A 57,671-nucleotide genomic window follows, 5' to 3' on the forward strand; every position below is an offset into this window, starting at 1 on the left:
TAAAGGTTCGCAGTTACGATACGCACGAAAGGCTTCCAACGCTGTCTTCATCGTCCAGCTATTCGGGAATGACTTATTAGCGTGAGCGAGTAGGGAATTGTCATCGATCGTAGTAATCGTTTGATGAGGTCCGAGAAGATTCGCGAGCTTGCGCAAAGCCCTAACATACACTACGACCGTGTTCGGTTTCCAGCTCCGCTGCGCAGCAGCTGCCCGCATCGCGCCGTCGATGAGGTCCGCGTCTTCCACCGAGACTTGAATACGCGGACAATTGTCAACTGAAGCATTGGCGTCGCGATACCTCCGAAGGGCATTCAACGCAGTCCTCATGTCCGCGTCACGCGGAAAAAACTTCTTGGCGTAGGTGATTAGGAAATTGTCGTCGGCTCCAGCGATCGTTTGGCCTTGCTCCTCGAGACGCTTTCCCAATTTACGAAGAGCCGCAGCGTAACGCTGGTACGTTTCTGCTGTCAGCTTGCCGTGCGCAATCTCAGCCTGGCCCACCTCGTCGATGAGCCTCATGTCTTCCACGGAAAGTTCGGTACGTCGACGCTTCCCTGATGGAGCACTGGGATCGCGATGCGCCTGGAGGGCGTTTAGGGCACAAACCATTTCCGCGTCGCGTGGAAAAGCCCTTTCGGCGTGAGCGACCAACGAACTGTGATCAATCCCATCAATCGTTTGGCCCTGTCCCCCGAGATGATTGCCCAATCTACGAAGGGCGCGCGCATAATTGGCAGCGGTTCTCGGTCGCAGACCCTGGCGTGCAAAATCTGGTGCCGCGTCCTGGATGAGGCGATGATCTTTGTCCGATAGACAAGGAAAGTATCGATCTTGAGGGGTCACCTCTCTAGAAACAAGAGAGTCGGCTCGGCGCGCCTCGTGCAAGTGCTGCTCAAAGTTCTCTGATCCGGACCGCCCCTCTTCCTGTTGTTGCAACATGGCATCGTCGGCCTGCCAATGACCTGGATCGAATCGATTGGAATCGTTTAGGTCCACACCAACCTTCCGTGTCCGAAGTTAAATCAGATCGGCTTGCCTACCCCGCTTGGCTGTCGAGAAGCTGACGAGCCCCGCTCCTCCAACGCAAAAAGGCACAACTTTAGTGCAGGCTATTCCACCAACGTGTCGCGAAGCCGACATCGAGTAGAAGCGCACTGCATCCATTCACGCGCGAGGCCCGGCTCAATTTCTGCATAATTGGGAGCGGAGCAGTAGCCCTTCCGAAGAACTGTTGTTCGGTTGCGGCCCGAAAGAATCGGAAGTGTCACGTGATGCGCAAGATGTCTATTGCTATCGTTCTAGTGCTGGTTTCATCCCATGCTATTGCGAACGACGATTTGATGACGGCGGCCAGACAAGTTTTCAAACCGATCCCCTCTGCTATCCCCGCAGTTAAGGACAATCCTGTCACTGTCGAGAAGGCCGAACTCGGCAAGATGCTATTTTTCGACCCTCGCCTCTCGGCGAGCGGGATCATCAGCTGCAACACGTGCCATAATCTTGGTACTGGCGGGGTCGACGCCGGCCCGACCTCGGTTGGTCACGGCTGGCAAAAGGGAGCCCGTCGGGCGCCAACCGTCTACAATTCGGTATTCAATGCCGCGCAATTCTGGGACGGACGCGCGCCGGATCTCAAGGCACAAGCCAAGGGACCTGTTCAGGCGAGCGCCGAAATGAATGCGACCCCGGATCGCGTGACAAGCACGTTGAACTCGATGGAGGGTTATGTCGGTAAGTTTAAGCAAGCCTTCCCGAATGATACACCGCCGGTCACCTTCGACAATTTCGCGAAAGCGATCGAGGCCTTTGAAGCTACGCTAACGACACCGGCGGCGCCATTCGACCAGTACCTGAATGGAGATGTCAGCGCTCTGGATGATCAGCAAAAGGCGGGATTGAAGCTGTTCATGGACAAAGGATGCGCCTCCTGTCATTACGGACTGAATATCGGCGGCCAGGATTATTTCCCGTTTGGTGTAGTCGAAAAGCCCGATACCAAACTGCTTCCTACCGCCGATAAGGGACGGTTCGCAGTCACCAATTCTTCCAGCGACGAATACGTGTTCCGTGTCGCCCCATTGCGCAACGTCGCCCTGCGAGCTCCCTACTTCCATTCGGGGCAAGTTTGGACTCTCAAGGAAGCCGTAGGAATCATGAGCGAAGTACAGCTCGGCGCCAAACTCAGCGAGAAGGAGAATAACGATATTGTCGCGTTTCTTAATTCACTGAGCGGGCGTCTACCCAAGATCGATTATCCGATATTGCCAACGCGCACAAAGGAGACGCCGCCACCTTCTTTGAGCAAATAGCGTCGTTCTTCTAAGCGCACTATGCGTCAGGTCGACCCTCTCTACGGTTTACTTGCGGCGCTGCTGCTGCCTTTTCGCAACGGCGAGCCCCCGAACGCCGCATGGCCTATCGAGTGGTCTCTAAGCATTGCGACGGGTTCCTACCGCGGCGAGCGGACGCACTGGATCAAAGGTGAAAAAGAGGAAGCATCGCGCGGTGAATCGCGAGCTGTATCGGCGATCCGATGACGACGGTCATTGAAAATCTGCTTGCCCGAAAGCAGAATCTCATTGAGGCACTTGATTCTACCCAAGACGATGAGCAGCGCGAGAAGATCGAGCGTCAGCTTGAGCAGATAAGGACAGCGCTTGATCTTCTCGATCCGCCTCAGCAAGCGAACGAGTGAGTGAGTGAGTGAGTGAGAACGCGAGACGAAAATCCCACCACGATCTTGAATGCGGTACCGCTGGCTTCTTAACAACGTTGGCCGTGGATCGTGTCCGCGTGCCTCAGCGCGTCGTGATCAATTTCTCTGTTGCGCCGCGCCACCTCGGAAATGCTCGTCTCCGGATCGATGCTCAGTTTCGTGCCTACAACTGGAGAGGGTTGATACAGCGACCGAGAAAATTGACATGGAAGCGCGTCTCGCCGCCGCGATCGCCGATCCTGACTTTGAGAGACTCGAACTGGCCATGCGCGAGCCCAGCATCTTCCGGGCGCTGGCAATCGAGCGGCATGAAATCCGGCATTCGAATTTTCTTCGCCTACCTGCTCGATCCAGGCGAAATTTACGGGCTTGGCGACCTTCTGTTGCGAAAATTCCAGCGAGATATTGTCGGCCGACACCCGGGCGCAGGGACCGTCGCTGATTGATGCCGATCTGACGGACTTCAACCAAGTCGATGTGCGGCGCGAGTGGAGGGATATCGACATCCTGATCGACTTCCCGCACGACGGGATCTCCGAGAACTTCGTGCCGCGCCGCACTAGCTCTAGCGGCAGAGGCTGATGTCAACCCCGTAATCTGTTTCGCAATGCCAGCCGATCGGCGACGAGGTTGTCAAGGTGCAGCTCGCCTGCCGGCTGCCATCTTTCCGACAATCGGCTAACCAGTGCCCGCGTGCCGTCCACCACGAAGACGCCGCAATCAAAGTCGTTCCGCTGCTGGGCCATGCGGACTGGCTCCAGACGAGCAGTCAGCCTTTGTGCGAGCATTTCTGCAAGCCCGTCGTTTTGCCCCCCGTGAGAGTCGTAGTGATAGGCGACTGGCCTTTCCCGTTCGCGACGATCAACGAACAGCAACGACCAGTGCGTGCCGCGGCGAGCCGGATCCGAAGCACTGGCGTCGCTCACTGGCATGAACAGGAAGTCGGCTGTATCGTTACCATCCACTTCTACAATGCGCTGGAAGGTGGCGAGCATCACGTCCTCAGGCCCCAGGCGCAGTTGATAGTGGGCGATGAGGGGATCGACGAGCCGCGTCCGGGCGGCAAGGTCCGGATTGCTCCGCTGCAAGTCCTGCATCAGCAGTTCGTAGTCCCGCAGAATATGCCGGTCGCCCAGCCATTCCCGAGTGTCGAGCACCCGCCCGCTGCGGTCGGGGGACGGCGCTTTCAACGCATCGGAGGTTGTGCTCAGAAATGCCGGCAGAAGGTTAGCGTCGATTCCCAACTCCTGTGGGGTGGACGGTGGCCAAGCTAGCCTGCCTTCCGGAAATAGATTCCAATCAAAGTTGGACGGCATCTGTGGCGCCCAAGTTGTGTCGGAACGCACTGACTGATCCGACTGTGACGATAGTCCCGACTGCGGGGCGTCCCATCCTGCAGGCGCCCGCCATCCGGCTTGCTCCGCATCGCGCCAAAGCTCGTCCTGGTCGTAACTCACCGTTTGCGACCCGGCAGACTGATCCGACTGCGACGACGGTCCCGACCAGGGTCCATCCCACCCCGCAGGCGTCTGCCAGACCAGGGGAAGGTACGAATCTAGATTCGGCGCCGTAAGTGGGGCGTGAACCGGGAGGAATACCGGGCCGGAGGTCGCCTCCCCCATGTTCCACAGGGGCGAAGAATTGGGCTGATTAACACTGTCTCCCGGCGAATGGGTAGGTGAAGCCAGCACCCCCAAAAGCTCTACTGTATCTAAACTTTCTGCCGGCAGCCGGCCGGTTCCATCCGCTGCCGGCCCAATCTTATCAGGAGCGACAGCCTGAATTGGGGAGCGGAAGACTGGGCTTGGCTGATCAACACCGTCTCCCAGCGAGCGGGTAGGTGAAGCCAGCATCGCCAAGAGCTCTACTGGGTCTAAACTTTCAGCCGGCAGCTGGCCAGTTCGATCCCCTGCCGGCGCAATCTCATCAGGAGCGACAGCCTGGACTGACGAGCGGAAGGCTGGGCTTGGCTGATCAACACTGTCTCCCGGCGAACGGGTAGGAGAAGCCAGCATCGCCATAAGCTCTGCTGTGTCCAAACTTCCAGCCGGCAGCCGGCCAGTTTGATCCGCGACACCCCGAAGCTCCGCCGAATCGTACATAGACCGCGCGGGAGCGGGTTGATCATCCAGCCGTAGCAAAAGCTCCCGTGAATTAACATTTTGCACCGGCGACTGCACGCTTCCCGCGCCGGCGGGCCCCTGCGCGTTGCGGTAATCACGAATGATGTTCAACCCGGTGATTAAATTCTTGTTGCGTGAGTATAGGCCTTTCGCAAGCCTGATTAGGGACTCGTGATCCAGCTTGGCAATTCCGTGGCCGTCGTTCTTTAGCACTCCCGCAAACCTGTAAAGTTTGCCGGTGTAGTGTTTGACGGTATGCTCGGGGCGTCCACTGGCAAGAACCGCACTATCGATGAGAGCCTTGTCTTCCATAGAGGGAACATACTCATCCCTTTGACGAGGGACGCGAGCAGCCAAAATATCGGGTTCACGGCACTCGCGAAGCACCTCCAGCGCGGAAGCCATATTCCCATTATCCCCGAAGGACTGTTTAACGTGAGCGACCAGGGAATTGTGATCGAGTGCAGCAATTGTTTGCCCCTGAGACTCGAGAGATTTCGCCAATCTGCGAAGAGTACTCTCATAGTTCACCGCGGTAGTAGGCGTCCATCTTCGGCGCGCAGCAGCTGCACCGATGGCTGAGTCGATCAGGCTCGCATCCTCCAAAGAAGGAGCATAACGTCGGGAGCTATCTGAAGCCTTGGGCTCGCGGTACTTGCGAAGCGCGTTCAATGCGCTCAATGCGTTACCCATTGAACCATCAGTGGGAAAGAACGCACTAGCGTGCCAGACCAACGAATCGTGATCAAGCGCATCAATGGTCTGGCCCCGAGAGGAAAGATGATTTCCCAGTGCGCGAAGAGCCCAAGTATAATTGCCGACCGTGTGCGATTGTAAATTTCCCGCAAAATGCTCGGCTACCGCCTCGATTAGGGTCCGGTCTTTTTCAGTTAGATGAGGATAGCGGGAATCTGGAGTCGCGCCCGCGGCTGCAGCAACATCAGTCTGGCGCACCTCCACCAAGCGGCGCTCAAAGTCCTCCTGCCCGGCCTGTCCCGCTTGCGGTTGTTGCAATGTGGCGTGATGCGCCTCCGGCCGGCCCGACACGTCGAATGGATTGAAGTTGTTTGCGTCCACGCCAGCCTCACGTCCACAAGGTCTGAAGATCACAACTACGAGGGCTAGCTTTCGAGAAGCTGACCGAAAACAGACGTGGACGCGGTCCCAGATGGGCTTTGATGCGCCCTCCTTGGTGCGGGTCAGATCGATATCCTCGGAGTACCCAGCGGCTTTGGGAAATGCAACTTGTTGAGCGCCGTACCGCCGCGAAACCGAAGCTCCTTGCTGAGGAATGGATCGCTGAACAGCTCGACGAGCGCCCGCGCGATGATGAGGTCTTGCTCGACTTGCCGCGGCTCGGCCCATGGTGCGATCTTTGACCACGCGACGATATTTGGCGTCGGCATCATTCATCCACCTCCGGTTGCCGTTCCACGGCAACGTGCCATCGCTCATTGCGCTCAATGGGTTTCGGCGGCGAAGCCTTTGCGCCGCGCTTTACTGGTTCGAGCGTCACCCGCGGCAGCGCTTGCGCGGAGGACAGGTGATTGTGCAAAGCCTGCGCGCGCTTGGCCTGTCCGAGCCGCTCAAGCATATATCCGAGCCTTTGGCTGCAAGCGCGCTCAAAGTGTGCCGCCATCGCTGCCAGTTGCTCGCCATCGAGTTTTCCCCGAGATCGGCAAGAACGGTCGCAACGGCGTCGATGCCACCGGCCACATGCATGTAGCGAAAGAGATCCAGCGCCGTCAGTTCGGGCGAGGATATTTTCATTTTTCCCGTATCTGTCTTGCGTTCGACGATGCCCCCGCGGACGCTCTCCAGATCCTTGCGGAAATAGAACGTAACCCAAGAGCGCCCCGCGCGGATCTTGCGAAGCTGCTTATCCGTCACGACCTGGAATTCCATCACGGCATGATGCGAGGCGCCGTGCAGTTCGGCCGCCTTGAGCAAGCCTACATAATATGGACGCGCTTCATGGCGGATCAGCGCGTCGATGTACCAGATGGGCGGCGGCGCCTCCCAGCTCATAAACTGCGGCGGGAAGGCGACGTAAAAGCCGTGTCGGGGATTGAACAGCGTGTGGCGTTTCTGGAGGCGGGCCGCGGCTTTGAGGAAGGCGGCTTCCGTGATGCCCAGAGCGGCGATGGCTTCGGCTCGCGTGAACGAGATCCGCCCCTCCGATTGGAGGGTCGTGATGAAGGTCGAGAGACTGGAGCGAGGCTGTAGCATCATATGCAAAAACAGCCCATAAATGTCCATTTTTCAATATGATGCGATGGGACCGGAACATCCCATGACCACCGAAATTTTCACCCGCAACCTCATCCAGACCGTATCGGATTGGCGGCGCGGCGGGAGCCACGACCAGAAGGTTAAGCGCGGTGACCACCTGAAGACCGCCGTGGCCTTGCTGCCCGAGCACTCCTGGACTTGCGCATTTCGACAGGAGGCCCGCGAAAAGGATCGGGTCTGGCAATTGCTCGCGACAATCATCTGCCGGAAACCATCGCCTCCTGGACGACCGACATCGCCATCGCAAGAGCATTCAAGGGCAGCGTGCCCCCGGCGGGTCTGCAAGGCGTCATATTCAAGATCACGCTTCCGAAGGACGGCGTGGTTCTTAATCTGGTCGGCGATCCTGCCGCTGTGGACGCGGCGCAAGAGCCTGGATGCCCTGCTGCCAGTGCTCTAGCTGCGCGGCATCTCGACGGGCGACTTCCAGGACGCGCTGTCGGCGCTACTCGGCAAGGATGCACGGAACCTGTCGCCGTCGGTGATTGCACACACCTGACGGCCGACTGGCAGGCCGAGTACGAGCGTTGGCAGCGTCGTGATCTGTCGGCGCGGCGCTACGTCTATCTCTGGGCCGATGGCGTTTATTTGCAGGTCCGGATGGCGGATCACAGCGAATGTATCCTGGTGCTGGTCGGCGCGACGCCGGAGGGCCGCAAGGAGTTGGTCAGCTTCCAGGTGGGCACTCGCGAGAGCGCCCAGGGTTGGCGTGAGCTCTTGGCCGATGTGAAGCAGCGCGGCCAGCGGATCGCTCTTGCAGTGGCGGTCGGTGACGTCGCGCTGGGGCTCTGGAAGGCCTTGATGAAGTCTTCCCCCGCACGCGACACCAGCGGTGCTGGTGCCACAAAGTCAGCAACATGCTCGACAAGGTCGCCAAATCCGTGCGGGGCGCGATGAAGAACGATCCGCGGAACGTCTATCTAGCACCGAGCCGGGCGAAAGCCGAAACCGCGATCGACACCTTCGTCGAGAAATACCGCGCCCAATACGTCTCTGCGGTCGAGTGCTTGATCAAGGATCGTGAGGCCTTGCTCGCTTTCGCTGCCGAGCATTGGGTTCATCTGCGCACCTCGAATCGGATCGAGAGTGTGTTCGCCACGGTGCGGCATCGAAAAGCTCACCGGCGTGGAGGCTAGCCGCAATCCACCTCAACAAGGGGTGCCGCGGCCACAACCACCCGCATCGGTTCAGGGGCTGGATCTCGGGTCAGGTCCGCCGCGTCACAGCTTCCATCCGGCGCGAGATAAAGCGTCGCGCACCTGCCGAGCCCGTTATCGGCGACCTCAAGGCCGAGCACTGCATGGACCGGCACCCATCTCATAGGCCGCGCTGGCGACCGCATCAACGGTGTTCTGGCCGCAGTCGGATATAACTTCGGACTGCTGCTGCGATGGCTCGCAGGGCTCTTGCGCGCCATCATCCTGGTGCTCGCCCCGGCTCAAAGATCGCTTGAATCACCATTCGCCCGCGTTCTTCACGGGGGACTGCCGAGAATCTCCGCTCGGGGTCGCGCGCCAACCGACGCGATCAATTGGCTCGCAGGCGACCCCGCTGCGGTGCAAAGTTACCGACACTCGTCGTGATCCGCCTGGCTCGTGCCTCTGGATCACCTTGCTCGCCCTAATCGTCGTCGGCTGAGCCGGTATGGGCATGGAGGCCGTGGAGCGATGTAGCCCACCAAGTTTCACGCCCCACTGAGCGGTCGCCTGCGCGTCACTCTGGTGCGATCGTCGCAAGTCCAGCTTCGATGACTGCGATTTCTTGGCTTACTTGCGCGACGGCTCGACTTGGATCGATGCCGGTGACGCTTCTTAGTTGCCTCAGCAGCTCTCGCCGATGCGCAAGAACACCCTCCAGCGCGCCACGATCCTTTAGTCTGACGTAGCCGTTGACGATCAACTCAACCGAATGCGACATCTATCCCTCAAATAAACGAATGTCCTGAGCTCGACTTTGGCCGATTTATGCGGCGTAGGCGAGCGCGTTCTCCATCCGGCGCCAGATATGGCGCGGAATTTCTATACTGTTCCGGCGCGGCCGGGACATGAAAGAAATCTGATGAGCCCATATTTGGCGTCGGACGGATGCGATCGCATCGCTAAAGGTCAGCGCGGCTTTTGGATACCAAGCCGCGGTTCTGGGCTTGAGCTTTTGTGCCTTGGCGAGGTCGTGGGTCCATAGCGTGACGATGGAGTAGAGGCCGAGCAAGATCGGGGTAGTGCGCAGAATGGCTTTGTCCGACCATTGGCGCTGGGTCTCGACACCGAGGTGAGCGCGAACTTCCTCGAAGGTGACTTCGACCTGCCAGCGAGTGACGAACCAGGCGAGGATGTCGCGGGGAAGAGCGTTGAGATCGGTCGCCAGGAAGGCCTGCGGGTCGAACTCGCCGGTTGGGTCGCGGACGAGAAGCCAGCGGATCGGTACCGGCGGAACGCCGCCGCGATACCACAGAGCGGTGCCGGTTGCGATCTCGACAATGCGATTGGTTCGGCCGTACCAGAGACTGACCCGGTAGCGCGTCCAGGACACGTTGCGATCCTTGAGGATGGCAGAGAGTTTTTTGTGGGGCTTACCTCGGATTGGAGGGCGGCCACGACCTTTGCGCTTTGGTCGGGGAAATTCGAACAGGTTGGCATCGAGGCGCAGGCGGGTGACAATGCAGACATGCTTGCGGACAGCGGCAAGGAACTCGATGGCGGCAAAGGCGCTGTCGGCGACCAGTACGATATATCGATCGGGCAGCCAACGATGGATTTGCCAAGCAGCCTGGCGGGCCCAATCGAGCAGCGTCTTGGGCGAGCGCGACTTGCCGTCATAGAAGCGTTTGGAGGGGGCGAGCAGTGTGAGGAAGGGCAGCGCCATGATGCGATCGGCCCACGGCACGCGCACCAGCAACATGGCGGAAAGCCAGCGCAGACCGCTGGCTTTGACGAAGTGCCCCTTGGAGGAGCGCACCGGGTCGCGATAGATGCCGCGGGCGCTGATCTTGGGTCCCCAGCGCCGCTCGATGGTGTCATCGAGCCCGATCACCACTGGCTCGCCGGCCGCCACGAAGACCTTGATCAGCAGGAGCAGCAGGCGGCCTGCCGCGGCCCGCGACGACCACGCCGCCCGGTTGAGGACGCGATGGAAAGTACAGAAATCGGGATCGCGCTCTCGCCCGAGGATGCGCAGCGCCGCCGTGACAGTGCGCCGGCCGGGCGCCAGGATAACGCCGGCGAGCAGCATCAGAACATTCGGCCAGGTAGGACGCGTGAACAGATCGGTGAAGACTGCAAGCCGGGCTGCAAAACGCGGCGGCAGCGGATCGCAAGAGCGGGGAAGAAGACGGGCGTGTTGCATCCCATCGGTAGAATCGGCATGTTGAATCGCGGCAACCTCGTCCAGCTGCGACAAATTGAATCGGCAAACCGATCCACTCTGGCCCGCGCGGCACCGATCGAGCACATTGAGCGCTATGGCAAAATCCGACCCAACGCTTGCCCAGATTGCTGCTCAGTTCACGCATCACGACATAGAAAAGAGCCGTAGCGGTTATTTAGTTATCAACCGTCGGACTTCAAATCCGGTCGCACGGCTGCGCCCCATTCCAGATACCGATCGCTTCGAGCTCTTCTACTGGTCGAACGTGAAGGGGCGCTGGACAACCTTTGGCAATATGGGGCGCATGAAACTCATGCTCACGAGCGCTCATGAAATCGTCGAGAACGATCCCATGTTCAGGGGTCCGCGTATCCCATGAACGAGTTCAAAATTGGCCAAAGTCAAGCTGAGTTTACTAATATATCGGATCACGCGGCACCGCGCAGCATCGCATAGCGGAAAATCTTTGATTAGTAAGATCAACGAACAAAGCTCTTTGTCGCCGTGCATTAACCGCGCCCATTTTGGTGGGGGTCGCGGAGGTGGTGATGTGTCGCGTAACCGGCGCCTTCGCGGCAAGGGGCCGCCGCCTCCAGAAGCGGCGCCCCCGCCCAACGCGAGCGACCAATGCCAGAGCGGCTGCCGAACAACAGGGAGCACGCCACTTTTTCATTCGCGACATATCTCCCGAAGGCGCTTGCGTGCATCTCAATGGAAAGAAGCACAATGCGTCTTGGCATTCTTCGTTCTCACGCAAAGTGATACGGCAAGCAGCCGTGCGCACGAATAAAGTCTAGCCGCGATGCTCGCCTATCGAACGTTACTGCTGGGACGCTTGGCCATTGTGCGCAATAACTTATCACGAGCCCCCACACACAGACGCTCATTTAAATGCATCGTTAAGGATCGCCGCAATCCTGGCGCCGGCGAGTGCAATCCTCTGGTTGGCGATCCTGTGGGCCCTTGACTGATAAGGCTGCGTGAGTTTGTACGGGCCGTCGCCGCCGCGAATCGGCGGCGCGTACACTGAACTCTTGGCGATCTCGAAGCTCTCCTGGATCCAATCGTTCTCATCCGTCGAACCGCTATCCACCGTCCGAAGATCCGCAGAGGCGTCGATCGCATCCTGCGGTGGCGCGCTGGTCGGTCCCAACAACCCATCCCAGAACGCATGGAGTTCCCTCGAGCTTCCACATTTTCTGCAACTGATCTTGACGTCGTTTCCTCCGGCGTCGCCATCCTGCTCGGCGTGCGTAAAGCGAGAGGTCGCGTGCAACGGCTGGTGCAGGTCACCGATGAGATGAAGCAGCCAGGAAAGATCGTATGAGCGCACGTCGTCCGATGCCGTCTTATCCGCAAGCGTTTTCTTGAAGACCGCGACCTCAGTCTGCGCGTTAGGCGATTGCGGCTGCTGCAATGGGGTGCCATCCGTCGAGAACGGTTCATCAATGAAGTGCCAATACTTGTGGCGAAAGTGATCGGCATATCCGATATTCTGCGACGCTTCGGGGGTATGCGGCGCAACATCGCCGTTTCTGTCGCCATCGTTGTGGTAGTCGCCGAGCGATTTGATCTGGTCCGGCCACGTCGCCGCCTTGACAAACGCGACCTGGTCGCGCTGGCTCGCCGGCACACCCTGGATCCAGCCATCGTATTGAGGATTGAGTTTGAGAAGGCGCGTGGCTTCCTGCTTGGCGGCAGGCGTCAGCTGGCTCCAGGCCAGCGCAGCTGCCTCCATATGTCCAAAATTATTCCAAGCGTTGGCGGACGATCCAACGAGTACTGCACAGCCCAGCGCGATCAAGAAACGTATCTTCATCGAAAATCCTCACTGATGGAAAATTGAAAAGATCTCTTAAGTTGTGAATACTAAATTACACCCGTCTTGTGTCATCAAAAAGAATGAAAGATAGTGCTTGCCACGCAGACGTCGCTTGGGCCGAGCTCAAAACAAGCTCGGACGAATAACCGTCGAGGCTTGCCTCCCGCGCGCTCACTCAATATCCAACCAGTTCAACGCTGCACTCACCATCTGCCAGGCGCGGTCTCCACGGCTCCTCCGAGCTTAAGCCGAGGGAGGTCTTTTGGACCAAGAGGGCTCGCCAGGACATGCCACCATATTGATCCATGACATTGTCGCGACCCCGACCTCAAGCCAACATGAAGCGGCAGTCAGCAAGGCCTCGAGCCCAACGGGAACGAGATCTTGCCTATCGCGCCTAAAGAAGGCTCGCGGTACAAGGTAAGGGAAGGCAATGTCTGTAAGGTGACGGCGTCGATAGCAATCGTAGTCGCAATATCCTCCCCCTGTTCGCACATCTCGCACGTAAGCTGGACCTAAGGACCAAAACATCCGCTGCAGGTCCTATCGCCGTGCGGGGTCCTGTGATTTACGAGGATGAATTTCATAGTCTGCGCCGTTAGGCATCTCCATCCGGCCTGAGATCTTGTAGCGATCCGAGCGTTAGAGATCGCGCCGATCTTGGTTCCGAGCCGGTCTGGATCGACCTTCAAGGTCGTTTGCAGCAACGAATGCCTATGATCCGGCATCACGACTGGGGTATCCGAGAAAGAAGAACGTGGTCTTCCTCAACGTCCGCGTGGCACACGCTGCCAACTGCTAGGCCGCTTGCAGCCAGGAAAGCCATTTATGATCGGCTTCGCGGCGAAGCCTGAAGCGGTCGACGCATTTCTTGGAACAAAGAGCCGTTCGCCAGCAGTAGTAGCGGATCAGACCGAACCGTCCACCGCAGATCGCACAGCACCTTGCTGAACCACGCTCCGAATCATGCGAGCTGTTTCGCATTGTCGCCTCCTGTCGGCGTTAACTAGATCGTCATCGCTTTGCGCGCAGCACGAGGTGCGCACGCCGCGCGCGACTTGGGCCGGTCGCCAAGCCTTCCGGCTTTTACGGATACCGTGCGCAATCGCTTGATGTGCACCGATTTTGACGAAGCAGCCACTCCACTGGGAGGGCTTCGCCGATCGCTGACTATAAGCGTCATTCAATCTCGATTGGCGCAATCAACAACGAAGTTGAGCCTAAATCCTGCGCCGAATAGCCAATACACGACGAATTCTAACGAGACTGACCAAGAACATGCATCTCACGGCAGTGGCTTGGAGCTAGCGCTGCCTTCGCCTGTCAAAGGGTGGCAATCATCCGTCTCGAACTGTTCGATCAGCATGGTCACTGCGGGCCAGCCGAGATATTACCTTTGTGGTTGGCTTGGCGAAGGCGAGGCCGTTCACGTTGCTCAGCGATGTGGATGATACAGCGGACCAAATTTAGTCCGCGCGGTGCCTGAGCTGCATTTCCGCAAAACTGGTGCAGAAAGGGCGAGGTGGAGGGCGGCAGAGAAATCACCGTCATGCACACAAGCGACAAGACCGGCCGAATTGGGGCTTGCGAGGCGGAGGACATTCAGCCGTTCATAGCCTGCTTACAACAGTGGCCTGCGCCATTGGGCGAGCAGAAAGCAGTATGGCCGCCCCTCAATCGGTCGCCTGCTTCACACTATGCTTGATGTTGCGACGCTCGCACTTAAGCTCGCCAATGGGCATCGCCCACCTTGGTTGCCCCTCTTTTGTTCCCAGAGCTGTCGGGCTCCGATGTCGTCAGTCGATCCCGTTCGCTCGGACTACGGGCTCACTTCCGGCTTAAGGATGACGTTATCGATCAGGCGCGTCGAGCCGACATAGGCCGCCGCGCACAGAGCAGCAGGATTGCTCAAAGGATTCGAGGCCGGCTCAAGCGTGTCGGCATCGACGAGCTCGAGATATTGCAGCCGGTCGACTTCATCCAAATGCCGCCTGGCGATTGCAATAAGCTTCCCGCATTCGCGCTCGCCTGCACGAAATTCGGCCTCGGCTGCGAACAGACCGCGACTGATCGCAAGAGCCCGCCGGCGCTCTTCTTCATTGAGATAGCGATTGCGGCTGCTCATGGCCAGCCTGTCCGGCTCCCGAACAGTTGGCACGGTGACGATCTCGATGGGAAGATTGAGATCAATTGCCATGCGACGCACGATGGCGCATTGCTGGAAATCCTTCTGTCCGAAAAACGCGACATTCGGCTGCACCATGCTGAACAGCTTGCAGACGACGGTTGCGACACCGCGAAAGTGCCCAGGCCTGAAAGCCCCGCACAAGGGTTTTGAGAGTTCGCCGGGTTCGATGAAGGTCTCGAACTGAGCCGGATAGACCTCCTGTGCATCCGGAGCAAAGACAATGGTCACGCCGGCATCACGGCACAGCCCCTCATCCCGGGGAAAGGCACGCGGATAGGTACCAAGATCTTCGTTCGGCCCAAACTGAGTGGGATTGACGAAGATACTTACAACCGTGACGTCGCATTGCGCACGACTCGCCTCCACCAATGCCAAGTGACCGTCGTGCAGGTAACCCATTGTCGGTACGAAGCCGACGCGCTTGTGCGAATTGCGAGCTTTTGCAAGAGCGGCCCGCAGCTCAGCGACCATCGTAACTGTTTGCATGTTGGAGCTTTATCTCAGGTTGGATTGGAAGGCGCCCAGCTTGCGATAGCATCAGTCAAGCCTTCGGGAAGCCGATAGCACTCTTGTGGCGTCGGGAATGCACCATTGCGGACATCTGCGGCCCAGCGTGACAGCGCCTCCTGCAATAGCGGAAAACCCTCGACATAGGTGCGAACGAATTTCGGCCGATGGCTTTCAGTCAGGCCAAGCACGTCATGGAACACAAGTACCTGGCCCGAACAACGAGGGCCAGCGCCAATTCCAATTGTCGGTATTGTCAGGGTCTCGGTCGCGCGGGCGGCGAGTTCTGCCGGGATACCTTCCAGAACGAGAGCGAAACATCCGGCTTCCTGTAGACGGTGGGCGTCGTCGAGCAGACGCAAGGCATCATCGGGGTTCCGACCTTGCACCTTGAAACCGCCCATAACATTGACGCTCTGCGGCGTCAGGCCGAGATGGCCCATCACCGGAATCTCGCAATCGACCAAGGCGCGTACGATTTCGGCGCGCTTGGCTCCGCCCTCAAGCTTCACGGCGTCGGCCCCACGCTGCAGGAAACCTCCGGCGTTGCGGATCGTCTCCTCGGGACGCAGGTGAAAGCTGAGAAAGGGCATGTCGGCCACAAGCAAGGCGCGAGGTCGTGTCCGCGCCACGGCTTCGAGATGATGGTTCATCATCGCCAAGCTAACCGGCAACGTGTTGTCGAATCCGAGACAGACATTGCCAACACTATCCCCGACAAGGACGATATCGACGACGGGGTCCGCGATCCGTGCCGTTACCGCATCGTATGCGGTCGTCATGACGACACGCCGCCCCTCCCCCTTCCACCGCTGCAGAGTTGGAATGGTGACGCGCTCGGCAGGCGCCTGCGAAATGTGGCTCATCCCAAAAATCCGATCCGTCGACTAGCCCGCATACCCAAGGTCGTCGCTTCCTATGGAAGGCGAGAGAAAAATGTCAACGGTGAGGAGAAAAAAGAAAGATACTCCGCCAAAATAGCGGACGAGAGCACAAAAACATCCAATGATCGCGCGATCATCGAAAAAGACCTTCCAGGCCGCAATCGACATAGGGACCGATTGCGCGGCAGGCGCGCGTCGCTCTGCCGGCGGGACGCCAGTTCCACTTTCTCACCTCAGCATCAGCGGGACGATCTCGCCAACGCGGTGACCGCCGATCCCGGGCTGGTCGGGCTGCACGAATGCGGTGATTTCATAGTCATTGATGCGGCAGAGCCGGACATTTCTGCCGGCCGGGGAATCGCCGATCGTTATCCAAATTGAGCGATTCGCTCAACTTGGCGAGACAGGGAGACTTACAGCCGCAAAGAACTCCCCCTTGGGATCGAGGTGGAAATCGCTGGCCGCCCACAGTGCCGATCGTTGCTCATCCGCGACCGCGGTACGGATCATTCTCGTCGTGCCCTTCCCATGAGAACTCGGCGCAGGCCGATCCGTCGCAGATGCCGTAGCGCGCATCCAGGAAGCCCTTGAGAGCCCCAGAGGCGATTTCGCCATCGGACTTGCCCTTGAAGGTGAGATGCGCCTCTTTGACAAGATCAAGGAAGTCGCTGACCCAGACGTCCATCTCGACGATGCGCCAACAGCCGACAAAGGCCTTGCGAACCCGGGTACCTTGGCCATCAGCTGGCCTCCGCGATCAGCTTGGGCAGCCGCACCAGATTGTAGGCGGTGGCAGCGAAGGAAAAGTCCATCGACGCGATCCCGGTCACGGAAGCCGGTCTTCTCTTGCCGACAACCGTCTTGATCCAGCCGAATGCCACCTCGATCCCCTTGCGGATGCGCTGGCTGACGGCATAGCCGCCGTGCCGGGTCGTTCGCCCGTCGATCGCAGAGCGACGGACCGCTGGTGTTCTGCGCTACATCCGGCGTCACGTTCATCGCGCGCAGCGCGTTGACGAAGTCTTCTGCACCGTAGGCTGTGTCGGCGCCAAGGGTGATCCTTGTCGGCCGGTTGGCACGAGGCTCGATCATGTGCAGCGCCGCCACTCGTTCGGCATGCCCGTCAGCCAGTGTCAGGCAGCTGTCGACCAGCAGGCCGTGGCGGTCCTCCATCAGCCCATGCCCGATGAGGCATAACTTCACCTCTTGCCTTTACCCTTGCGGTACGCCTTGAGTTCCTACCCGCCCTCCGCAGCGCCTCAGCACCAGCAGACGGCGGCCGCCGAGCCGGCGGCGGATCGCCGCCAGTTTGCGCAGGCAGGCACGGTTTCATCATCGGCTCACTAAGGGCGACCGAAGCCTGGTGGCAGGCGCATGTCGAGGTTCTTGAGCGAAAAAGCGAGCCGATCCGCAGCTTCGTTCGCGACCGAGGATTGCTTCGTGCCTACCCCATGCCCGGCCTTCATCTCCACCTGTAGCAACACCGGCTTATCGGAAGCGGCCAACGCTTGCAGGCGCGCGGCGAACTTCAAGCTATGCATGGGCGCGACACGGTCATCAGTTTCTGCCGTCCCGATCAGCATGGCTGGGTATCGGCGGCCTGGCTGGATGTTATGATAAGGCGAGTAGCTGCGCAGGATTGGGAACATCTTGGAATCTTCCGGATCGCCGTATTCTCGAGCCCAGAGCCGCCCGTTGTTGAATTGGGGAAAGCGCAACAGGTCTAGGATACCCACGGTCGGGAAGGCGACAGCGAAGAGGTCGGGACGTTTCGTGATCGTTGCGCCGATCAACAGGCCCCCATTGCTGTAACCCAGCGCGGCCAGTTTTCGAGGATTCGTGTAGCCGGCACCCACGAGGTATTCGGCCGCATCGACAAAGGCGTCGAACACCGCCGGCTTGTTCTGTAACATGCCAGCCCGGTGCCAATCCTCCCCGTAGGTGCCGTCCCCCGGCAGCTGGGGGAAGGCAAAAAGCCCGCCCATGTCCATCCAGGTGACCTGCTCGGGGCGGAAGTCGGGTGGGAAGGTGAGGCCGAAGCCACCGTAGCCATAGAGCAACGTCGGCGTCGCGCCTTTGACCAAGCCGCCCTTTCTGTAAGCGAGGAACATCGGGACGCGCTTGCCATCCCGGCTGGTGTAGAAAGCCTCCTCTACGACGTAGTGGGCAGGGTTTACCGGTCCCCGCGGCCGTAGTACGGGCGCGACCCTGCGAGTCGCGATATCATAACGGTAGACGCTGAAGGGCGTCGTGAAGCTCGTGTAATCGAAGTAGACTGTAGAGGCGTCCTCCGGCCCGGCGAAGCCGCGCGCTAGGCCGGGACCAGGCAGGCTGACCTCGCCGTCCTGCGCCCCGTCTTCACGGAAGACACGGATTCGCGACTTTCCGTGATGCAAGTAGTGCGCAAAGAACCGCTCCCCGCCGCAAGTGACCGCGAGCAGGGGATCTGTGGTCTCCGGGATGATGATGCGTGGAGGGTTGCCCAAATGGCCGAGGTCGAAGGCGACCAAACGGCGGTTGGGCGCGCCTTCGTTGGTCAACACGTAGAACACCGCACCCTGGACAGCCACGACCCGATTGCTGGCGAGCTGGTCCTGCTTCCCAATGAAGATCGGTTTGAATCCGTCCTCGGGCCGAGTCAGGTCTTCGACGAGTAGCGTCGCCCCCCCACCTTCGAACCCTGAGTTGACGATGAGGTAGCGACCGTCGGCAGAGACCGATCCGATGAACATGTGGTCAGGGTTGGCCTTGTTCTCATACACGAGTCGATCTTTGGCCTGGGGCTCGCCGAGCCGATGGTAATAAAGCTGCTCGCCGGCGTTCTGAGTACGGAATTCTTCATCCTTCGGCGGCTTCGGAAAGCGCGTGTAGTAGAACCCTTGACCAGCGTAATCCCAGGCGGCCGCACCGAACTTGTTCCAGCGCACCTCGTCGGGGAAGACCTTGCCGGTCGCCGTGTCGATAACCCGCCAAGTGCGCCAGTCGGAGCCAGCATCATGAACCGCATAGGCTACCAGCCGGCCTTTCCGCTCATAGGCGACGTCAGCGAGTGCGCTGGTCCCGTCCTTGCTCCACGAGGCCGGATCAATGAGTTTCACGGGCTTTGAACTGTTGCTCCGGACGACCCAAAGCGCCGCCTGTTGATCACCGGGGCGCCGGCGAAAGAAGAATTTGCCGCTGTCCAGACGCACGGGCGGGCTCACCGTCTCGATATTGTGGAGGGCTTCGAGTCTGCGGAGGATCGCACGACGCTCAGGCACTCTTGCCAGATATCTCCTCGTCAGACGGTTCTCCGCCTCGACCCAGTTGCGGACCCGGGGCGCGGTCTGAATGTTGTCCTCTAGCCACTGGTAAGGGTCCTCCACTTGGGTCGCCCCATACCGATCGAACCTCGACGCGGTGGCCGCGAAGGGGTAGCGCAGCGCGTCAGCCCTCGAAGCCGGACCGGAGCAGGCCAAGGCGGCGACCGCAGCGCCTACGGCCAATTGCCGCAAACGGTTCTGGATAAGGAATGAGGTCATGATCGGAGTCTTCTATCGAATACGACCGATCACCCTGCTCCAACGGGGATATGTCGGTCCGACGCGTCGTTGCGCTAATCCAAAGCATTCGTCGTGCCAAAGGAGAAACTCATTGAACTGCAATCTGGTCGCCCCAAAGCGCGCCGGTTCGCATCTTCACACATCGTCGCGCATCAGACACGGTGCGTGCGCGTTGCAACAGGGGCGGCTCTCGAGAGACTTCCTCTGGCGGAGCGCAGTTGGCCCACCATCTCAAATTCTAGTCTTACTGAGATGAGTGTCGCGGCACTTGTCGACGGGAATCCTATATTTGAGAGGACACACTTTTCAGCGGCGGGAGGCCGAGATGGGTCTGACAAAATCGGGGGACATAGTGTCGCGGCTTTCGACATATATTGAGTGCCTTGCGAGCGTGATCAGACATACGGGACGAGCCAAACCGCTTCGCGATTACTGCATCGGGCTGATGATGCCATGCGATCAAGAGCGTCGAGCCGATGGCAGCGATGAAGGCTCCTGAGGGGACAGCGCCACAGCATCAGGCGTTGTTGCATCTTGTCGGTCAAGGCGGCTGGTCGGATCAGCAAGTGTTGAGCAAGATCCGTGAGTTAGTTCTGCCGGCCATCGAACGTCACGGAGAGATCGAAGCTTGGATCATCGATGATACGGACTTTCCCAAGAAGGGGCGGCACTCGGTCGGCGTTGCACAGCAATATTGCGGTCAGTTGGCAAACAAGACACTTGTCAGGTCGCCGTGACGCTCTCGGGCCATCATGCGAGCTTGCCGGTAGCCTATCTGCTCCATCTACCAAGCGAGTGGGTTGCAGCTTATGGCTTTCTGGTCTCGGAGCGAGAAACGATTTTCCCCTCAGCAACAGCATCCACCAAATCTGCAAGGATAGAATAAGACGCCTGCAACCGCATAGCCCGCAGCAGCTTCTCCGGCGGGATCGACGGCCGCCTAATCGGCGAACATAGCGCGGCAAACTCCCTTCCAGCGCCGATAGCGCCTCGTTCACCGTCGTCCGGATCGCTCGCAGCGGACGATCACGCCGCACCCGCAACTCCAGATCAACGTAGCTGAACAGCTCGCCCGTTCAATTGTCGCAGCCGCGCACGCACCATCTCCGACTCTCGGCGCAGCCAATGAACCGCGGTCACCGGCCGGCGGCGAGCGCCCTTTCTAACGGTCTGCTATCGAGAGCACGTTGGCGAGGCCGTACAGCGATTTGGATCAGGTGAGAGGGTGGCGCACGAAATGACGCACTGGCAGCGCTCGTGCTGAGGCCGTGCAGCGCTTGATGCGGGGGTGGGCTGTCACAGCTTGGGGGCCTGGCTGGAAGCTTTGATCCATTCGTCAAATCTGGATGCTGCGTCGGCCTGTTCGGCTTTGATGAGTAACCTATTGCGCTCCGGTCCCGGGGGCAATTGCGATGCCTTGTCCCGTGCTTGTTTCGCAACTGCCGTCAGCCGTTCACGCAGTGATGGGAGTTCGATCCGACGTCGTCTCACCATGGGACACTCCGCGAGCGGTGATGATCCAATAAATATCGCTACATAGGAGGTCGCGTACGCCTACGAAATTTAGTAGGCCACATAATGCAAATTCATCTGATACGCATTGATGGTAGCGGTGCGGTCACGGAGCTAGAGACATGCCGATGTGTCGCGGAGCCATAGGCATGCTGAGACCTAAAGAATATCGCGAACTCGCTAAGATCTACAGGGACATGTCGAAAGCCGGTGATGTGTCGCCTAGGCGATTGTGCGTCCTGGTCAGCATCTCCAAAACATATGCCAAGTTGGCCGACCAATGTGAGCTCCTGGACAACATCGTCAAAGACGAAGACTGCAAGGTTATGCCGTTTCCGAGATCTAGGTGATCCGTGCGGGGCAAAGGTGCCGTGCTTGGTGGCGTAGATGCGCTTACTGGCAGAATCCGCCAGTGACAGCCTCCTCGGCGGCCGGCTTTCGGACGTCGAATGGGGCTACGCACCAGATAACAAACTGCTCTTGATACGATTGCGATCCGAACTTGCAGAAGTTAGAGCGTGGCTGCTGATAAATCTATGATTGGAACGGCGCTTTCACGGCCATTGAGGCCGCAATGATGACCGCAGCAGGTCAGCGCTCGGCAGATTGTTGGGTTGGGGGGCAGAGCGCCACGGGTTGACTTAGCAGGGCGACCCCACGGGCGCATAGCAAGACAAAGTATGGGAAAGAGTAGCTGATGGCGTAAGCCTTTGGCTTACGCGGCACTGCTACGATCCATCGCACGCATACCGTGTGATGCGAGATATGAACGTATTGTCACCGGAACTGCGGCCCGGCGACAAGATCCATCGACAAGCTGAACACCGCTTCGAAGATTGAGTCCGGCCCATAAGAATGCCTCTGCAAAGATGAAAGCCACGCGAAGGGGCAAGGGGGCCGGCATTCTTCCCGAGGCGAGAGGCTTGGAACGGCCAATGGGAAAATTCGCACGCGGGCTGACCGCGATTTTAAGAACACACATTTTATAGGAGAAATATTCTTGGCTAGAAGGTATCGAGCAGCACGGTTTGACCTTCGTCGACCGCCACGGCTCAAGCTGCCACCCCATCGAGCTAATGGGACGCAACGCCTCAGCGTTCCGAATGACATGGAACGCAGCATGTTGCGAGCGACGGCATTGTGGCGCTTCGACAAAAGAATAGCGTCGTCAGCCCTGGCGCGTCGTTTTACGATTTTGCACGATTTGGCTCACCGGACTTTTAGAGCTACTGAATGTCGCATCCTGCCACGCTTGGCCATGACAGAAGCTTGTCGCAGTGCGTAATCGCGGATCTTCGGTTGCGGCGTTTCTGCTCTGGCATCTTGCCGAGCGTTCAGTTGCAAATCGCAGGTGCTCTCATAGAGCTACAGCGAACGAATATGATCCGGCCTCCTCGACCATCGCGGGTCAACCCGAGCAGGAGTGCGCGATAGCGGCCCGCAGCGCACCGCCGTTTTCATTTACGTGTGACGGCAACGCGGGCAGCCCTGCGGGAAGCAGGCGCGGCAGAAAGGCTTGCCGCATGACTTGCAGGGCGCATGGCCCGCAGTATCGGTCAGGTGCAGATTGTCGTCGCACACGAGGCGCACGCGATCGAGGCCCAGCCCCGCCTCGCAGAGCGGCCGCTCAAGCGTCCTGACCAGCGGGTGCCAGTCAAGCCGGATCATGCGCTGCCCTTTGCGGCGGCGAATCAGAACCTCGAAGCGTTGCACCGGTACATAGATCTCAAGCGCTTGGACCCATTCGACCGTGACGCGCAGCGCGTAGTTGCGGCGTAGGTCGTCGAGCTTGGCGCGATATTCGCGCTCGATCGCCTCCACCCGCAGCGTCTCGCGCCGCCGGTCGGCCTCCGCGCGGTCTCCGTCCGTGCGGTTGAGCGCCGCCAAGCGCTTCAAAGACCCCTCACGCAGGTCATTGTGATAGGCATGGACACGGTCGCGGTCTCGCTCCAGTCGGCGGCGCATCGTCCGCAGGAACGGCTCCATGCTGTCCTGTGCCTCGCGCTCGAGTAGCGGACGCAACCGCGCCGCGAGCGTCCCTGAGCTCCATCCCGGTCCGGCCACGCGCTTGGTCACCGCGTCGGGCATGTGCCAATCGGCAGTTTGCGCCAGCGCCGGTCGCAGCTGTGCCAGGACGTCGCTGATGTCCGCGCCAGTCGCGAGGTTGAAGCCGAGCCAAATCAGTTTCTCGCGCTTCTCGTCCGACAGCGCGGTGACGCGGAACGCCAGCATCAGGCAGCATGTCCAGGTTGCAGACAGGCCCTGGAGTCGCCAGATCGCGTTCGGCAGGTCGAGGACGCGATCGAGCAGCTTTTCGGGGGCACTAGAGCGGTTTCCACTTTATGTGAATCGGAAGGGTACAGGGGATTCCCTCGGTCGCGCAAATCAGATTCGATTGCTCTGGCTTTAACGACGGGGCGAGCGATGGCGAAGGGATATTCGAAAGACCTGAGAGTGCGTGCGGTGGCACTTGTCGAAGACGGCGAGAGCAGACGGGAAGCCGCGCGCGTGCTCGGTCTCAGCGCCTCGACCGCGATCCGCTGGATCGAGCGCTGGACGAGGACGGGCAGTGTGGCGGCATTGCCCGGCACGGGCCAGAGCCGCTCTCCGCTCGAGGCGCATCGCCAGTGGCTGCTCAATCTCATCGCCGCGGAGCCGGACTTGACACTCGAAGAGATTCGCGCGCGGCTCAAGTCCGAGAAGCGGCTGAAAGTCGGGACGACATCGGTCTGGCGCTTCTACGAACGCCACGACATCACGTTCAAAAAAAACTCTGCACGCCGCTGAACAGGATCGCTCCGATGTCGCTGCCGCGCGCGCCGAGCTGAAGGCCGAGCAATCCAAGCTTGAAGCGCCGCGCCTCGTGTTCATCGACGAGACGGCGGTCACGACGAAGATGGTACGGCATTACGGCCGCTCACCGCGTGGCGAGCGTCTCGTTGCGAGCGTGCCGCACGGCCACTGGAAGACGCTGACACTCGTTGCCGCGCTGCGCATCGATGGCTTGACGGCGCCGTATGTCTTCGACGGGGCGATGGACGGGCCGTCATTCCTCGCTTATGTCGAGCAGATCCTCGCGCCGACGCTGCGCAAAAGAGACATCGTCTTCATGGACAATCTGCGTACCCACAAGATCGACGGCGTTCGCCAGGCGATCGAAGCGGTCGGCGCCAAGGTGCGCTATTTGCCGGCCTACTCGCCCGATCTCAACCCGATCGAAATGGCATTCTCGAAGCTGAAGACCGCGCTGCGCAAGGGCGCGGCACGCACCGTCAAGGCGCTCATGAAACTGATCGGCAAGCTCATGAAGACATTTGCGCCCGACCAGTGCGACAACTACTTTCGACATGCAGGATACGGGGCCTGATCCACATCAAGCGGAAAATGCTCTAGGGGGTGGAACCGGAGCGGGGAGCCGAACCTCTCGCTCGCTCCATCGTCCCTCGTCGGCGAGGATCGCGCCGAAGCGGTCGAGCCAGTCCCCCTCGAGCGCTATCGCAACCGCACCCGGAGCTTGTTGCGTCCCGAAGCCGAGATGCGTGAGTTCGGGCCAGCCCAGCTGTCGTTGCAGGGGAGCAGGCGCGAGCACTTCAAGCCGGTCCGAAGCGAGAGCCTCGACGGCGGCGCCCCGGCGTTCCAGCAGGTCAGCGACAAAGTCGCGCAGTTCACTCATCGGCTCAGCTCACACGGTCTCGAATTCATCACCGAACAGGGCGGTATCGAGGGCCTTGGCACTTTCGTGGTGCTCGCGCGCTCCCGTCAGACGGCGGCCGAGCGCGTCCAACGCCTCCGCGCGGCCTGTTTCGGTTGAGCGCAGCCATGCATCGAGCATGAGGTCGGCGAAATCGCGGTCCTCGTCGAGGCCACCCAGGATCGCCCCGACCTCACCTACGACAAGCTCGAACATCGAGATCTTTTCGTCGAGCAGCGACAAAATCTGCTGCTCAAGAGTGCTGCGAGTCACAAGGTTGAACACGAACACCTCGCGTTGCTGGCCAATGCGATCGATGCGTCCGATGCGCTGCTCGATCGCCATCGGGTTCCACGGCACGTCGAAATTGATCAGCGTATTGCAAAACTGGAGATTGCGGCCTTCGCCACCCGACTCCGTGCACAGCAGCACCGGCACCCGCTCGCGGAATTCTGCGATGGCGGCGTCCTTGGCGGGGCCGCTGAGTGCGCCCTCGAAGCGCGCGAAGGCAAAACCTTCGCGTGCCAGCAGCGTGGCCAGATGCTCAAGCGTCTCGCGGTAATGAACGAAGACCAGCTTCTTCTCGTCCGGGTTCCGACGCAAGAGGTCGAGGAGCGCCGCCTCCTTGCCACCGACGCCAATGCAGGCCCATTTCTGCGCCAGCGCGTGCCAGCTTGCATCGACGTGGCGGCCGGACAAGCGCCGCACGGCGGCGGCGGCCGCTGCCGGAGACGATCCGGCAGCGCCGAGCAGATGCCGAAGGGCCAGCCGATTTGTCCCCTGGGCCGCCAGTCGCCGCACCGCAGCCTCGAGCTCGCGGTAGGCTGTCAGCTCGCCCTCGGTGCCATCCGCGCAGATCGTCACGGCGTGACGGCGCGGCAATTTTAGCGCGACGACCGCGCGGGTGTTGCGCACCATGGCGCCGCGCATCAACTCGCGAAGGCGCTCGGGATTGGCCGGTTGGCGCGGCTTGCCCGCCGTCACGTGAGCCGCGCGAAACTCCTTCATGGTCTTGAAGATACCGGGTTTGAGCAGCGTCAGCAGGTTGTAGAGCTCCGTGAGATCGTTCTGCACCGGCGTCGCCGACAGCAGCAGGACGAAGCGTTTGTTGAGCGCATCCACCAGCTTATAGCTTTGGCTCGTGCGGTCACGCAGATGGTGGGCTTCGTCCACGATGACGAGATCGAAGCTACGGTCGAGAATGTGCGCCGCATGCTCGCTGCGACGCGCCAGGGCGAGCGAAGCGATCAGGCGATTCTGCCGCCAGAAGCCTTCCGGGTCGCTGCGCAGCAGCGCATCATGAGTGGTCGCGCAGGCAATGTCGAACTTCGATTCGAGCTCCTCCTGCCACTGCCCGACGAGCGAGGCCGGGGTCAGCACCAGAACGCTGTCGACGATGCCGCGCAAAAGATACTCCTTGAGGATCATGCCGGCCTCGACGGTCTTGCCGAGCCCGACTTCGTCGGCAAGCAGAACGCGACCACGATGCTGCTTGAGCACCTTGCGCACGGTCTCGACCTGGTACCAGAAGGTTTCGATGCCGCGCAGATGCGGCAGGCAGAGCAGCTCGTCGAATCCTTGCGCGAGGCCGAGATGGGCAAAGCGCTCGCGCAAGCCATACCAAGCGCCGTCGCTGTTCGGCGGCTTGTGCAAGGCGTCCAACAACGGCGCGAGATTGAGCTCGGTGGTGAAGGGAATATCGATATCGATCAGCGGCAACGAAGCCGGTATGGTCGGCGTAACGGCCCCCTCTGTGGGCGGCCTTGGCTTGACCCGGGTCTTGGCTTTTGGCACCGGACCGGCGGCCGAGCGCCTGCTCCGGACGGTCTTGCTGGGCTCGAAGATCCGAGCGTAGTGGCGGTAGAGCCATCCCCGACGCTCAAGGCCTCCGGGAAAAACGTTCGCAACGTTGAGCCAATCCGTGAGCCCGTGAGCGTCAAGCAGCGAACGCGCCGGCAGGAGCCTGTTCTGCTGCGCGAGTGCCAGGGCGTTCAACAGGTGGCAAGCATCGATCGCAACGTAGCGCTTGCGGAAGCGTTTCAGAAAGACCTGTGCGCGAGCCGCATCTTCATCCAGCAGCGCCGCCGTAGCGGCGAGCAGCAGGATATACCCATCGCCAGGCTGTGCGCGCACGGCCTCCTCAGCCAGGGGCAAAAAACCTGACTGGAAGCCGCGATCGGCGAAGGCAGCCAACAGAACTTGGTCCCACGCCACCTCCTTCCGATCTCGCGACAGCTCGTCCGGCTGATCGCCAAATGGGAAAACCGTCTGCGCCGGGGATGCATGCGGCATAAAACAATCCCACTACCACTCCGCCCGGAGGCGAAACCAATGACTCGGAAACAGCGACGCTACGCTGAAACGAGAGGCATGCAAGTACGCGATAGCTGTGCGGTACCATCTGGTTGTGGAAAGATGCCTTGGGGCTTGGAGAACTCCGAGCACCCGCACTCGCCATGGCCGCCGTGTATCCGAAGCCCCGCGAAGCGGAGCACAAAATCGCAGGCCATCGCGCCTTGGCAACGGAGATTGTGGCCGACTGCTACATCGTCGTCCATGACGAAGCAGCTCCTATCAGAGTGATGGTCATCGACGTGCCTGAAATGGGCCCATATCAAGGCCAGATTAAGCTGTTCCAGCACGTTGACACGGGGCGCACCCAGCAGCGCCCCAGTGCGCTCTTGTATTTTGGGTGACCAGGTCGCGAACCGCCGTATCACTCACGCAGATGTTTGTCTCGTAGAAGTGCAATGGTGGCCGGTTCGTCGGTGTTCACAAACCACCTTGGCAAGGGATTCTGTCTGGTGGGGCAAGCCGAGCAGATCCGGCTCGTGACATCGCCCTCCGGCCGTGTCGACGGCGCCAATCAGGGCCTCTGCCTCGGCGATCGCCATAGCGGCCTTCCGCGAGACCAGGTTCTCGGGAATCGGAGCGGTCTCCGTGCCGAGCCCATTGCATGTACGGCGCGGTTAAGCACCTCGACTTCCGCGCATCGCCGCAGACGGTGGCGAACTCGCTTGATCCCCGCGTTCCACCGCCTCACATGCCGGGCCTGACGCAACCACGGGGCCGACAAAGCACAACGCTGTTTAAACACAACGCTGCGAGCGAGGATTGTGACGAACCTGGGGCCGCCAACATAACTCCGGCGGCCTTACGCGCTCTGCCGTTCGTCGGAATTGAAGCGAGTGGGTCCGTATTCCGCAACAATCCACTTGCTCGTCGTGACGGTGCCGCCAATTTCGTTCTCCGTTGCCAACCGGGCTACTTCGAGCCTGGCCTCGGCAACGGCCAAAGCATCAAATGTGCCCACCAAAGTTGTGTTCGGCAGTCGATACCGCACGTTGTTCGAGCCAAGTATCCACAGTTTCCAGCCCTGCGCCGCAGCCTGCTTCAAAAAAGTGGGGTGCGGATCAGGATTGGTCTCCTTCAAATCATACGATGCAAGGTAGACAGGCATTCTGAGATCCCCGATGCGAGCAAATAATCACGCTGTCAAATAGTTCTGCTGGAGTTTTCGGATCATCATGACCTGACCCCGGCCAGAAACCCATCGACTTCCAATCTGAGACGATGGCTATTTTGAGCGAGTGCATTCGCAGATGTCAGCACCTGCGAGGATGACGCGCCTGTGCTTGAGGCGCTCAATGCAACCTGCCGGATGTTGCCGGCGACCTGCGACGACATTTCTGCCGCATGTTGGATATTCTGCGCTATATCGTTGGTTGCCGTACCCTGCGCTTCGGTCGCTGCAGCAATCCTTGAGCCGATTTGCGAGATCTTGCCAATACTGCTGCTGATCTGCGTGATGGCACTGACCGACTCCTCCGTGGCGGTTTGGATATCTGCGATTTGCTCTGCAATTTCCGAGGTCGCCTTGGCTGTTTGTGTTGCCAGCGACTTTACCTCGTGCGCAACAACGGCAAAGCCGCGACCGGCTTTGCCCGCGCGTGCAGCCTCGATCGTTGCATTAAGAGCCAAAAGGTTTGTTTGCCTGGCAATTGCGGTGATCAGCTCAACCACGCCGCCAACCTTCAGCGCAGCTGTCGATAGGTGCTTTATTTTTCGGTCGGTTTCTTCCGCCTGACGCACGGCACTTCTTGCGATTTCTGCAGATTGCTCAACTTGACGTCTAACCTCCGTAGCAGACGCGATCATCTCAACGGTACGCGCAGAGACAATCTGAACGTTGCCTGAAGCTTCCTCCGAGGCGGAGGCGACCTTGCGCGAGACTTCCTGCGTATTGCGTGCCGTGTCCGTCAGACTACGAGCGGACGCCTCCAGCTCGGTCGAAGCGGATGACAGTGCGTCGATGACGCCGCCTACTGCATTTTCAAAAGTCCTGGCAAGCTTCTCAAGCTCCGCCTTCCGCCGCATTCCTGCCAAGCGATCCTGTTCCAGATTCGCGACAAGCTCGGCCTGCGCCTTCTCTTTTGATTTAATTTTGAAGGCTTCCATGGCTTGCGCCATCTCACCGATTTCGTCCGAACGGCCAAGTCCAGGCAGGGTCACCTCGAATTGCCCAGCCGCCAGCTGGCGCATCGCTTGTGTCATGCGAGTGATCAGCCGAGCTATGCCCTGCCCGACAAGAATCGCAACGAAGCCGATTGCGAGTGTGGCAAGCCCAATGCCCCAGCCCAGCATCTGGCGGATTCGCGAGGCACGCTCTTCGGCTGCGGCAGAACTGGCATCAGCTGTAGCGATCGCTTTCAACAGGAGAGGATGATTGCGACCATAGATCTGCCCGAGATCATCAATCTGATCATCCAATGCCTGTTGGGCAACCATGAAGGCTACGAAACTGGCTCGGTACGAATCAATGAGCGTTTTCAGTTCCACTTTGGTGGCTGACGCCAACTCGGAAGACTCCAGCGCGGCTCCAAACTCGGCGACCCGCTTGTCCAGTTCATCACCGTACTTCTCCTCACGCCGCAGCAAGAAGTCTTTTTCGTGCCGCCGCATCATCAGCATCAACACGGTTAGCTGCGGTTGATTGAACTGCGCCATCCGGGATTCGGCCTGATGTACGGCGTCGCGCAGCTTGCCCTGCAGGCCATCGTTCTCGGCGAACCCGAGCACGCGCTGCGCTGAAACGATGTTGTTGAAACGCGTTGCGTAAAGGCCAATGCCGGCCCGGAGGAATGACACGTCCTTCAGAGGATCGCCCTCTGGCAAGGAAGCAACATACTCCTCGATCTGGTCGAGGTCACCCAGGGCCTTCTTAATGCCTTGCGCGTGCCGCGCGATCAATGCTTCATCGTGCTTGCGCAGGAACTCCAGCGCCAGCTGTTGCGATTCAAGGAACGCTTCGGAAAGCGCCGCCAGGTGAGCGCGAAGATGGGTGCTTTGGTCTGCCTCGCGCTGCGCCTGCGCAACATAATTCAGCCCCACGATGCAAGTCGCTCCTGTGACGAGCACGCCCACTATTCCAAGCAGGGCGATCTTGGTTCGCAGGCTTGGCCGAAGTCGACGAAGAATTGGCAAGACCAACCGTTTCGTAGCCGTTGAGACGGACATCAAATAGCCAATCAATCCGTGAACATTTCCGGTGCGATTCTGATCAGCACGCTCGAAGCGTGAGCTCGGGGAGAGATGCTGACCATTCGCAACCTCTAGGTTGGGTTTGTTACACAAGGTTGACGAAGAGACCGGGATCGACAGCGTCCCGTGAGGAGAGTGGAGGGGCAGTTTGCTTTTGCGTTCTTCTTTCGCGTGCGCAGGCTCAACGTGTTCGCTTCGCCGATTCACCGATCGTCGACAATGCAAAGAACGATTGCGAGATCGGCATATCACGTCATCTAGCTGCAGACTCGCACCGCAGGTGGCAGCTCGCGCATAAATTGAGCGATTTTTGGCATAGTTGCGCAGGATTCACTCCCTCCGCTAGGGCACGCCAGCGGCGCAAGAAGCGCTGATAGATCAAAAACCTCCCGCAAATCATGACTTGGACTGCACGTAGCTTTGATGCGCGCGCTAATGGGACTGATCAAGGACAGACATGGTACCTTCTACGCCAAGCGGAAGGTGCCCGAGCGCCTACAAGAGGCCGTTGCCCGTGTGCTCAACTCAGACTGCGAGAGGCAGGTTTTCTCAAGAAATCGCTCGGAACGAATGACCTCAAAGCGGCCAACGTAGCAGCAATGGGTGTAGTGGCAGTCTTTGATAGGGCCCATCGAGGCAGCCGAGGCCCCGCTTGCAGCGCATCCTGTCGCGCCCTCGCTGACTGACGCTCAGATGCAGCGCATGGCTGCGGCGGCCGGCGGCACGTGAGAGTGTGGTCCGACGACGGCACGCGGGCCCAGCGAGCGTTGGAGCACGGCAGCCAAGGAGGAGTACGGGCTGCCGGCACCATCTCCCTCAGAGAGATTGCCAAACCTGAGCGCGTGAGAGTGCTGGTGTCCAAGTTTTTTCGTCACCTCTAGCTGTACGCTAGGCACACTATAGGGGCAGCCAGAGGAGGTAAGGAGACATCTGCGGACTTCAGCGCCACGGTGAGAGCCGAAAGCGACCTGTTGGGCTTAGGCACCGCACCCTGCAAAGCGTTCCATGACGCGCGTGACACGGTGGGCGAAGTGGCAACGATGGGATGGGTGACCGGGTGGTTAGTCAATACAGCCTTTCGTCGGCGGTGCTCTTGCTCAGCCTTCGGCCAAACCCCAGGGTACGATTAGGTAGTAGATCGCCGCGCAACGACTACGTTGTCAGGGCGCTACAACCAAACCACGGACTTTACTTACCGAAGATAGAGAAGTCGTCGGCCTCAAATGGGTTCGCAAAGCCCCTTCGAGCGATAAAGAAACCGACGATATGTGCGGCGGGGAAACGGTTGCTCAACACCTCTTTGGCAGCACGAAAGTGAGTGCCAGCAGTCAACACATCGTCTACGATCCCAATTCGGGTCGGTTCTGGGTTGCAGACCGACTCGTCTATTGCGAGGACATCCTTGATCTCCTGAACGGAAGGACGTTGATCGCTTTCATGCGCTGCACGCAAGTTTGCCGTCTGCAATAGCAGCTCTCGCACGTCGATAGCTACTGCGGATCGCAGTGCCCGGCAGATTTGCGCCACTCGGTCGTCGTACTCGGCGTCAGTTCTGATCTTCGACGGCGGCATCGGAACCAGCACTCCGCCAGTAAGCCATCTCGGGTTGATAGCTGGCCCCAGCACCGCTGCGCACTCGTTGATTGCTCGCCCTTTGTAAACGTAGTGGAGCTGGTTCCGCTGAGAAGGCTTCTTTTTCAAATTAGAAATAAGAGAATTCGTCGCGCTGAAACCGTAGCCCTGCCGAGCCGTGTACTCGAACAGGTAATAGCACTCATCATTTGGCTGTATGAAATCATGGTCGATACGGTTCTGATCATCGATTTGTCGAAGCTGGATGGTCACCCAAAGCGTCCCAAATATCTTCCGACTTCTTCACACGGATCGCCCCCCGCGCCTCGTAAGTGGCTGGCCAGGTGATGTCCGATCTTGCGAAGCAAGAGTCCAAAATGAAGAGCTTCCGCCGTTGATGAAGCGCGGCGCGCGCTTGGGTTAGCGTCCCGCTAGTCTCACCCGCTTCGACGATAATGGTTGCTTCGGTGAGCGCACTCATCGTGATGTTTCGCTCAGGGAAGAACAGTCTGTTTTGTGGCACGGCCTGCTTTGAGTAACGTAGAACCGGCACCTGAGAGATTAAAAGGTAATCGCTCGCGATCTGAGCCTGTAGCTCAGCATTTTCTTTGGGATACGTCACTCCGAGAGGAGTGCCGATCACCGCAATTGTACGCCCCTTAGCTTCGAGCGTGGCCCTGTGCGCAGCGGTGTCAATACCGGCAGCGAGACCCGAGACCACCGTGAACCCGGCGCCGACCAGCTCACGCGCAATCCGGGCAGCGCGCTTTAGACCTTCCGCAGATGCTCTACGGCTACCGACAACTGCCACGCCGCGGGTCTCGGACAATTCCCACGTGCCCCGATAGTAGAGCAACTCAACCGGATGCTGAGCATCTCGCAACCGCTCGGGATAGTCACCAGCGTGGTTGATCCGAATGCCGAAGCCATGGACGCCCGCAGTCTTCAAGGCTTGAAAGACTTCCCGTGCTCTTGCGTCCGCAATCGAGTGAGCAACAAAGTCGGAGGGTAGCGCTGTCGGGTCCTTCGCAAACCGCTCTGCAATGTTTTTGAAGGTAGCTCCAGGTTGGAGCCACATTTCCTCGTAGGCTCCAAGCTCGCGAGCAGGCGAGATGGGGTTTATTGCGGGCGAACCATCCCGCGAAGCAAAGAGAGCATTCTTCATTCTGACCCACCATCCGGCTTCATTATCTTACGGCGATTCCCTATTAACAAATTGGACTGTTGATGAAGCTGAACGGCTTCGGTGAGCTACGTACCATGGCTGAACCAGAGATCGTTCTCAATTTGTTCTCATTGGGGTGACAAAGTCAAGGCCGGGATCGACCTGCCTATAGCCTTCCTATTTTGCCTCGGCGGCGCAGCTATAGGCTCCGCCTGAACTAAACGGGCGGATCGAATTTCGTTTGCTGGATGGCGCCGTAGATGCGAACGCGAACCTTCGGAAAGCGGCGCTTCAGTTCGACGGCGCCATCTTCAGCGCCCTCCCTGGTGGTGAACTTGGACTTGAGAATTCCGTCGATCTCGATGGCGTAACCCGTCTTCGGCAGTTCGATATTTCGCCCAGGCATTATTTGTCGTCGTCCTTGGTGGATCTCCGATCGCAGGGTTACGTTGTGTCCGTCGGGTCGGACAAGCCGGCCACGTCCGAAAGGAAGGGATAACGCGTGAGTGATCCGTACGACCTGCAGCGTTTCGTGGACGCGCAAAACCCGGTTTACCGGCGGGTCGTCGAAGAACTGGGCCGCGGCCGTAAGGCGACGCATTGGATGTGGTTTGTTTTCCCGCAAATCGCTGGTCTAAGCTTCAGCGCGATGGTGCAGCGGCTTGCGATTAGCTCTCGCGCGGAAGCCGCCGCTTATCTGCAACATGATGTGCTGGGACCGCGCCTCGTCGAATGCACCCGGCTTATCGTGGCGGCCAGCGACAAATCGATTGCCGATATTCTCGGGTCGCCCGACGACATGAAGTTTCGATCGAGTATGACGGCTGTTCGACGCCGTCTCGAAGCAGCCGATCTTCAACGACGCTATCGTGGCCTTCTATCCGGAAGGCAAAGATCCGGCGACCGTGTCGATAGTTTAGCGAAGCGAAGCTCGTTGACCGTGGTCCTGTGGGAACTGAGGACGGCACGGCATGTCTTGCGACGGGCTGCGGAATGTGGCCCTCCACCGGAGTTAGCCAGTTTCCCACAGTCGGGTCGATTCGTCCATTGTCAATAGGTGGGGTCGAGCTGAGTTTCCACTATCAACATCTTGAAGTTTGAGCACGGAAATACCATCTCAGGGAATACCCACGCGCTATTGGGGAAACGGTAGCGCGCACCGGGGGGCAAATGCAGGTCTTGAGACGGCATCCGCGCGTTCGCGCGCAACTCGGCGGCAAGAAATTCGCTCGCGTGACCACCACGCGAGTGGCGGACGCCAGCTATTCGGCAGGCTCCTCGCCTGCTTCGAGTTCGGTTCCTGCATGGCTCGATTGTGCAGGAGCAAGCAAGTGGTTTCATCCGCCATCGAGCGATGACGCCCCCGCCCGCATCACTTCGCGGAGCCCGCCATGAAGACCGCAGCCGCGGAGAACCGCGAGCGCCGACCCGCGCGAGCACCACGCCCGACGAAGCGAAAGGCGCAGCCTAAGAGGATCGAGAACGTCGTCTGGGCCCGGGCGGCGGGCCGCTGCCAATATGCGGGGTGCAACAAGCTTCTCATTGGCGATCAGATCTCGGGCGCAGCGAACGCGAACACGGCCTACATCGGGCATATCGTCGCCGACTCTCCCGACGGCCCTCGCGGGGATTCGATCCGCTCCCCACTTCTCGCCCACGATCCCGACAACCTGATGCTCGTCTGTGACGTGCACCACCGCGTATTCGACCGCGAGATGGTCGCCGAGCATCCGGAACAAGTTCTGACGGCGATGAAGCGCCGCCACGAAGCACGCATCCGGACCGTCACCGCCATCGACGAGGATTTCGGCAGCCACGTCATTCGGTACGCGGCTCGGATCGGGACAAACGAGTCTCCGGTCGCCAAAGGCGACCTGAAGTGGGCGATGATCCCAGACCGCTATCCATTCGACGACGGTTGGATCGACCTCGACCTTGCGACCCTCGATCTGCCCGACCACGATCCCGACTTCTGGCGCACTCATGTACGCAATCTCCGGTCCGGCTTCGCCGAGAAGGTGCGCGGCCGCATGGAGCGTCAGGAAATTCGGCGCCTTGCCGTTTTCGGTTTGGCGCCGATCCCATTGCTGTTCGAACTCGGTCGCCTGATCTCCGACATCGCGACAGCCGAAGTTCGACAACTCCTGCGCAGCCCCAAGGGATGGAAGTGGGACCCGGATGGACGGCCCATCGAGTTCGACGTGAAGCGCCCGTCGCGTACCGACGGTCCCGTGGCGCTGAAACTCGAGGTGAGCGCTCCCGTTGCCGACGACCGCATCGTCTCGGCCCTTGGCACCGGCGCAGCCATCTGGTCCATCGCCGCCAGCGGGGCCCACAACGACATCATGCGCCGCCCGACCGATCTGGCGGAATTCGCGCGGCTGTTCCGATCCACGCTGGACGCGATCAAGTTTGCGCACGGCGAGAACTGCGTGGTGCGCATCTTTCCCGCAGTACCCCTATCCGTCGCCATCGAGGCGGGCCGTTCCTGGCAGCCGAAGGCGCACCCTACCCTCGAAGTCTACGACCAGAACAGGAAGCTGGGCGGCTTCATCCTCGCCCATACGCTCGAACACACCGGCTGACAAAGGAGAGGCCTATGAACGTGCACCTGCGTCCCACGATCACCAGAGATGCCGAAGAATTTCTCGAAGCGCTCGCCGAGGAGCTCGAGATCCCGCCGTATCGCTACGAGCAGGCGGAGACCAGCTACAAGTCGCTGGGCGAATGGCTCAATCGCGAAGACTCGAGCATCCGGCAATTCGACCCTCAGGTTCACATCCAGGGATCGTTCGGGCTCGGCACCGTGGTCGTACCGATCAGCGATGACGAGCACTACGATATCGATGCCGTCGTTGAATTCCGCAAGCTCACGAAGGGCGAGATCACCCAGAAGGAACTCAAGCGTCGTCTCGGCGTCGAGATGCGGCTGTACGCGATCTATCGGCGCATGAACAAGCCGGTCGTCGAGCATCGCCGATGCTGGCGACTCGAATACGCCGATGGCGCACAGTTTCACATGGACGTGACGCCCGGGCTTCTCAACGGGCTGGAGCAGGTAGTGCTGCTCAAGGCGCGTGGCCTCGACCTGTCGCTCGCCGACACTGCGATCGCGATCACGGACATCGATCACCCCTTCTACGAGATTCTATCCCCGACATGGCCGCGATCGAATCCGCGGGGATATCTGAAGTGGTTCCACAGCCGCATGGCTGTCATCTTCGAATTGCGTAAGCGGGAGCTGATGCGCAAGAGCTTGCGCGCGGGCACGGAGCCGATTCCGGACTATGAAGTCAGGACGCCGCTGCAGTCTGCCATCATGATCCTGAAGCGACACCGCGACATCATGTTCATCACCCGCTCGGACGAGCGCCCGATCTCGATCATCCTGACCACGCTCGCGGCGCACGCCTACAACGGCGAAGACAAGATATCCGATGCGTTGTTCACGATCCTCACCAACATGGACCGGTTCATCGAGCGGTCGCAGGATGGCAGTCTGGTCATCGCCAATCCGAGCGACCCGTCCGAGAACTTCGCCGACAAGTGGAAGAAGCATCCCGAGCGCGCGGCCGCATTCTTCGAGTGGCTCGGTCGGGCCCGCGAGGATTTTTCGCGCGCGGCGGTCCTATCGAACAAGCAGCTGATCGCGGAGCACCTGGCGAAGGGCGTGGGCGTTGGAACGGCGGAACGCGTGAAGAAGCGTTCCGTCGCCGGTCTGGCCGCTCCTGCCGTTCTGTCCAAAGGCCTCGTCAGCAACGAGGCGCAAGCCAGGAGTTCGGCGGTGCAGCTCAAAGGAGATCGTCGGAGTGCCTAGGGGCGACCACGCGCTCGCAAAGCGGTTCAGATCGGCCATCGGTGCGGTGCAGGGCGGCTGGTGGCACGCCGGGCTGCGGCCACCGAGGTTGAGCGCGGAGGATCTGGCGAGATACCGGAAGCATGATCCCGCGGCAGGGTGGCGGTTCGAATACCCTTTCTCCGATCGCATCCGGCGCATCGACATCATCGTATCCGCCGGCTTTCCTTCCGTCCCGGCGCGGATCGCGGTGGTGGATCGCCCACGCTTTCTGACGTGGCCGCACGTGGAAAAGGACGGCGTTCTCTGCCTGGTGCCTGATCACGCTACGTTTTCCGTCGACGATCCCTACGCGGGCGTCTCGGTGTTGCTCGATAAGGCTATCAAGCTGATCGAAGGTTTCGTCCGCGGCGAGCACGAAGACGACTTCAAATCCGAGTTTCTCACCTACTGGGACCATGCCAAGAAGGGGACGGAGCGGACCATCCTTTCATTGGTCGAGCCGGCTCCACCTTCCCGGACAATCAGAGTATGGGAGGGCCGCAGTCACATCGTCCTGGCTGACGATGACGGCCAGCTGCAGCGGTGGCTGAAGAATTTCAACTCCGCCCTCTACTCGGCCGACATGGTCTCGCGAGGAGGCGTGCTGGTTTGGCTGGAAACCCCGCTCCTCCCCTCCCAGTATCCCAAAGCAGCAAAGGACGTTTACGCGCTCGCCGCCGATGCCGGCGTCGCCGATCTGCTCGAAGGACTTTCGCGCGAGGTCGCTCCTCGCCTGTTCGTCGCGCTTGGCGCCTCGACCGAACACGGTCCGGCAATCGCCACGACGGTCGTCAGCCGACCCGCAATCGTTCGCGGCAGGGATCCGCTCGCCAAAGGATTTCGTCCTTCTCGGGTGCCTGAGCAGGTCTTCCTCTGGCGTCTGTTCGGCGGCGAGCCGGCAGGCCGTCTTCCGGTGGACAGGGTCGATCCCACCTGGGTACACGGGCGGGCGCAGGATCCGCGCATCGCGACCTTACGCGGGGCCACCGTCGCGCTGCTCGGCTGCGGCTCCGTGGGCGCGCCGGTCGCCCTCAGTCTCGCGCGAGCGGGCGTGGCGAAGCTTATTCTTGTCGACCAGCAGAGCTTGACAGGAGCGAACGTCGGCCGCCATACGCTCGGCGTCAGATCGATCTCCTATCCCAAGGCGTCCGAACTCGCGAAGCGGATACGCGCCGACCTTCCCCATGTGGAGGTCGAGCACTACATCGCCAAGGTTCAGGATCTGCTGCTGCGGTCCGACGGGCCTTTGGAGCACGTCGACCTTATTGTTTCGGCTCTCGGCGACTGGCCGGCGGAGTCCTTGCTCGACGAGTGGCATCTGGCAAATGGCAGGCAGTTTCCGATCGTCTACGGCTGGACGGAACCACACGCGATCGCGGGCCACGCCGTCATCGTTTCCTCGTCCGGAGGGAGCCTTCGTGACGGATTGAACGAGACCGGCGAGCCCGACGTGGTCGCCACGCACTGGCCGGAAGAAACGCGCCGTTACGAACCAGCCTGCGGCGCGGCGTTCGAGCCGTACGGCCCCGTCGAGCTCGGCTTCATTACGTCGCTCATCGCCCAAGCTGCGCTCGACGGTCTTCTCGGCATCATCGGACCGAGCACGCATCGCATGTGGCTTGCGCGCCGTGCGTTCGTCGAATCCGCGGGCGGCAGCTGGAGCGAGATGCTCCGCGAGATCGCTCCTCATGCGCTGGAAGGCGGCATGATGGTCGAGCGACCATGGGGCCGGCCACCGGCCGGGAAAGTCTTGGCGGCGTGATCTCCTTCGATATCGGACACTCCGGGCAATCGCTCCGCTTCGTCGCCGAGGTTCTCCAGCGTTTCGACAGTAACCGTCAAACCCGATTCTGGCACCGCGAGGCCGGCGGGCTGCTGTTCGCTCGCTTCGACCTGCCTAGCATCGATGTCTGCGAAGCGACGGGTCCGAGACCGACCGACCGCAGATCGCGCTATTCGTACCGGCCCGACGAAAAAGCGGAAAAGGCGGAAATCGATGCCAGCTTTTCGCGAGGACTGCATTTCGTCGGTTGCTGGCACACCCATCCCGAGGACATCGCGTCACCGTCGACCATCGATACGCGCAACATTTCGGACTGCGTGCGTCGCTCGCAGCATGCGCTCAACGGTTTCGTCATGGTGATCGTGGGAAGGGCCGCGCTCCCGGACAGTATGTTCGTTTCGATCTGTGATCGGTCGTTGGTCCATCAGCTGGCGCGATCGTGAGGCGGACAGGTCGCAAAAAGAACCGTCCGCGCTTGTTGCCACCATTGGCGGTTGCGGACTCTACTGCCCGTCAGCCCACCCGATGTCACGCAGCGTGAAACCCAACGCATGAAGCGCCAATTCCGCGTCTTCATCGACCGGGTCGCGAAGCCCCTTCGTATGTGCCTCGTTGGTCTTGCCGCGGGCATGCAGTCTCGCGACGACTTGGGCGAGATTGCTCCTGCACATTCTCCGATGTCGTGGATCTTCCGGGAAGACGCGTTCGATCCCGTCACGCGAACGCGACGCGGGCGACTTTACCAGCCCGAGGGCGCGCAGCCGGCGCAGTATAAGGTCCTGCCAGATCCGTCGTTCCAATCCTCCTCGCGCTTGATCAGCTTGGCTTGCGTGACGGTCGGTCTGGGCACGACCGGAAGCACGGGGCCATCGAGGCCTTCATAGACAAGGCCGGACTGCTGATCGATTCCTAGGTACATTGCTGTCCCCTCGTCACGATGAGCCTGAGTTTCGAGCTAGTCGGTCGTTCATCCTATGCCTATTCGGTTTTCACCCATCGTTGCGACATGTAGGGTGACGCCATTCGCCGGAATAAAGCGCTTCGTAAGTCGGCGCGGTCACTTCGCCGGCGATGCCGAGTAGAGAGCGGAAGGCGTTGAATGGATAGAATCGCCGATTGAACCGGAAGGTAAACTCGTTGAGGTAGGCTTGCAGGTGCTGCGGGCTGACGCCGTGGTGGGTGCCGATCAGCCAAGTCTTCAAGTTGGCGAACACCAGATGAACTGTCGGCAGGTGCTCCTCGGCGGCTCGCGGATCACTCCGTTCCGCGACCGCATGATGGTCATACCCAAGCTTGGTGAGATCTGCGTACCCGGACCAATTGTCGGTGACGACCTTGGCCCCAGGCGCGACGGCTTGTTCAACAAAGCCGCACAGTGATCCGGCGCTACGGTCCGGAATGACCGCGAGCCGGATCCGCCCGGCGTAGCGTCCGTTCCTGCGCGCGTCGCGTTTGGTCCCCGGTACACGTTGACGGACTTCGGTAGCGGCCGCAACTAGCGTCTTGTGGTGGACGCCGCGGCCTTCGCCGCGCGTGCGTCCGCCAACCCAAGTTTCGTCGACTTCGACATGCTCGTTGGCGCGCCCACCGATGCGGTCATGGGCCGGCCGCACCATACCGGCGCGCAACTTGTGCAGGATCTGGAATGCCGTCTCATAGCGCTTTAATCCAATCTGGCGCTGGAACTGCGCGGCGGACATGCCGGGCGTTTGACTAGAGACAAGATACGCTGCCCAGAACCAAACACTGAGCGGCGTATGCGAGCGCTCCATCACCGTGCCCACAGTTAGCCCTGTATTCTTCCGGCAGTTGCGGCAGCGTAAGACCCCGGGGCGGCTGGTGAAACGGAATGGTGAGCCGGAAACTCCGCAATGAGGGCAAACGAACTCATCCTTCCAACGGATCTTTTCGAGGTAGCCAGCGCAAGCCGCGTCGTCGGGGAACAATCGCCGGAACTCCGGCAGAGACTGCGGGAACGGCAGGTCGTCGCGCTGAAAAATATCCATCAAGCTGCGACTATGGCTTCGGATTTTTGGACTCCTGGCAACAAAGCGTCTGCGAGAAAACGGAAATCCTTCCCCAGGATTTCGGGAGACCGCTTATGGCCGTCGTTATCGTGGACTTCATATCGTCGGTAAGGCGCCACGGCTCGTTCAAGTCGTTGAAGTAGGTCAGCGACTTCAACGTGATCATCGGAGGCACACTCGACCCGAAAAGGGCCTCCAACGCGGCTAGTCCGCGCGGCAGGCTCTGCCCGTTCGCAAGCATGACAGCGATATCCTGGTAATCCTTGGCTTCGGCCCGATCATGAATCACTTTGAGCTTATGTGCGAACAAGTCGTACATCGACGCGACGCACAGGACATCGTCGTCGGTCTTGTCCGGTTCACATACGCAACCGCTCTTCACGCCCCCGAAGAATGACACCTTGATCGGCGCGGCCATATGATCGACGCTGACTGTCAACGTATCCTTCTCGTTTTGCAATACGGAGGCGCCTTTGAGCCATGCGATTTCGTTCAGCAGGTTGTACTTTTGTCCGTCGTCCAGATCAGCGTCCGAAAAAAAGTCGAAATCGACGGATTGACGATGTCCGAGGTGAAGCGCAATCGCCGTACCGCCATATAGAACAAAGTGTCCAGGCACTTGGGCGAGATGAGGCCATAGGCTGCGTTGAGCAGGGGGTAGAATGTCGAGGCGCGGCGTAAACACCATAAGCAAATTCCAGCGTCAGGAAAACCGGCGACGCGACTTCGGTGGTGTTCCATGCCCGCCCAATCGATAATGCCAAAAAGCGAGCGATCGGTTGGAGACTACGCCAACTGGGGGAGATTTTAGAACTTCCCTAAACATATCAATTCCGACGCATTCGATCAGCGCGGAGGCGTCTTCCCAGGTACCCATCTCCATCACATTAGCAACGAGTCTAGACATTCCGTCGGACGCAACAATATCGGGCGGCGTCCACCACACGTACTTGGCCGCAAGCCGCAGTATTTCCGAACTTCGAACGGTCTCGTTCATTGCGGCATCTCCAGTGGCGTGAAACTAGCACTAGCCGGTATGGGCGTCAACCGGATAGGCTTGCATCGAACCGTCGATCGTCTCGCCGATGCGCGACGTCGTCGCCGACGTTCCCTTCTCGGGCGCGATGCCGACAGAGCGGAAAAACCGCTTCGAGAAGTAGTGATAGAACCCCTTTCCGAACTCGCTGTAGGAATCGTTGATCGCCAGGACCGTTTCGGTCACGTCGATCTCGACCTTGTCCCGATAGGCCAGGCCCAGAGCGCGGGCCTTGTCCATGAGCCAGACGAGTGGCGCTGGGACAGCGGATCGCTCGCGTACTCAGCAGGATCTGGAAATTCGCCGGTTTTGATCCGTTTTCATGCCATTTTGAGCCCGTTTGACCCGCCCTGCCGTCTGGGCCCCCTTTTTCCGGCCGGTGTTGGCGCCAACTGCGGACCAAATTCTATTACTTTTAGGTATTTAAGTAGTGATATTGGCGGGCGACGCGGCTGGATGTTGGCCCCGTTTTGGCGCCCAGATGCTTTGGATAGGTTGGAACTGAGAGTCGGTTTTGAGTCTCACCGTCCTGGAATCCCACCTCGGGTGAGGCTATCGACCACTACTCCAGAGCGCTATTGCAGATGCACAACATATATTTATTGAGATCGTACGACATATTATTATTGTAATTACAAAGCATAATACTATTGTAATAATCCAACACCAAACTATCGAACCCCGGGAGTTCAAAATGCCCTCCCTCCACGAAAAACTCGCTCAGTCCCTCACCGAACTGAAGAACCTCAGCAATGGCGGCAAGCGACGAATTTTCCAAAGTGAGGAACTTTCGCGCACTCACCGCGAGCGGCTGCTGGGGACCGGGTTCCTGAGGGAGATCATCAAGGGATGGGTCCTGATGACGCGCCCGGAGGAAGGGTCAGGCGACAGCACCTCCTGGTATTCGTCCTTCTGGGAGTTCTGCCGGACCTATTGCGACGAGCGCTTCAAGAGCGATTGGGTCCTCTCGGCGGAAAGCTCAATTCCCCTGCTGGCCGCAAATCTTAACATTCCCAAACAGGTGGTCATTGCGGCGCCGTCCGCCAATAACCAGACACAGGCCCTCCTCCACGGCACTTCTCTTTATCTTTACAAAGTGCGCCAACTTCCGGTGGCGCCGATCGAGACCGCCGGCGTGCGGACCTTCCCGGCGCCAGAGGCTATCTGCGCTGCTGCGCCCATCTTCTGGCAGACCCAGAAGAACGACCTCATCGCCGTGCTCGGATCACTGAGGAATGTGAGCCCGATCTCGAAGGTTCTCCTTGAGGGCGGACGTGCGGCCGTGGCGGGGCGGATTGCCGGGGCGTACCGACTGCTGGGCAATGCTCGAGCCGCCGACGTGATCATCACCACAATGACATCGGCCGGCCACGACGTCAGGGAAGACACCGATCCGTTCAAGGCATCGGTCCCGATGCAACTCCCCATCCGGGCCGCGCCGCCGATTATGACGCGGGTCCGCCTCATGTGGGCGGAAATGCGTGAGAAGGTGCTTGAGAATTTCAAGATCGAGCCGCGCCGCATCAACGATCACGACGGATATCTGACGGCAATCGATGAGCTATACACCTCGGATGCATATCACTCGCTTTCCATCGAAGGCTATTCGGTCACCGAGGACTTGATCGAGAAGGTCAGGACCGGGAATTGGGATCCTGACGGCAGCGATGGAGACCGTAAGCAAAAGGATGCGATGGCCGCGAAGGGGTACTGGAATGCGTTCCAACTGGTCCGCGCCTCGGTGGTGCGCGTGCTCAACGGCGAGGATGCGGCCGAGATCACCGATCGGGAGCACCTCAACTGGTACCGGGCTCTCTTTCAGCCTTCAGTCCAGGCAGGCATCATCGAGCCCGAAAATCTTGCGGGCTACCGCACTCACTTCGTCTTCATCAGGAACTCCGGACATACGCCGGTCGCATGGGAATCGGTGCCCGACGCCATGGAGGCCTTTCTGGACTGCTTGAAGGAAGAGAAGGATCCGCGCGTGAGAGCCGTCCTCGGACACTTCATCTTCAGCTTCATACATCCCCTTCCCGACGGTAACGGTCGAACAGGACGCTTTCTCATGAATGTCATGATGGCATCGGGAGGACTGCCTTGGACCATCATCCCCGTCGACAGACGCGACGAGTACATGAAGGCATTGGAGAGCGCGAGCGTACAAGGCAACATCGCTTCGTTCGCGGCCTTCCTGGCAGATTGCTGCCGGCTTGAACCACCTCCTCCGCGGCGGAGCCGTCCGGGAGAAGTCCAGGCACCGGCTAAACTCAACTAAGCAAGCGCGCGGGGATGCGCTGGTCTGTGGTTACCGCGATGATCGCCGCGATCATCGCCCTGACCAGCGTCATCGGGATCAGGGAGCGCATCGCGATCATCATCAGGGGCATCGGCATGCTGATCATCGCCACCAGCAGCGGGACGCTCGTCGACTACCGGAAGAAACCGCAACCCCGCGAGCTTTGTCGCTTCGACGATCACATGGTCAATACGATCACGCGGAACGAGATGGCAGAGGCCATTGCGGCGGTCCATCAGCGCGGCGCGGAAGCCATGGCCGAAGGCATGGTTCGCACGATCAGACGGTTTTGCAACTGGCTCGCTGAAGCTGTCCGTCAAGATCAGACGAACGGTGGCAGATGGCGTGATGCTAAAACTGCAAGCTCCTCCCCGAACGCGAGTTGAGATTGGCGAGGATGAATTCTATCCAGAAGACGAGAAAGGTGATGCGCCCCCCGAGATTGAGGTGGGGGCGTGCGCTCGTAATTGCACGTGAAGGATACTTCTCCGAGCGCATCTCCCTGGGAATTCAGCTACTGATTGGTACGTGCCAGCGTCGCCGAGCGGTCACGGGTGCACATCGCGGCAGCGATGATTGCCCGGCGCCAATTTCTCACCCCATAAAGTTCGTCACGCCTTTGCGACTTATGGAGAACGCGATCTCGGTTTCGGCGAAGAAGAAGCAGACCTCATTTTGGACCATCTTGAAGGGGTCTCTTCGAAAGACGTTACGAGACAATTCTACTCTTCGGACCCACGGGCTCGCCGAAAGTGGGCGGCGGCGATCAGGCGTTCTCATCCTGATTGTCGCGCCATACGAAAGCGGGAAATGATGCATGCTTGGGTCGCTTGGTGCGAACACTGGGCGACCCGTGCCATCGCCGAAGACCCTTTGCTCCTGGATCGCGAATATATGGCGGAGGCAGCCGAGTAGTCTTAGAGACCTGAGCTGGGCGCAGCTCATGCCGAACCAAAATCTTGGGACGACGCTTTCGTGCGCGGCAGGTAGACACGAGGCCACCGCCCGGCGCTAGCCGCCGTTGACCGCCACGCCGCGACTCAAGCACGACATGGCCGGGTTTCAGGCGCGCGTCACGACGTTGATCGAGTTCATCGGGAGCCTGCCACGATGGCGACCCGCCATTGCCTTCTCAGCGGCCCATCGCATTCGGAGAAAGAAAACCCTGTGGGTTGTCCTCGGCGTTCCAATAGTCCTTTGTGGCGGGTACTTCGTCGCGCCACTCAATCTCCGTCGCGGCGTCGTAGTTTTCCCATCTGGCGTTCTGTCCTTCTCTCACGAATGCGTTCGTCCTCGCCCAGGCCTCAATGGCGCCGTCCACTGTGGCCTCATGTATGGTTGAGACTACCTCCTGCGCGCGCAAGCACGCGCGCGTGATGGGCCCTGGTTCGCTTCGCTTCGTGAGCGCCCTCATGCCTCCGATGTAGTCGCCGCGAAATACGGTCGGAATGATGACTTGCGCCTGGTTACCTCTCAAAAGTTCTGAAGTGAGGTGCAGGCGCGATATGCGTCCGTTGCCGTCATCGAACGGATGCACTTCCGCGATCAGACAATGGAGGAAGACGCCACGTGCGAAAGGTTCGGTGAGCCCCTGCAGGAGATCGTAGCCGTACTTCAGCGTGCCAACGACCAGGTCGGGCTGGACCATTGAGATCCCACTGACCTTGTTGTTGACTGTCTTGAACCTGCCAGGCTGCTTTTCGGGACGGGCGTCCATCAAGAGCGCATGACGCGCCCTCAGCATGTTCTCGAACTCCTGATAGTCAGCAGGCACCGCCGTCAGTGCGCGTTCGTCGGTGAGTAGCCGGTACGTTGCGATCACGTCGTGCCCGTCCGCGGGACGGTTGATAGGCGCGACGCCTTCGAAGACGATGCGCTTCGCCTCTACCACCGTAAATTCGGTGCCTTCGATGAAGTTGGAAAAGTAGGCCTCGAGGAACGCGTTCGACTGTCTCACCCCCTGGTCCTGGGATACGGGCCGATCAGGAAAAGATAGCGACTTGAGGTGCGCGAACAGCTCCTGCAGTCGGGCGCAGCAGTTTTTGTCGGCGCCCGCCCGTCTAATTTCCGCAGCCTTGCTCGCGAAGCGCACTTTTTGCGTTCCGAGCAAACCGCCCATCAGGCGGTCGAGCTTCTTGAACTCTTCCTCAGCGCTAAGCTGAGGTGCGAGCTTCCTCGCTTCGTCGCGCATTTTGTTGAAATTGTCCGGCCCGCCCGAGCCAAGCAGGGTGACTAGGTAGTCCTCGAATTCGGCATCGCTCAGATTTCGCTGCACTCCGCCCCGTGTCCGCGTGGGTTTGAGATTCTCAAGTAGAGAACGTGGGCGGGACGGTGAATAGAACTCGGCGGTGATCATTGGACTGTCGCCAGGCAGAGCCGACGGCCCTTCGATTAGTCGAATTTCCATGCCCGGAAGCTCGACTGTCCGGTTGGAGTATGGCCCTGTGAGGAATACGTAAGATTTCCCGCCCTTCTCTGGCTGATATGGTCGCATCTTTGCGCCGGTGCGAGATGTCACCACCGTTTTGGGAAACAGGTGCGGTAAGATGTACCAGATGTTCCGCCCCACGACGGCTTCGAGACCGTCTTTCAGATTTGACGTATAGACGCGCTCGACGATTTGCCTAAGTTCACCGGCCTGGGCGCGCCTGCGGATCTGCCGGCTGCCGGCTTGGTCGTCTTTTGTCGTGATGAGGATCTCGCCGTAGGTCGCCATAGCCGTGTCCGCTGCGGTCGAATAAGGAGGACGACCGTCCATTAAAGTCGGTTAAACGCCCATTTTGGTCCGCATTAGTCGAATTGGAACCCGCTTCCAGCCCTAATATTCGAGTATCCTGCCCATATTCAAGGGGATAGTCCGTAAAAATCGTTTAAGGTGCCGTTCTTGTCCGCAATGCTCGAATAGACCGCCACGGACATATTCGAATAATACGGACAAAAAGTCAATAATATCTGCCTTTTACGGACAATCCACCTGGCAAATCGACTGTGGCGGACGCCGCATAGGACTAGTAGCTCGTCACAGTGATTGTGACTCTTTGGACGTTGCGGGATAGGCGCGGCCCATTTTGGCGCGGGCTTTTTCGGTCGTGAACATCCATTTGATGCGGGCGCCAGCGGCATTTCGTTGTTTCTCCCATGCGGCGATTTCGCGGCGGAGCCAGTTTGGGTCGTCGATCCTGCGGTCGAGGCACTGACCGCGGAGCACGCCGATCTCGATCTCGACCATGTTGAGCCAACTGGCGTGCTTTGGGGTGTAGTGGAACTCCAGGCGGCGCAGAATTCGCCGGGCTTCGTCAGGCGCGAATGCCTCATAGAGGGAGCCTACGGAGTGGGTCGACAGATTGTCCTGCACGACGCGGATGCACCCGGCGTCGGGATAATGAACATCGACGAGTTCGCGCATGCACTGGGCGTAATCTTCTGCCGCCCGTCGCTCTGTGACTTTGACTTTGCGCCATGGCCGATGCACGTCGATGCAGACGAAGAGATTGACGGTGCCGTTGCGGCGATACTCGCAATCGTAACGTTCGAGTTGGCCCGGCTCGGCGGGGATCGGCTCGCGAACCTCGCCGATGAGCTGGACCGGGCTCTCGTCGAAGCAGACCACCGGCCGGTCGGGATCAGGCGCCTCGGCATATAGGTCGAGCACGTCTTCCATGCGGGCGACATATTCGCCATCGACCTTTGGAATGCACCACATATCCTTGCGCCACGGCTTGAGGCCGTTTTCGGCCAGCCGCCGGCGCACCGTCTCGCCCGACAGGCTCTCGTGGTCGGTGAGCCTGACCATGGCGTCGGCCAAAAGCTCCAGCGTCCAGCGGGCGCGACCCTCGGGAGGGGTTGCGCAAGCCGTTGCCACCAGCAGGGCTTCCTCCTTGCCGGTGAGCTTGCGCTCCGCGCCTGGACGCGGATCCTCGCTCAGCGCCCGCTCCAGATTGCCTTCCACGAAGCGCCGTTTGGTCCGGTACACGGTGGAACCGCCCACCGCCACGGCGCGGGCAATCTCTTCATCGCTGCGGCCGGCATCGGCCGCCAGCAATATCTGGGCGCGCTTGAGCTTGCGGGCAGCCCGCTTGCCCTTGCTCAACATCGCGGTGAGTTCACAGCGTTCGGCTTGGCTCAATTCGACCCGATAACGTACATTCATCGCGACCTCCTTGTCGGAGGACCGGACGAATCGACAAATGAATCGAAAATCAGGCGCCGCTCGCAGCCTCAGCCCTCAAGGCTTCACCGAAAAGCAGGGCCAGTACCTGGCCTTCATCTACACCTACGCGCACATGTTCCGACGCCCGCCCGCCGAGACCGACATGCAGCGCCACTTTCAAGTCAGCCCGCCTTCGGTCCACCAGATGATCGTGACCCTCGAACGAAATGGTCTCATTCGGCGCCAACCCGGCGTCGCTCGAAGCATCCAAATCCTCGTGGCTCCGAAAGACCTGCCCATCCTGAACTGGCTCGGAATCAACCAGTCATAATCAGTGTGACGAGGTACTAGTGGTGGCTAACAGCGATGTCTCAAATACCCGACGCGGCCAATCGGACATGTTCCTATCTTGCTGTGTGGATTATTTATCAAGCCGGTCAGATATTGATGCTGCGCGTATTGGCATATATGGCGACGGGTCGTCCGCCGCCATGGCAACCGATTTCGCTGCATCTGACGGCCGTGTTGCCGCAGCGGTCTGTGACGGAGGCCTTTGGAATTTGGCTCGGATGCTGGCGTCTGTCGACTGGATTACCGGAACTACAGATGTGCCTGACGAGGAGGTGGTCTCTGCCCGTCGGTTGCGGTCGCTCCGTCGGTTGAGATGCCCAATTCTCGTGGTAGCAGGAGGGCGCGGCATCGTCAGCGCATCGGAGGCGATGAAACTGCAGCGTGATGGCGCGGCCGCACCCATTGATCTGCAGTTGGCTATACCGCAGATGATCGCGACTGACGGAGGGGAGGTCGAAAATTTCGTGACCTCCGACGATCGGATCTTCGGATGGCTGGAGCACAAGCTTGTGCTGAACTCGCCCTCTAACCATTGTTGAGTTGGACGGTAGCGAACGTTGTCGCTCACTCTGCTATGCACCGATCGTGCCTTAGGCGATATTCGGTGTAATTTTATGCCGATCCCGGCGGAAGCCATAAAGTCGCTCGTGAGGGATTTCCTCCACATGAGATGCGCCGCCCCCGATGGCGAAAAGAGCGTGACAGACATGGCCGCTAAGAAAGCCAAAACAGGCTCAGATCGCTCGTCCGGTGAAAGCGCAATCTGATTAGCCAGGTAAGGTAGCTCTAGCCTTCGGTCAATCCGATGGCGCCGCCAGCCCATGCTCGCAACACAGTTGGTGCCGTGATAGGATTGCACGTGGTAGTAGCCCGAAGGAAACCTCGCGGTCCAAGTGGTGCCAAGCGAGCAGGCTCTGACGCTAGCTCAGCACTGTCACTTAGATCTACAATATCCCGATACTCAGCTTTTGAGATGCTAGTCGGCTGTTTTTAGCAATCAAGATCAGCCGTTTGTTGACGTAGTGAAGAGACTCCTCATCGAGCCCGTCAAGTATCGTGGCATTGAGAGCTTGCCGTTTGGTTGATAGCTTCCTGATTTCAGCCTGCGCCTTTTGAGTCAGCGACATCTGCAGGTATCTCGCATCATCAGGCGAGGTGATGCGAGCAAGAAGCTCCATGTGTTCGAGTTTCTTTGTTTGGTTGGTGACGAAGGCGGGGTGGATTCGTAGCTTGTTCGCAACTGCTGTTCCCGAGACTCCCCGACCTTCATCTAGTTCATCAATGGTCATCAACATCAACCACTGCGGCTCAGTGATGCCTAACAGCTCGGCCCAACTCTTGTGTATTTCCTCGAGTTGGGAATGGACCTCGACGATATTCCATATGAAGTCACTAAGGGCTCTATCAACTTGTTCTTTCACTTGCATGTTTGTTGTTCCCGGCAGTTCTAGGAGACGCGCGAAACGCACACAGCGGATGTTCACTTCGGCGGAAGCGTTCGTACCCTTCTTGTGCGATCGAAAAAAGTGCTCACGCGACACAATGCATCAAAAACAATTGAGATACGCAATTGATCTGGGCGTGCAGTGACATTCGATGTCAAGCAGATGTCACTTTTGGTCTGCCCGCAATCCAAGCGGCGACTCGTTTCTTCCGGATACCTGTTAACCCAACTGACTTCGTCCGCTAAATCGCCTTGCGATAGAATAATGTTGCTCCTATCGAGCGCCCTATGGTTTCGATCCGACCTTTGTCGAAGGGGCCATTCGGCAAGTGGTGTAAAAGGCGCCTAAGCTCCACGGGTTGGCTACGAGCAACAGTTCAGGACGAACTCTCGATAGATTTGCTTCAATTTTTCGAGAAGAAGCACATGGCAGCGATTGCGACTCGATAGTTCCCTCAATCATCGCGGTCGCGATAGGTAGGGTACCGCGACCTGATAAAAATCGGCTTCTCTCGCTTGGACATCCTAGATGAACTCGATAATGCCGGCCTTCCTTTGTTTGAGCAGGCCGCGCCCTCCCGCATGAGTGCGACTGTGTGGCCCAAGATCGAGCGGGCCCAGTAGTGGACGATGCACATGCCTCAACTCCCACAACACAGGGCTCTGTTCACTTAAAAAGGAAAATTGCCGATCGTTGTACCGTCTGACGGACGATTGCAGATCCGATCGCATCGACACCATGGACTTAAGAGGCGTCTTGGCGATATCTAATCCGATTGCGATAAGCGTGCCCATGGCTTTTGCTCTCAGACGAACTGGCGACAGCCGTCACAACGGCACGGTGACGTCGGGTGCGGAAGCCGTCCACTCCATCAGCTCAAGCGCGCCAGCCTGGCACTCAAGACGCTGCGGATTTTGTCATCCGAACCATCAGCCGCAAGATTGCGAACAGCGGTGGCTCCCAAGCGGGTCGTAAAACTGCTGGCGTGGCGCGTGCGAGGCAGCATCCGCCGCCATTCCAAAGAGATCGATGCTTCAACGCTTAGGCTTGATTGAATCGCCTCTGCGGAAGCGGCGTACGTCAGGCTGTTCGGGCTGAAAGGCCTCAACTAGAACTGACACTGCGCTCGCAGGGTCGCTGTTGCCACAGACGAAAACATCGGCGGCCGCGTAGGACTTCTCGGGCCAAGTATGTAGGGTGATGTGCGATTCAGCCAGCAGCGCTATTGCGGAGACACCCTGACCCGGACAAAACTCATGAACATGAAGGTGAAGTAATGTCGCATTCGCCGCACGGATGGCTTTTCGGATTGCGTCTTCCGCAATGGCCGGATCGTCAAGGTTCTTCGCTCCCCATAGATCGATGAGGATATGCGTCCCACCGGAGGACAGAGCCGGCGGTGTTTTCTTCTCGCCATCAAAAGTCATTAAGAAGTCTCCACTGAATTATCGGCCCATGAAGCTGAGCTCTGCGGCATTTAGGTCGAGGTGATCAGGCACGCTCGGCACTTAGTTGATTTCTTCCAACGCCGTCATTGAATCTGACAATTGCGACCTTCGGCGCCTATGCCTTAAGCCGCCGCCAAGTCACTTACGCTGCGATCACAAGCTCGAACATCATCGGCCTGGCGGTGGCCGGCATCAAGGAGCCCTTCGTCCGCATGGTCCTGTATTGCCCGGTGGCGAAACACGCTCTCGATGGAATTGGTGGTCCGCAAGAGGCCCTGTTCGAACAAAATGGTGGAAGGCCAGCGGGGCGTTGCGATCCTCGACCAAGTATTCGAATGCCCGCGCGTGCCTGGCACAATACTTGTCGGCGAATACGTCGATCAAAGCTTCGGCGGACGCTCGGTTTGCGCCAAATAGACCTCGCGCAAATCCTTCTTCGTGGTGGCCTGCACAGAGAGCAGAACTTTGGCGTTCACGGTCTTGTGCACCCAGCATGGCTGGTGCCCTATGTCGGGAAAGATCTCGTCGAGCATCTTGTAGAGGTCGAGCGCGCCGTCGCCGACATTGGGTAAATTCGTCGCTACTTATGACCTTGCCGCGACTGCTTCGCCAGGCCACGCCTCCCCTGAGGTGGGCCAGGGTCTGGCCCTGCGTGTCCAAAGCGTAACCGAGGCGATCGGCGCCGGTGATAAAGAGGCTGAGAGTAGCCTTGCAGTCTGCGTTCAGTGCTGTGCCGGAGGCGGCGAGGCACGCATTTGTGCAGTTGGAGACAGCGCCGCGGGCATCGCGTTTGAAGCCAAACACCCAACTATTGTTTTGCGCGTTGTAGCCGATTTGGTCGCCTGACAGGAACACAGGAGTATCGACGCCGCCGCCATGGACAGACGGAATCTCGGGATTGCTGAAGCATTTTTGGCCGCAACTGCCGCGCACATGCCCGCCAATATATCCTCCGGACCAGCTCCTCGTGGGCGATGGCCGCTGTACTGCTGACTCAAGATCCGCCGAATTGGCTGCGCCGCTTGCGGCTAGCGCAATCGTTGTCGCGCTCCCACAACGAACTCCAGATCGCATCAAACACTCCGCGGCGCTATCGCTTTCCACAACCAAGCACCTTCGAGCTGCATCGGTGATGGCGCCGCGAATGAAGCAAGCAGCGTGCCGCTTGGAAATTGAGGGATGTCCAGTTGCTTCGTACCGGATGCAAGTGTCAAGTTGCCGACAATTGTCTTAAAGCTGACGCGTGGCGACTGCCCGAGTAGTCGCTTCTGAGTAAGTTTTCGCGTGCACCAAGGCGGACGACTGCGAACATCAGCGGATTAAAGGACCTCGCGGTAGGTGGTTCTGCACGCCCACGACGCGCTGCGCTGCCCATAGCTATTGCGCTATGCCAGAAAATGTTCGAGCACTTCTGCTCCTCAGCGACGACGCAAACAACGCCGCTCGTGGAAAACGAGAACACGCCTCTGCCTTGGCTCTTGCACGATCGGCGTCATCGCTTGAGCGCCGCAAGCCGACCTGCATCCCGGGGAGCGCCAAGTCTTTTCATGAGGAGAGCGCCAAACCATAGCCTAGTACCCCCTTTTCTTAGAAGGTGAGTCGTGATTCAAGATCGGGATGATACCCGAAGCAAGAGAAGTCCACCTTTCGCGGAAAGACCGCGAGGTGCTTGAGGCGTGTTGTCGCTCGCCGGTGACGTTGCAGCGCGATTTGAAGCGGGCGCGGATAGTTCTGCTGGCTGCGGACGGGCGCAGCACCCGCTCGATCGCCAAAGAAGTCGGAGTGCAGCCGCGGATTGTCAGCCTTTGGCGGCACCGCGATGCCGATCATGGCCTTGAAGGGCTGCAAGACAGGCCGCGGCCCGGCAAGCAGCCGATCTATACGAAAGCCACCGACAAGCGGATTCTGAAACTGCTGGACAAGCCGGCCCCGCAAGGCTTTGCGCGCTGGACCGGCCCTCTGCTGGCCGAGGCGCTGGGCGATGTTGACGTCCAATATGTCTGGCGGTTCCTGCGCAGCAACAAGATTGACCTCGTGGCTCGCAAGTCCTGGTGCGAGAGCAACGACCCGAACTTTGCGGCCAAGGCCGCCGATGTCGTTGGCCTCTATGTCGCCCCGCCCGCGAAGGCCATTGTACTCTGCGTGGACGAGAAGCCCTCGATCCAGGCCTTGGAGCGAGCGCAGGGTTATCTGAAACTGCCGAACGGCAGATCCCTGACAGGTCAAAGCCACGACTACAAGCGGCACGGCACGACCACGCTATTTGCAGCGCTGGAAGTCGCCACCGGGAAGATCCTTGCGACGCATTCGAAACGACGTCGCCGGGTCGAGTTTCTCGACTTCATGGATCGCGTGACCGCAGCATTTCCGAACCGCCAGCTTCACGTCATTCTCGACAATCTCAGCACCCACAAGAAGAACGAGGAATGGCTCGAGGCGCATCCCAACGTGAAATTTCATTTCACGCCCACGAGCGCGTCCTGGCTCAATCAGGTCGAGGTGTGGTTCTCGATCTTGCAGGGGCAGTCGCTTAGCGGCACCTCCTTCACAAGCCTCAAGCAGCTCCAGGATCACATCGATGCCTACGTCAACGCCTACAACGGAAAAGCCGAGCCCTTCGTCTGGACAAAGAAAAAGGTCCGTCAACGCCGTTTCAAAGGCCGCCGTATCACTCAGCTCTGATTCCGGATACTAGGTGCCTACAAATGCAGGAAAATCACATGCTGGAGCCGAGTCTCTGGAGGCGTTGATTGCGGGTGTCCTGCAGATTAGCGCGTGTCTACTACAAGATCAGGTAGATGCCACCGCCAACTTGAGGCCCTAGCGTTCGGTCGTGTTCCCTGCCGATCATTGAGGGCGTCGTGAACGCAAGAAGCTAGCAAATGGGCAAAACGGCGTATTATGACTGGCAGAAGCAGGGTGGCTAAGCAACGCACGACCCATTCAGGACCCTCGATGTTCCGGCTGAAGGGCCGCACAAGGTGACGAATGGCGGCAGGCGTATGCCGACGGAAAATCGGTCGGGCAAGAATCCGTTTGTGGAAGGTCAACCGATCGACCCGATCACGGCGATCGATCGGCTTGCAGGCTCGGATCCGGAAAGAGTTGCGCTCAGGTACGGCGTAGACGCACTCACCTTTAAGGCACTGCGATCAAGATCTGATGCGCTCGCGAGGACGTTGCGAGAGAAGGTGGCTCACGGCGCGGTGGTCGGCTATTGGGGTGAACGAGACCTCGATTGGGCGACGGCAGTCGTCGCAATCTTGAAGGCTGGATCAACCTACCTGCCGCTCGATCCATCGTTACCCGCTTCCCGTACATCATTCATGATCGAGCAGAGCCGCTGCGCTCTGATTATTGGCCCGGATCAGCTGGAGCCGCTCAGTCTATTCCAGGCCAGCAAGGCCACCACCCAATTCGTGACGATAGAGGCGGCGCTGCGCCAGGGCCAGACTTCGTCCGTCCTTCCATCAGCGAGCGATGATGGATCCGCCTACATTCTGTTTACGTCCGGTTCGACGGGCCAGCCGAAGGGCGCAATGATTGAGCGCGCAGCCCTCAATAATCATCTGGCGGCAAAGATCGAGGCGTTAACTCTCACTCGGACCGATTGCGTCGCGCAGACAGCGTCGCACTGCTTTGACATTTCGCTGTGGCAGCTTCTGGCGGGACTTTGCGTCGGAGGCTGCATCGCGATCATCGATGATGCAACACTGAAATCGCCAGTATCTCTTCTCCAAGCCATTCAACAATACCGTGCGACGGTTGTTCAATTCGTGCCGTCGATGCTTGCGGTATTTGTCGAGTATCTGCAGTCGCTTGCGGCCGCTGAGCGAGCTCTGGATGGCTTGCGGAGTATTTCTACGGTCGGAGAACCTCTAACACCCGGACTGGCACGCGCATGGCTTGCCCTATATCCCCCGGTTCCTATTCTCAACCATTACGGACCGACCGAGTGCGCGGACGGCGTTACGCATCATCTGCTTTCCGTCCCGCCCGCGCTGGCTGACACTTATGTGCCGATCGGAAAGGCGATTTCTAACCTTGAGGTGTATGTCGCGGATGGACCGCGGCTGTGCAACGCGGGAGAGGTCGGCGAAATCTGTGTTAGCGGCATTGGAGTCGCTGCTGGTTACGTCAATGACGATGACCGCACCAAGGAGGCCTTTGGGGCAAACCCGTTCTCGAACGATCCTTCGTTTGGGCGCCTATACCGGACAGGCGATCTCGGGCGAGTTCGTTCTGATGGTCTCTTGGAATGTCTCGGTCGACGGGACCGTCAGGTCAAAATTCGTGGGCACAGAATTGAGCTGGGAGAAATCGAGGCCCGCCTTTCCGCTCATCAATTGGTGCGTGGCGCCGCCGTGATCGCCTCGGTTTGCGCAGGCGCAAAGCTTACGGCGCGAGACATAACCAGGACCGAGGGGGAAACTGGATCGAGGCGGCTCATAGCGTATGTGTCAGCCCCGCCCGAAGTAGGGGAGGGCGAACTCCAGACTTTCCTGGCCCAAGCGCTTCCCACCTACATGCTCCCAGAAAGGATCATTCACGTCGACACTATTCCACTGACCAGAAACGGAAAGGTCGATTTTGGAGCCTTGCCTGACCCTACCCTTGTACGCCCTCTCTTGCCGACTCCATTCGAAGCGCCGCAAACAGAGCTCGAAGCTCAACTGTGTCGACTTTGGTCCGACATTCTGCGTATTGAGAACATTGGCATCAACGACGAGTTCATTAGCCTCGGCGGAGACTCGCTTCGGGCCATGCTCATATTGGGCCGATTGCAGACCCTGCTCGGCGTAAGAGCGGATTTCAGGTTGGTGCTGAATGGAACGGTTCGATCCCTTGCGGCGTCGATCTCGACCCGAGATGAATCCAAACCGTGCACAGCCCCGACGCACGGTAAACTTATCCGAGCGCCCCTGACGCGAGTTCAGGAGCACCTATGGTTTCTGTCGCAGCTTGATCCGTCTGCCAGGAACTACATCATTCAAGGCGGCCTGCGAGTAAGAGGCGTCATCGATCTGGCCGCGTTCGATCGCGCCTGGACCGACGTCGTTCACTCCCATCAGGCACTTTCTGCACGTTTCACAGACGAAAACGGTCCGGTTCAACTTTTCGATGCTCCGCAATGCGCACGCCTTGAATTGGCCGATGCATCTCATCTCACGGCGCAGGAAGCTGAGGAGGTGATAGCACTGTTACGGCGAACAGAGCTGAACAGTAGTTTTGATCTCAGCCAAGGTCACCTGTTCCGCGCGCGCATGATCCGTTTTGGTCCCGACAACCATCTCGTACTGATCACCGCTCACGAAATCATCATCGATGCCTGGTCGATCTCCGTTCTGCTGAGGGACCTTCGACAAAGGTACATAGATCCCGCGGCGTTCCTGCCAGAGAACCGCGCGTCACTTTCGACCTACGCGCTCTGGGAAACACAACACTGGCCTCCGGAGGCCCTGGCCGGCCAACGCCGCTATTGGCGTCGTCAGATTGGTGATGAACCGCCGGTGCTTTCGTTTGGAACGGGGCGAGCGCGGCCGCAAATCAATTCCTACCGCGGCGCCTCATATGCGGTGCGCCTTGGCAGCGAGCTTTCCAATCAGGTCCGGGAGTTTGCCCGCCGGCATAGGTGCACCACGTCGACAACACTTCTCGCATGCTTCAAGCTGCTGCTGCGGATGTATAGCGGTCAGGACGATATTATCGTTGGCATACCGCACGTCGTACGGGATCAACCTGGCAGCGCCGAAATTGTCGGCTTTTTCTTGAATATGCTGCCGATCCGCACCGCGATCGATGTCGACCAGTCCTTTGTTACTCATGTCTTGCACGTCCAGGGCCTGGTCAGCAGCGCGATTGCAAATTCGGCATATCCATTCGGCTGGATGGTAAGGGATGCCCATGTACATCGCGAAGCGGGACGCTCGCCGATCTTCCAGGTCATGTTCAACATGTACTCCGAGGCCGCCGAACCGCCCGGTCAACATGAGTTGGATCTGACATTCCGCGAATATGAGACCGGCTATGTAAAATTCGATCTGACATTGTACGCACAAGATGAGGGCGATGAAATTGCCCTCCAGCTAGCATATGCGGAAGAGATATTCTCGAGCGATCTGATTGTCCGCATGGCCGACAATCTGCGCTATCTGATTGCAGCTTGCATGGAGAAGCCGCTGGCGCCTATTAGAGATCTGAGCTGCCTCGGCGCGTTAGACGTCGCTATGCTGGACTCGCTCAATGGCTCAGAGCAGCCATATGAGACTGAATGCTCGCTTGTCGAGGCGTTCGAGAAAATCAGCATCGCCAATCTGAGCCAGGTGGCATATTTTGGCAATTTCGGCGAAATCACATTCGGCCAACTGCGCGAGCG

General features: G+C 59.3%; 47 protein-coding genes and 6 pseudogenes (2 of these 53 running past the window's edge). 22 read left to right on the top strand and 31 right to left on the bottom strand.

Going from position 1 to position 57,671, the window contains the following annotated elements; translation table 11 throughout:
- On the bottom strand, positions 1-999 hold the 5' portion of the coding sequence (locus tag NLM31_RS08480; RefSeq protein WP_254192024.1) for a hypothetical protein. It extends 705 nt beyond the left edge of the window; the window shows 999 of its 1,704 coding nt (coding positions 1-999); the start codon lies at positions 997-999; the stop codon falls past the left edge of the window.
- Positions 1,000-1,274: 275 nt separating this feature from the next.
- On the opposite strand from NLM31_RS08480, the gene NLM31_RS08485 reads away from it, so the two are divergent.
- Entirely contained in the window at positions 1,275-2,312 is a 1,038-nt protein-coding gene (locus NLM31_RS08485) for a cytochrome-c peroxidase (RefSeq protein WP_254196155.1), read from the top strand.
- 224 nt (positions 2,313-2,536) lie between these two features.
- A complete protein-coding gene (locus NLM31_RS08490; protein ID WP_254128805.1) occupies positions 2,537-2,698 on the top strand; it encodes a hypothetical protein in 162 nt (53 codons plus the stop codon).
- 184 nt (positions 2,699-2,882) lie between these two features.
- Here the strand turns inward: NLM31_RS08490 and NLM31_RS08495 are convergent, their stop codons facing one another.
- Complete coding sequence (locus NLM31_RS08495) at positions 2,883-3,041, bottom strand: hypothetical protein (RefSeq protein ID WP_254192025.1); 159 nt, start codon at positions 3,039-3,041, stop codon at positions 2,883-2,885.
- A 47-nt stretch (positions 3,042-3,088) separates the two neighbouring features.
- Between NLM31_RS08495 and NLM31_RS08500 the strand changes: the two genes are divergently transcribed.
- Positions 3,089-3,301 (top strand): hypothetical protein, encoded by a 213-nt coding sequence (locus NLM31_RS08500; RefSeq protein ID WP_254192026.1) that lies wholly within the window; start codon positions 3,089-3,091, stop codon positions 3,299-3,301.
- A 2-nt stretch (positions 3,302-3,303) separates the two neighbouring features.
- Here NLM31_RS08500 and NLM31_RS43190 read toward each other — a convergent pair whose 3' ends face one another.
- The 3 genes from NLM31_RS43190 to NLM31_RS08515 all read right to left on the bottom strand — a co-directional run bounded on the left by NLM31_RS43190 (position 3,304) and on the right by NLM31_RS08515 (position 7,101).
- Positions 3,304-5,919, bottom strand: a complete 2,616-nt coding sequence (locus tag NLM31_RS43190; RefSeq protein WP_254196156.1) for a Ulp1 family isopeptidase — start codon at positions 5,917-5,919, stop codon at positions 3,304-3,306.
- 122 nt (positions 5,920-6,041) lie between these two features.
- Positions 6,042-6,251 carry a hypothetical protein gene (locus NLM31_RS08510; protein WP_375143543.1) on the bottom strand — a complete coding sequence of 70 codons (210 nt, stop codon included), beginning with the start codon at positions 6,249-6,251 and terminating at the stop codon, positions 6,042-6,044.
- Between the two features lie 103 nt (positions 6,252-6,354).
- Positions 6,355-7,101 carry a type IV toxin-antitoxin system AbiEi family antitoxin gene (locus NLM31_RS08515; protein WP_309143679.1) on the bottom strand — a complete coding sequence of 249 codons (747 nt, stop codon included), beginning with the start codon at positions 7,099-7,101 and terminating at the stop codon, positions 6,355-6,357.
- Between the two features lie 370 nt (positions 7,102-7,471).
- Between NLM31_RS08515 and NLM31_RS08520 the strand changes: the two are divergent.
- Positions 7,472-8,264: pseudogene (locus NLM31_RS08520) on the top strand (IS256 family transposase); the annotation flags it as partial.
- Between the two features lie 11 nt (positions 8,265-8,275).
- Positions 8,276-8,564 (top strand): annotated as a pseudogene (locus tag NLM31_RS08525) (IS5/IS1182 family transposase); the annotation flags it as partial.
- Positions 8,565-8,847: 283 nt separating this feature from the next.
- On the opposite strand, the gene NLM31_RS08530 reads toward NLM31_RS08525, so the two are convergent.
- Both NLM31_RS08530 and NLM31_RS08535 read right to left on the bottom strand, forming a co-directional pair.
- Positions 8,848-9,051 carry a hypothetical protein gene (locus tag NLM31_RS08530; RefSeq protein ID WP_254128798.1) on the bottom strand — a complete coding sequence of 68 codons (204 nt, stop codon included), beginning with the start codon at positions 9,049-9,051 and terminating at the stop codon, positions 8,848-8,850.
- 45 nt (positions 9,052-9,096) lie between these two features.
- The gene (locus NLM31_RS08535) at positions 9,097-10,476 is read right to left on the bottom strand and encodes a transposase (RefSeq protein ID WP_254192027.1); all 1,380 of its coding nucleotides are present in this window, start codon (positions 10,474-10,476) and stop codon (positions 9,097-9,099) included.
- Between the two features lie 115 nt (positions 10,477-10,591).
- Here NLM31_RS08535 and NLM31_RS08540 point away from each other — a divergent pair, with 115 nt between their 5' ends.
- Entirely contained in the window at positions 10,592-10,876 is a 285-nt protein-coding gene (locus NLM31_RS08540) for a hypothetical protein (RefSeq protein WP_254192028.1), read from the top strand.
- 504 nt (positions 10,877-11,380) lie between these two features.
- Here the strand turns inward: NLM31_RS08540 and NLM31_RS08545 are convergent.
- The 3 genes from NLM31_RS08545 to panB all read right to left on the bottom strand — a co-directional run bounded on the left by NLM31_RS08545 (position 11,381) and on the right by panB (position 15,880).
- On the bottom strand, positions 11,381-12,316 hold the full coding sequence (locus NLM31_RS08545; protein WP_254192029.1) for a S1/P1 nuclease: 936 nt from the start codon (positions 12,314-12,316) through the stop codon (positions 11,381-11,383).
- Positions 12,317-14,138: 1,822 nt separating this feature from the next.
- Positions 14,139-14,993: a pantoate--beta-alanine ligase gene (gene panC / locus NLM31_RS08550; protein ID WP_254192030.1), complete on the bottom strand. Its 855-nt coding sequence runs from the start codon at positions 14,991-14,993 to the stop codon at positions 14,139-14,141.
- A 14-nt stretch (positions 14,994-15,007) separates the two neighbouring features.
- Positions 15,008-15,880 carry a 3-methyl-2-oxobutanoate hydroxymethyltransferase gene (gene panB / locus NLM31_RS08555; protein ID WP_254192031.1) on the bottom strand — a complete coding sequence of 291 codons (873 nt, stop codon included), beginning with the start codon at positions 15,878-15,880 and terminating at the stop codon, positions 15,008-15,010.
- Between panB and NLM31_RS08560 the strand changes: the two genes are divergently transcribed.
- Positions 15,872-16,279 carry a hypothetical protein gene (locus NLM31_RS08560; protein WP_254192032.1) on the top strand — a complete coding sequence of 136 codons (408 nt, stop codon included), beginning with the start codon at positions 15,872-15,874 and terminating at the stop codon, positions 16,277-16,279. The genes panB and NLM31_RS08560 overlap by 9 nt on opposite strands.
- Positions 16,280-16,385: 106 nt before the next feature.
- On the opposite strand, the pseudogene NLM31_RS08565 reads toward NLM31_RS08560, so the two are convergent.
- From NLM31_RS08565 to NLM31_RS08575, 3 genes and pseudogenes are all read right to left on the bottom strand, one after another.
- A pseudogene (locus NLM31_RS08565) lies at positions 16,386-16,583 on the bottom strand (hypothetical protein); the annotation flags it as partial.
- A 55-nt stretch (positions 16,584-16,638) separates the two neighbouring features.
- Positions 16,639-17,124: pseudogene (locus NLM31_RS08570) on the bottom strand (transposase); the annotation flags it as partial.
- Positions 17,125-17,241: 117 nt separating this feature from the next.
- A complete protein-coding gene (locus tag NLM31_RS08575) occupies positions 17,242-19,419 on the bottom strand; it encodes a prolyl oligopeptidase family protein (RefSeq protein WP_254192033.1) in 2,178 nt (725 codons plus the stop codon).
- 497 nt (positions 19,420-19,916) lie between these two features.
- Between NLM31_RS08575 and NLM31_RS08580 the strand changes: the two genes are divergently transcribed.
- Complete coding sequence (locus NLM31_RS08580; protein WP_254192034.1) at positions 19,917-20,177, top strand: transposase; 261 nt, start codon at positions 19,917-19,919, stop codon at positions 20,175-20,177.
- Between the two features lie 130 nt (positions 20,178-20,307).
- On the opposite strand, the pseudogene NLM31_RS08585 reads toward NLM31_RS08580, so the two are convergent.
- Together NLM31_RS08585 and NLM31_RS08590 are read right to left on the bottom strand one after the other, a co-directional pair.
- Positions 20,308-20,507: pseudogene (locus NLM31_RS08585) on the bottom strand (IS5/IS1182 family transposase); the annotation flags it as partial.
- Positions 20,508-22,413: 1,906 nt separating this feature from the next.
- Positions 22,414-23,184, bottom strand: coding sequence for a hypothetical protein (locus tag NLM31_RS08590; protein ID WP_254192035.1), 771 nt, complete (start codon positions 23,182-23,184; stop codon positions 22,414-22,416).
- Positions 23,185-23,376: 192 nt separating this feature from the next.
- Between NLM31_RS08590 and NLM31_RS08595 the strand changes: the two genes are divergently transcribed.
- Positions 23,377-24,319 (top strand): IS630 family transposase gene (locus tag NLM31_RS08595; RefSeq protein ID WP_254128247.1). Its coding sequence is split into 2 segments (ribosomal slippage): positions 23,377-23,715 and positions 23,717-24,319, totalling 942 coding nucleotides; the frame shifts between segments, so codons are not numbered across the junction.
- 6 nt (positions 24,320-24,325) lie between these two features.
- On the opposite strand, the gene NLM31_RS08600 is transcribed toward NLM31_RS08595, so the two are convergent.
- A complete protein-coding gene (locus tag NLM31_RS08600; RefSeq protein ID WP_254192036.1) occupies positions 24,326-24,625 on the bottom strand; it encodes a hypothetical protein in 300 nt (99 codons plus the stop codon).
- Between the two features lie 9 nt (positions 24,626-24,634).
- The gene (locus NLM31_RS08605) at positions 24,635-26,935 is read right to left on the bottom strand and encodes a DEAD/DEAH box helicase (protein ID WP_254192037.1); all 2,301 of its coding nucleotides are present in this window, start codon (positions 26,933-26,935) and stop codon (positions 24,635-24,637) included.
- 164 nt (positions 26,936-27,099) lie between these two features.
- Here NLM31_RS08605 and NLM31_RS08610 point away from each other — a divergent pair, with 164 nt between their 5' ends.
- Complete coding sequence (locus NLM31_RS08610) at positions 27,100-27,339, top strand: hypothetical protein (RefSeq protein ID WP_254192038.1); 240 nt, start codon at positions 27,100-27,102, stop codon at positions 27,337-27,339.
- 458 nt (positions 27,340-27,797) lie between these two features.
- On the opposite strand, the gene NLM31_RS08615 is transcribed toward NLM31_RS08610, so the two are convergent.
- The 5 genes from NLM31_RS08615 to NLM31_RS08635 all read right to left on the bottom strand — a co-directional run bounded on the left by NLM31_RS08615 (position 27,798) and on the right by NLM31_RS08635 (position 33,327).
- Positions 27,798-28,103 (bottom strand): hypothetical protein, encoded by a 306-nt coding sequence (locus tag NLM31_RS08615; RefSeq protein ID WP_254192039.1) that lies wholly within the window; start codon positions 28,101-28,103, stop codon positions 27,798-27,800.
- 65 nt (positions 28,104-28,168) lie between these two features.
- The gene (locus NLM31_RS08620) at positions 28,169-30,175 is read right to left on the bottom strand and encodes a methyl-accepting chemotaxis protein (protein ID WP_254192040.1); all 2,007 of its coding nucleotides are present in this window, start codon (positions 30,173-30,175) and stop codon (positions 28,169-28,171) included.
- A gap of 1,197 nt (positions 30,176-31,372) precedes the next feature.
- Positions 31,373-32,029, bottom strand: coding sequence for a hypothetical protein (locus NLM31_RS08625; protein WP_254128786.1), 657 nt, complete (start codon positions 32,027-32,029; stop codon positions 31,373-31,375).
- Entirely contained in the window at positions 32,001-32,921 is a 921-nt protein-coding gene (locus tag NLM31_RS08630; RefSeq protein ID WP_254128785.1) for a DNA-processing protein DprA, read from the bottom strand. Before NLM31_RS08630 ends, NLM31_RS08625 begins: the two co-directional genes overlap by 29 nt.
- Positions 32,922-33,138: 217 nt before the next feature.
- Positions 33,139-33,327: a hypothetical protein gene (locus tag NLM31_RS08635; protein ID WP_254128784.1), complete on the bottom strand. Its 189-nt coding sequence runs from the start codon at positions 33,325-33,327 to the stop codon at positions 33,139-33,141.
- A 96-nt stretch (positions 33,328-33,423) separates the two neighbouring features.
- Between NLM31_RS08635 and NLM31_RS08640 the strand changes: the two are divergent.
- The 5 genes and pseudogenes from NLM31_RS08640 to NLM31_RS08660 all read left to right on the top strand — a co-directional run bounded on the left by NLM31_RS08640 (position 33,424) and on the right by NLM31_RS08660 (position 38,985).
- A pseudogene (locus NLM31_RS08640) lies at positions 33,424-33,841 on the top strand (DUF1810 domain-containing protein).
- Positions 33,842-34,312: 471 nt separating this feature from the next.
- Positions 34,313-35,506, top strand: coding sequence for an SAVED domain-containing protein (locus NLM31_RS08645; protein WP_254128783.1), 1,194 nt, complete (start codon positions 34,313-34,315; stop codon positions 35,504-35,506).
- A gap of 14 nt (positions 35,507-35,520) precedes the next feature.
- On the top strand, positions 35,521-36,738 hold the full coding sequence (locus NLM31_RS08650; RefSeq protein ID WP_254103352.1) for a nucleotidyltransferase: 1,218 nt from the start codon (positions 35,521-35,523) through the stop codon (positions 36,736-36,738).
- Complete coding sequence (locus NLM31_RS08655; RefSeq protein ID WP_254192041.1) at positions 36,731-38,521, top strand: ThiF family adenylyltransferase; 1,791 nt, start codon at positions 36,731-36,733, stop codon at positions 38,519-38,521. Before NLM31_RS08650 ends, NLM31_RS08655 begins: the two co-directional genes overlap by 8 nt.
- Positions 38,482-38,985 carry a Mov34/MPN/PAD-1 family protein gene (locus NLM31_RS08660; RefSeq protein WP_254128781.1) on the top strand — a complete coding sequence of 168 codons (504 nt, stop codon included), beginning with the start codon at positions 38,482-38,484 and terminating at the stop codon, positions 38,983-38,985. The genes NLM31_RS08655 and NLM31_RS08660 overlap by 40 nt, the downstream gene beginning before the upstream one ends.
- Positions 38,986-39,281: 296 nt before the next feature.
- Here the strand turns inward: NLM31_RS08660 and NLM31_RS08665 are convergent, their stop codons facing one another.
- From NLM31_RS08665 to NLM31_RS08685, 5 genes are all read right to left on the bottom strand, one after another.
- Positions 39,282-39,461, bottom strand: a complete 180-nt coding sequence (locus NLM31_RS08665; RefSeq protein WP_254128780.1) for a hypothetical protein — start codon at positions 39,459-39,461, stop codon at positions 39,282-39,284.
- Between the two features lie 70 nt (positions 39,462-39,531).
- Positions 39,532-40,548 carry an IS1595 family transposase gene (locus NLM31_RS08670; RefSeq protein ID WP_254128779.1) on the bottom strand — a complete coding sequence of 339 codons (1,017 nt, stop codon included), beginning with the start codon at positions 40,546-40,548 and terminating at the stop codon, positions 39,532-39,534.
- Between the two features lie 10 nt (positions 40,549-40,558).
- Positions 40,559-41,257, bottom strand: coding sequence for a nucleotidyl transferase AbiEii/AbiGii toxin family protein (locus tag NLM31_RS08675; RefSeq protein WP_254192042.1), 699 nt, complete (start codon positions 41,255-41,257; stop codon positions 40,559-40,561).
- A gap of 15 nt (positions 41,258-41,272) precedes the next feature.
- Positions 41,273-41,566: a hypothetical protein gene (locus tag NLM31_RS08680; protein WP_254128776.1), complete on the bottom strand. Its 294-nt coding sequence runs from the start codon at positions 41,564-41,566 to the stop codon at positions 41,273-41,275.
- A 30-nt stretch (positions 41,567-41,596) separates the two neighbouring features.
- The gene (locus NLM31_RS08685) at positions 41,597-41,845 is read right to left on the bottom strand and encodes a hypothetical protein (RefSeq protein WP_254128775.1); all 249 of its coding nucleotides are present in this window, start codon (positions 41,843-41,845) and stop codon (positions 41,597-41,599) included.
- Positions 41,846-42,299: 454 nt separating this feature from the next.
- Here NLM31_RS08685 and NLM31_RS08690 point away from each other — a divergent pair, with 454 nt between their 5' ends.
- Both NLM31_RS08690 and NLM31_RS08695 read left to right on the top strand, forming a co-directional pair.
- Positions 42,300-43,880: a Fic family protein gene (locus NLM31_RS08690; RefSeq protein WP_254128774.1), complete on the top strand. Its 1,581-nt coding sequence runs from the start codon at positions 42,300-42,302 to the stop codon at positions 43,878-43,880.
- 38 nt (positions 43,881-43,918) lie between these two features.
- Entirely contained in the window at positions 43,919-44,287 is a 369-nt protein-coding gene (locus tag NLM31_RS08695; RefSeq protein WP_254192043.1) for a hypothetical protein, read from the top strand.
- Between the two features lie 746 nt (positions 44,288-45,033).
- Here NLM31_RS08695 and NLM31_RS08700 read toward each other — a convergent pair.
- Together NLM31_RS08700 and NLM31_RS08705 are read right to left on the bottom strand one after the other, a co-directional pair.
- Positions 45,034-46,617, bottom strand: a complete 1,584-nt coding sequence (locus NLM31_RS08700) for a Fic family protein (RefSeq protein ID WP_254192044.1) — start codon at positions 46,615-46,617, stop codon at positions 45,034-45,036.
- Between the two features lie 303 nt (positions 46,618-46,920).
- Positions 46,921-48,051: an IS630 family transposase gene (locus NLM31_RS08705; protein WP_254191295.1), complete on the bottom strand. Its 1,131-nt coding sequence runs from the start codon at positions 48,049-48,051 to the stop codon at positions 46,921-46,923.
- A gap of 37 nt (positions 48,052-48,088) precedes the next feature.
- Here NLM31_RS08705 and NLM31_RS08710 point away from each other — a divergent pair, with 37 nt between their 5' ends.
- Positions 48,089-48,382 (top strand): LexA family transcriptional regulator, encoded by a 294-nt coding sequence (locus tag NLM31_RS08710; protein ID WP_254128687.1) that lies wholly within the window; start codon positions 48,089-48,091, stop codon positions 48,380-48,382.
- Between the two features lie 22 nt (positions 48,383-48,404).
- Complete coding sequence (locus tag NLM31_RS08715; RefSeq protein ID WP_254192045.1) at positions 48,405-48,941, top strand: S9 family peptidase; 537 nt, start codon at positions 48,405-48,407, stop codon at positions 48,939-48,941.
- A gap of 405 nt (positions 48,942-49,346) precedes the next feature.
- Here the strand turns inward: NLM31_RS08715 and NLM31_RS08720 are convergent, their stop codons facing one another.
- Positions 49,347-49,829 (bottom strand): MarR family winged helix-turn-helix transcriptional regulator, encoded by a 483-nt coding sequence (locus NLM31_RS08720; protein ID WP_254128811.1) that lies wholly within the window; start codon positions 49,827-49,829, stop codon positions 49,347-49,349.
- 1,052 nt (positions 49,830-50,881) lie between these two features.
- On the bottom strand, positions 50,882-51,274 hold the full coding sequence (gene speD, locus NLM31_RS08725) for an adenosylmethionine decarboxylase (protein ID WP_254128812.1): 393 nt from the start codon (positions 51,272-51,274) through the stop codon (positions 50,882-50,884).
- A 107-nt stretch (positions 51,275-51,381) separates the two neighbouring features.
- On the opposite strand from speD, the gene NLM31_RS08730 reads away from it, so the two are divergent.
- The 3 genes from NLM31_RS08730 to NLM31_RS08740 all read left to right on the top strand — a co-directional run.
- Positions 51,382-51,867 (top strand): hypothetical protein, encoded by a 486-nt coding sequence (locus tag NLM31_RS08730; RefSeq protein WP_254192046.1) that lies wholly within the window; start codon positions 51,382-51,384, stop codon positions 51,865-51,867.
- A gap of 1,045 nt (positions 51,868-52,912) precedes the next feature.
- Entirely contained in the window at positions 52,913-53,977 is a 1,065-nt protein-coding gene (locus tag NLM31_RS08735) for an IS630 family transposase (protein ID WP_254191958.1), read from the top strand.
- Between the two features lie 320 nt (positions 53,978-54,297).
- Positions 54,298-57,671, top strand: partial view of a non-ribosomal peptide synthetase gene (locus tag NLM31_RS08740; protein ID WP_254192047.1) — the 5' portion only. It continues 3,082 nt past the right edge of the window; only the first 3,374 of its 6,456 coding nucleotides appear in the window; it begins with the start codon at positions 54,298-54,300; its stop codon lies off the right edge, out of view.

Source organism: Bradyrhizobium sp. CCGUVB4N (assembly GCF_024199945.1).
Classification (GTDB): domain Bacteria; phylum Pseudomonadota; class Alphaproteobacteria; order Rhizobiales; family Xanthobacteraceae; genus Bradyrhizobium.

Excerpts from the sequence above, each read along its gene's own strand:
- NLM31_RS08485 (WP_254196155.1), top strand. The coding sequence starts at position 1,275 with ATGCGCAAGATGTCTATTGCTATCGTTCTAGTGCTGGTTTCATCCCAT.
- NLM31_RS08490 (WP_254128805.1), top strand. The coding sequence starts at position 2,537 with ATGACGACGGTCATTGAAAATCTGCTTGCCCGAAAGCAGAATCTCATT.
- NLM31_RS08495 (WP_254192025.1), bottom strand. The coding sequence starts at position 3,041 with ATGCCGGATTTCATGCCGCTCGATTGCCAGCGCCCGGAAGATGCTGGG.
- NLM31_RS08510 (WP_375143543.1), bottom strand. The coding sequence starts at position 6,251 with ATGATGCCGACGCCAAATATCGTCGCGTGGTCAAAGATCGCACCATGG.
- NLM31_RS08515 (WP_309143679.1), bottom strand. The coding sequence starts at position 7,101 with ATGGACATTTATGGGCTGTTTTTGCATATGATGCTACAGCCTCGCTCC.
- NLM31_RS08530 (WP_254128798.1), bottom strand. The coding sequence starts at position 9,051 with ATGTCGCATTCGGTTGAGTTGATCGTCAACGGCTACGTCAGACTAAAG.
- NLM31_RS08535 (WP_254192027.1), bottom strand. The coding sequence starts at position 10,476 with ATGCAACACGCCCGTCTTCTTCCCCGCTCTTGCGATCCGCTGCCGCCG.
- NLM31_RS08540 (WP_254192028.1), top strand. The coding sequence starts at position 10,592 with ATGGCAAAATCCGACCCAACGCTTGCCCAGATTGCTGCTCAGTTCACG.
- NLM31_RS08545 (WP_254192029.1), bottom strand. The coding sequence starts at position 12,316 with ATGAAGATACGTTTCTTGATCGCGCTGGGCTGTGCAGTACTCGTTGGA.
- panC (WP_254192030.1), bottom strand. The coding sequence starts at position 14,993 with ATGCAAACAGTTACGATGGTCGCTGAGCTGCGGGCCGCTCTTGCAAAA.
- panB (WP_254192031.1), bottom strand. The coding sequence starts at position 15,880 with ATGAGCCACATTTCGCAGGCGCCTGCCGAGCGCGTCACCATTCCAACT.
- NLM31_RS08575 (WP_254192033.1), bottom strand. The coding sequence starts at position 19,419 with ATGACCTCATTCCTTATCCAGAACCGTTTGCGGCAATTGGCCGTAGGC.
- NLM31_RS08580 (WP_254192034.1), top strand. The coding sequence starts at position 19,917 with ATGGCAGCGATGAAGGCTCCTGAGGGGACAGCGCCACAGCATCAGGCG.
- NLM31_RS08590 (WP_254192035.1), bottom strand. The coding sequence starts at position 23,184 with ATGCTGGCGTTCCGCGTCACCGCGCTGTCGGACGAGAAGCGCGAGAAA.
- NLM31_RS08600 (WP_254192036.1), bottom strand. The coding sequence starts at position 24,625 with ATGAGTGAACTGCGCGACTTTGTCGCTGACCTGCTGGAACGCCGGGGC.
- NLM31_RS08605 (WP_254192037.1), bottom strand. The coding sequence starts at position 26,935 with ATGCCGCATGCATCCCCGGCGCAGACGGTTTTCCCATTTGGCGATCAG.
- NLM31_RS08610 (WP_254192038.1), top strand. The coding sequence starts at position 27,100 with ATGGCCGCCGTGTATCCGAAGCCCCGCGAAGCGGAGCACAAAATCGCA.
- NLM31_RS08615 (WP_254192039.1), bottom strand. The coding sequence starts at position 28,103 with ATGCCTGTCTACCTTGCATCGTATGATTTGAAGGAGACCAATCCTGAT.
- NLM31_RS08630 (WP_254128785.1), bottom strand. The coding sequence starts at position 32,921 with ATGAAGAATGCTCTCTTTGCTTCGCGGGATGGTTCGCCCGCAATAAAC.
- NLM31_RS08635 (WP_254128784.1), bottom strand. The coding sequence starts at position 33,327 with ATGCCTGGGCGAAATATCGAACTGCCGAAGACGGGTTACGCCATCGAG.
- NLM31_RS08645 (WP_254128783.1), top strand. The coding sequence starts at position 34,313 with ATGAAGACCGCAGCCGCGGAGAACCGCGAGCGCCGACCCGCGCGAGCA.
- NLM31_RS08650 (WP_254103352.1), top strand. The coding sequence starts at position 35,521 with ATGAACGTGCACCTGCGTCCCACGATCACCAGAGATGCCGAAGAATTT.
- NLM31_RS08660 (WP_254128781.1), top strand. The coding sequence starts at position 38,482 with ATGGGGCCGGCCACCGGCCGGGAAAGTCTTGGCGGCGTGATCTCCTTC.
- NLM31_RS08665 (WP_254128780.1), bottom strand. The coding sequence starts at position 39,461 with ATGTACCTAGGAATCGATCAGCAGTCCGGCCTTGTCTATGAAGGCCTC.
- NLM31_RS08670 (WP_254128779.1), bottom strand. The coding sequence starts at position 40,548 with ATGGATATTTTTCAGCGCGACGACCTGCCGTTCCCGCAGTCTCTGCCG.
- NLM31_RS08675 (WP_254192042.1), bottom strand. The coding sequence starts at position 41,257 with ATGGTGTTTACGCCGCGCCTCGACATTCTACCCCCTGCTCAACGCAGC.
- NLM31_RS08680 (WP_254128776.1), bottom strand. The coding sequence starts at position 41,566 with ATGAACGAGACCGTTCGAAGTTCGGAAATACTGCGGCTTGCGGCCAAG.
- NLM31_RS08685 (WP_254128775.1), bottom strand. The coding sequence starts at position 41,845 with ATGGACAAGGCCCGCGCTCTGGGCCTGGCCTATCGGGACAAGGTCGAG.
- NLM31_RS08690 (WP_254128774.1), top strand. The coding sequence starts at position 42,300 with ATGCCCTCCCTCCACGAAAAACTCGCTCAGTCCCTCACCGAACTGAAG.
- NLM31_RS08695 (WP_254192043.1), top strand. The coding sequence starts at position 43,919 with ATGATCGCCGCGATCATCGCCCTGACCAGCGTCATCGGGATCAGGGAG.
- NLM31_RS08700 (WP_254192044.1), bottom strand. The coding sequence starts at position 46,617 with ATGGCGACCTACGGCGAGATCCTCATCACGACAAAAGACGACCAAGCC.
- NLM31_RS08705 (WP_254191295.1), bottom strand. The coding sequence starts at position 48,051 with ATGAATGTACGTTATCGGGTCGAATTGAGCCAAGCCGAACGCTGTGAA.
- NLM31_RS08710 (WP_254128687.1), top strand. The coding sequence starts at position 48,089 with ATGAATCGAAAATCAGGCGCCGCTCGCAGCCTCAGCCCTCAAGGCTTC.
- NLM31_RS08720 (WP_254128811.1), bottom strand. The coding sequence starts at position 49,829 with ATGCAAGTGAAAGAACAAGTTGATAGAGCCCTTAGTGACTTCATATGG.
- speD (WP_254128812.1), bottom strand. The coding sequence starts at position 51,274 with ATGACTTTTGATGGCGAGAAGAAAACACCGCCGGCTCTGTCCTCCGGT.
- NLM31_RS08735 (WP_254191958.1), top strand. The coding sequence starts at position 52,913 with ATGATACCCGAAGCAAGAGAAGTCCACCTTTCGCGGAAAGACCGCGAG.